At 65.4% G+C, this 54,794-nt stretch carries 58 protein-coding genes (2 of these 58 cut by a window edge); 21 read left to right on the forward strand and 37 right to left on the reverse strand.

Annotation, left to right across the window (positions count from 1 at the left end; translation table 11 throughout):
• Positions 1–212 carry the start of an AsmA family protein gene (locus N2602_RS06920; protein ID WP_212254884.1) on the reverse strand. Its footprint begins 1,687 nt before the window's first position, so 212 of the gene's 1,899 nt are visible here — the first part of the coding sequence; the start codon lies at positions 210–212; the stop codon falls past the left edge of the window.
• A 288-nt stretch (positions 213–500) separates the two neighbouring features.
• Between N2602_RS06920 and N2602_RS06925 the strand changes: the two genes are divergently transcribed.
• Together N2602_RS06925 and N2602_RS06930 are read left to right on the forward strand one after the other, a co-directional pair.
• A complete protein-coding gene (locus N2602_RS06925; protein ID WP_035998773.1) occupies positions 501–1,208 on the forward strand; it encodes a CoA transferase subunit A in 708 nt (235 codons plus the stop codon).
• A gap of 18 nt (positions 1,209–1,226) precedes the next feature.
• Positions 1,227–1,877 carry a 3-oxoacid CoA-transferase subunit B gene (locus tag N2602_RS06930; protein WP_260382157.1) on the forward strand — a complete coding sequence of 217 codons (651 nt, stop codon included), beginning with the start codon at positions 1,227–1,229 and terminating at the stop codon, positions 1,875–1,877.
• Between the two features lie 90 nt (positions 1,878–1,967).
• On the opposite strand, the gene N2602_RS06935 is transcribed toward N2602_RS06930, so the two are convergent.
• The 5 genes from N2602_RS06935 to N2602_RS06955 all read right to left on the reverse strand — a co-directional run bounded on the left by N2602_RS06935 (position 1,968) and on the right by N2602_RS06955 (position 7,393).
• A complete protein-coding gene (locus tag N2602_RS06935; protein ID WP_172784729.1) occupies positions 1,968–3,554 on the reverse strand; it encodes an iron ABC transporter permease in 1,587 nt (528 codons plus the stop codon).
• A 115-nt stretch (positions 3,555–3,669) separates the two neighbouring features.
• Entirely contained in the window at positions 3,670–4,695 is a 1,026-nt protein-coding gene (locus tag N2602_RS06940) for a Fe(3+) ABC transporter substrate-binding protein (protein ID WP_260382158.1), read from the reverse strand.
• 160 nt (positions 4,696–4,855) lie between these two features.
• Positions 4,856–5,734: an SUMF1/EgtB/PvdO family nonheme iron enzyme gene (locus N2602_RS06945; protein ID WP_172784727.1), complete on the reverse strand. Its 879-nt coding sequence runs from the start codon at positions 5,732–5,734 to the stop codon at positions 4,856–4,858.
• A gap of 57 nt (positions 5,735–5,791) precedes the next feature.
• Positions 5,792–6,886, reverse strand: coding sequence for a copper-containing nitrite reductase (gene nirK / locus N2602_RS06950; RefSeq protein WP_172784726.1), 1,095 nt, complete (start codon positions 6,884–6,886; stop codon positions 5,792–5,794).
• Between the two features lie 306 nt (positions 6,887–7,192).
• Positions 7,193–7,393, reverse strand: coding sequence for a hypothetical protein (locus tag N2602_RS06955; RefSeq protein ID WP_172784725.1), 201 nt, complete (start codon positions 7,391–7,393; stop codon positions 7,193–7,195).
• 164 nt (positions 7,394–7,557) lie between these two features.
• Between N2602_RS06955 and hemN the strand changes: the two genes are divergently transcribed.
• Positions 7,558–8,910: an oxygen-independent coproporphyrinogen III oxidase gene (gene hemN, locus N2602_RS06960; protein WP_260382159.1), complete on the forward strand. Its 1,353-nt coding sequence runs from the start codon at positions 7,558–7,560 to the stop codon at positions 8,908–8,910.
• Positions 8,911–9,109: 199 nt separating this feature from the next.
• Positions 9,110–9,307 (forward strand): DUF1858 domain-containing protein, encoded by a 198-nt coding sequence (locus N2602_RS06965; protein ID WP_172784723.1) that lies wholly within the window; start codon positions 9,110–9,112, stop codon positions 9,305–9,307.
• A 107-nt stretch (positions 9,308–9,414) separates the two neighbouring features.
• On the opposite strand, the gene N2602_RS06970 is transcribed toward N2602_RS06965, so the two are convergent.
• Positions 9,415–10,125: a Crp/Fnr family transcriptional regulator gene (locus N2602_RS06970; protein ID WP_260382160.1), complete on the reverse strand. Its 711-nt coding sequence runs from the start codon at positions 10,123–10,125 to the stop codon at positions 9,415–9,417.
• A gap of 129 nt (positions 10,126–10,254) precedes the next feature.
• Here N2602_RS06970 and N2602_RS06975 point away from each other — a divergent pair, with 129 nt between their 5' ends.
• Complete coding sequence (locus tag N2602_RS06975) at positions 10,255–11,466, forward strand: NnrS family protein (protein WP_260382161.1); 1,212 nt, start codon at positions 10,255–10,257, stop codon at positions 11,464–11,466.
• Between the two features lie 2 nt (positions 11,467–11,468).
• Here the strand turns inward: N2602_RS06975 and N2602_RS06980 are convergent, their stop codons facing one another.
• Positions 11,469–12,497, reverse strand: coding sequence for an AraC family transcriptional regulator (locus tag N2602_RS06980; protein ID WP_260382162.1), 1,029 nt, complete (start codon positions 12,495–12,497; stop codon positions 11,469–11,471).
• Positions 12,498–12,698: 201 nt separating this feature from the next.
• Between N2602_RS06980 and N2602_RS06985 the strand changes: the two genes are divergently transcribed.
• Positions 12,699–13,307 (forward strand): response regulator transcription factor, encoded by a 609-nt coding sequence (locus N2602_RS06985; protein WP_260382163.1) that lies wholly within the window; start codon positions 12,699–12,701, stop codon positions 13,305–13,307.
• 180 nt (positions 13,308–13,487) lie between these two features.
• A complete protein-coding gene (locus N2602_RS06990) occupies positions 13,488–15,167 on the forward strand; it encodes a mucoidy inhibitor MuiA family protein (RefSeq protein ID WP_260382164.1) in 1,680 nt (559 codons plus the stop codon).
• Positions 15,168–15,263: 96 nt separating this feature from the next.
• Here N2602_RS06990 and N2602_RS06995 read toward each other — a convergent pair whose 3' ends face one another.
• Genes N2602_RS06995 through N2602_RS07010 form a run of 4 tightly spaced genes read right to left on the reverse strand, consistent with a single transcriptional unit; the run spans position 15,264 to position 18,341 of the window.
• Positions 15,264–16,100 carry a heme ABC transporter ATP-binding protein gene (locus N2602_RS06995; protein WP_260382165.1) on the reverse strand — a complete coding sequence of 279 codons (837 nt, stop codon included), beginning with the start codon at positions 16,098–16,100 and terminating at the stop codon, positions 15,264–15,266.
• Positions 16,097–17,182 (reverse strand): iron ABC transporter permease, encoded by a 1,086-nt coding sequence (locus N2602_RS07000; protein WP_260382166.1) that lies wholly within the window; start codon positions 17,180–17,182, stop codon positions 16,097–16,099. Before N2602_RS07000 ends, N2602_RS06995 begins: the two co-directional genes overlap by 4 nt.
• Complete coding sequence (locus N2602_RS07005) at positions 17,179–18,129, reverse strand: hemin ABC transporter substrate-binding protein (protein ID WP_172784716.1); 951 nt, start codon at positions 18,127–18,129, stop codon at positions 17,179–17,181. The genes N2602_RS07000 and N2602_RS07005 overlap by 4 nt, the downstream gene beginning before the upstream one ends.
• Positions 18,130–18,134: 5 nt before the next feature.
• Positions 18,135–18,341: a hemin uptake protein HemP gene (locus N2602_RS07010; protein WP_246504594.1), complete on the reverse strand. Its 207-nt coding sequence runs from the start codon at positions 18,339–18,341 to the stop codon at positions 18,135–18,137.
• Positions 18,342–18,604: 263 nt separating this feature from the next.
• Here N2602_RS07010 and N2602_RS07015 point away from each other — a divergent pair, with 263 nt between their 5' ends.
• From N2602_RS07015 to N2602_RS07040, 6 genes are all read left to right on the forward strand, one after another.
• Positions 18,605–21,001, forward strand: a complete 2,397-nt coding sequence (locus N2602_RS07015) for a TonB-dependent hemoglobin/transferrin/lactoferrin family receptor (protein WP_260382167.1) — start codon at positions 18,605–18,607, stop codon at positions 20,999–21,001.
• A 136-nt stretch (positions 21,002–21,137) separates the two neighbouring features.
• Positions 21,138–21,473 carry an antibiotic biosynthesis monooxygenase gene (locus N2602_RS07020; protein WP_172784714.1) on the forward strand — a complete coding sequence of 112 codons (336 nt, stop codon included), beginning with the start codon at positions 21,138–21,140 and terminating at the stop codon, positions 21,471–21,473.
• A gap of 29 nt (positions 21,474–21,502) precedes the next feature.
• The gene (gene hutX, locus N2602_RS07025) at positions 21,503–22,012 is read left to right on the forward strand and encodes a heme utilization cystosolic carrier protein HutX (RefSeq protein ID WP_260382168.1); all 510 of its coding nucleotides are present in this window, start codon (positions 21,503–21,505) and stop codon (positions 22,010–22,012) included.
• 25 nt (positions 22,013–22,037) lie between these two features.
• Positions 22,038–22,814 carry a tonB-system energizer ExbB gene (gene exbB / locus N2602_RS07030; protein ID WP_260382169.1) on the forward strand — a complete coding sequence of 259 codons (777 nt, stop codon included), beginning with the start codon at positions 22,038–22,040 and terminating at the stop codon, positions 22,812–22,814.
• A gap of 3 nt (positions 22,815–22,817) precedes the next feature.
• A complete protein-coding gene (exbD, locus tag N2602_RS07035; RefSeq protein WP_212254311.1) occupies positions 22,818–23,258 on the forward strand; it encodes a TonB system transport protein ExbD in 441 nt (146 codons plus the stop codon).
• Entirely contained in the window at positions 23,258–24,088 is an 831-nt protein-coding gene (locus tag N2602_RS07040; protein WP_260382170.1) for an energy transducer TonB, read from the forward strand. The genes exbD and N2602_RS07040 overlap by 1 nt, the downstream gene beginning before the upstream one ends.
• 125 nt (positions 24,089–24,213) lie before the next feature.
• Here the strand turns inward: N2602_RS07040 and N2602_RS07045 are convergent, their stop codons facing one another.
• The 5 genes from N2602_RS07045 to N2602_RS07065 all read right to left on the reverse strand — a co-directional run bounded on the left by N2602_RS07045 (position 24,214) and on the right by N2602_RS07065 (position 30,108).
• Positions 24,214–25,569 carry an esterase-like activity of phytase family protein gene (locus N2602_RS07045; RefSeq protein WP_172784709.1) on the reverse strand — a complete coding sequence of 452 codons (1,356 nt, stop codon included), beginning with the start codon at positions 25,567–25,569 and terminating at the stop codon, positions 24,214–24,216.
• A gap of 84 nt (positions 25,570–25,653) precedes the next feature.
• Positions 25,654–26,496 (reverse strand): carbohydrate ABC transporter permease, encoded by an 843-nt coding sequence (locus N2602_RS07050; RefSeq protein WP_225112986.1) that lies wholly within the window; start codon positions 26,494–26,496, stop codon positions 25,654–25,656.
• A gap of 52 nt (positions 26,497–26,548) precedes the next feature.
• Entirely contained in the window at positions 26,549–27,505 is a 957-nt protein-coding gene (locus N2602_RS07055; RefSeq protein WP_172784707.1) for a carbohydrate ABC transporter permease, read from the reverse strand.
• Positions 27,506–27,638: 133 nt separating this feature from the next.
• Complete coding sequence (locus N2602_RS07060) at positions 27,639–28,979, reverse strand: ABC transporter substrate-binding protein (protein ID WP_212254316.1); 1,341 nt, start codon at positions 28,977–28,979, stop codon at positions 27,639–27,641.
• Between the two features lie 85 nt (positions 28,980–29,064).
• A complete protein-coding gene (locus tag N2602_RS07065) occupies positions 29,065–30,108 on the reverse strand; it encodes a C-terminal binding protein (protein ID WP_260382171.1) in 1,044 nt (347 codons plus the stop codon).
• Positions 30,109–30,357: 249 nt separating this feature from the next.
• Between N2602_RS07065 and N2602_RS07070 the strand changes: the two genes are divergently transcribed.
• Positions 30,358–32,043 carry a methyl-accepting chemotaxis protein gene (locus tag N2602_RS07070; RefSeq protein ID WP_260382172.1) on the forward strand — a complete coding sequence of 562 codons (1,686 nt, stop codon included), beginning with the start codon at positions 30,358–30,360 and terminating at the stop codon, positions 32,041–32,043.
• A 111-nt stretch (positions 32,044–32,154) separates the two neighbouring features.
• Here N2602_RS07070 and N2602_RS07075 read toward each other — a convergent pair whose 3' ends face one another.
• Together N2602_RS07075 and N2602_RS07080 are read right to left on the reverse strand one after the other, a co-directional pair.
• A complete protein-coding gene (locus N2602_RS07075) occupies positions 32,155–33,132 on the reverse strand; it encodes a tripartite tricarboxylate transporter substrate binding protein (protein WP_212254319.1) in 978 nt (325 codons plus the stop codon).
• A gap of 98 nt (positions 33,133–33,230) precedes the next feature.
• Positions 33,231–34,166, reverse strand: coding sequence for a DMT family transporter (locus N2602_RS07080; RefSeq protein WP_260382173.1), 936 nt, complete (start codon positions 34,164–34,166; stop codon positions 33,231–33,233).
• Between the two features lie 93 nt (positions 34,167–34,259).
• Between N2602_RS07080 and N2602_RS07085 the strand changes: the two genes are divergently transcribed.
• Positions 34,260–34,661: a DUF1330 domain-containing protein gene (locus N2602_RS07085; RefSeq protein WP_246708776.1), complete on the forward strand. Its 402-nt coding sequence runs from the start codon at positions 34,260–34,262 to the stop codon at positions 34,659–34,661.
• Between the two features lie 167 nt (positions 34,662–34,828).
• Here the strand turns inward: N2602_RS07085 and N2602_RS07090 are convergent, their stop codons facing one another.
• Positions 34,829–35,761 carry a DMT family transporter gene (locus N2602_RS07090; protein ID WP_172784701.1) on the reverse strand — a complete coding sequence of 311 codons (933 nt, stop codon included), beginning with the start codon at positions 35,759–35,761 and terminating at the stop codon, positions 34,829–34,831.
• Positions 35,762–36,185: 424 nt separating this feature from the next.
• Here N2602_RS07090 and N2602_RS07095 point away from each other — a divergent pair, with 424 nt between their 5' ends.
• Together N2602_RS07095 and N2602_RS07100 are read left to right on the forward strand one after the other, a co-directional pair.
• Entirely contained in the window at positions 36,186–37,478 is a 1,293-nt protein-coding gene (locus tag N2602_RS07095; protein ID WP_172784700.1) for an adenylosuccinate synthase, read from the forward strand.
• 37 nt (positions 37,479–37,515) lie between these two features.
• On the forward strand, positions 37,516–39,108 hold the full coding sequence (locus tag N2602_RS07100; protein WP_260382174.1) for a hypothetical protein: 1,593 nt from the start codon (positions 37,516–37,518) through the stop codon (positions 39,106–39,108).
• Between the two features lie 127 nt (positions 39,109–39,235).
• Here N2602_RS07100 and N2602_RS07105 read toward each other — a convergent pair whose 3' ends face one another.
• The 3 genes from N2602_RS07105 to N2602_RS07115 all read right to left on the reverse strand — a co-directional run bounded on the left by N2602_RS07105 (position 39,236) and on the right by N2602_RS07115 (position 40,262).
• Complete coding sequence (locus N2602_RS07105) at positions 39,236–39,508, reverse strand: hypothetical protein (protein ID WP_246570588.1); 273 nt, start codon at positions 39,506–39,508, stop codon at positions 39,236–39,238.
• Between the two features lie 260 nt (positions 39,509–39,768).
• Positions 39,769–39,984 (reverse strand): hypothetical protein, encoded by a 216-nt coding sequence (locus N2602_RS07110; protein WP_172784697.1) that lies wholly within the window; start codon positions 39,982–39,984, stop codon positions 39,769–39,771.
• 35 nt (positions 39,985–40,019) lie between these two features.
• On the reverse strand, positions 40,020–40,262 hold the full coding sequence (locus tag N2602_RS07115) for a cysteine rich repeat-containing protein (RefSeq protein WP_172784696.1): 243 nt from the start codon (positions 40,260–40,262) through the stop codon (positions 40,020–40,022).
• Positions 40,263–40,405: 143 nt separating this feature from the next.
• On the opposite strand from N2602_RS07115, the gene N2602_RS07120 reads away from it, so the two are divergent.
• A complete protein-coding gene (locus N2602_RS07120) occupies positions 40,406–40,831 on the forward strand; it encodes a DUF5413 family protein (RefSeq protein WP_172784695.1) in 426 nt (141 codons plus the stop codon).
• A gap of 45 nt (positions 40,832–40,876) precedes the next feature.
• Positions 40,877–41,419, forward strand: a complete 543-nt coding sequence (locus N2602_RS07125; RefSeq protein WP_172784694.1) for a DUF4112 domain-containing protein — start codon at positions 40,877–40,879, stop codon at positions 41,417–41,419.
• A gap of 227 nt (positions 41,420–41,646) precedes the next feature.
• Here N2602_RS07125 and N2602_RS07130 read toward each other — a convergent pair whose 3' ends face one another.
• The 4 genes from N2602_RS07130 to msrA all read right to left on the reverse strand — a co-directional run bounded on the left by N2602_RS07130 (position 41,647) and on the right by msrA (position 43,578).
• Complete coding sequence (locus N2602_RS07130; protein WP_024337713.1) at positions 41,647–41,940, reverse strand: hypothetical protein; 294 nt, start codon at positions 41,938–41,940, stop codon at positions 41,647–41,649.
• A gap of 212 nt (positions 41,941–42,152) precedes the next feature.
• Positions 42,153–42,317, reverse strand: a complete 165-nt coding sequence (locus N2602_RS07135; RefSeq protein ID WP_172784692.1) for a DUF3309 family protein — start codon at positions 42,315–42,317, stop codon at positions 42,153–42,155.
• A 106-nt stretch (positions 42,318–42,423) separates the two neighbouring features.
• Complete coding sequence (msrB, locus tag N2602_RS07140) at positions 42,424–42,843, reverse strand: peptide-methionine (R)-S-oxide reductase MsrB (RefSeq protein ID WP_212254324.1); 420 nt, start codon at positions 42,841–42,843, stop codon at positions 42,424–42,426.
• A 30-nt stretch (positions 42,844–42,873) separates the two neighbouring features.
• The gene (gene msrA / locus N2602_RS07145) at positions 42,874–43,578 is read right to left on the reverse strand and encodes a peptide-methionine (S)-S-oxide reductase MsrA (RefSeq protein ID WP_172784690.1); all 705 of its coding nucleotides are present in this window, start codon (positions 43,576–43,578) and stop codon (positions 42,874–42,876) included.
• A 266-nt stretch (positions 43,579–43,844) separates the two neighbouring features.
• Here msrA and N2602_RS07150 point away from each other — a divergent pair, with 266 nt between their 5' ends.
• Positions 43,845–45,533, forward strand: coding sequence for a caspase family protein (locus N2602_RS07150; RefSeq protein ID WP_260382175.1), 1,689 nt, complete (start codon positions 43,845–43,847; stop codon positions 45,531–45,533).
• 130 nt (positions 45,534–45,663) lie between these two features.
• On the opposite strand, the gene N2602_RS07155 is transcribed toward N2602_RS07150, so the two are convergent.
• The 6 genes from N2602_RS07155 to napE form a co-directional block, all read right to left on the reverse strand.
• Positions 45,664–46,779, reverse strand: a complete 1,116-nt coding sequence (locus N2602_RS07155; RefSeq protein WP_260382176.1) for an ATP-dependent RecD-like DNA helicase — start codon at positions 46,777–46,779, stop codon at positions 45,664–45,666.
• Positions 46,780–47,059: 280 nt separating this feature from the next.
• On the reverse strand, positions 47,060–47,713 hold the full coding sequence (locus tag N2602_RS07160; protein WP_172784687.1) for a NapC/NirT family cytochrome c: 654 nt from the start codon (positions 47,711–47,713) through the stop codon (positions 47,060–47,062).
• Complete coding sequence (locus tag N2602_RS07165) at positions 47,710–48,180, reverse strand: nitrate reductase cytochrome c-type subunit (protein ID WP_260382177.1); 471 nt, start codon at positions 48,178–48,180, stop codon at positions 47,710–47,712. The genes N2602_RS07160 and N2602_RS07165 overlap by 4 nt, the downstream gene beginning before the upstream one ends.
• Positions 48,177–50,690 (reverse strand): nitrate reductase catalytic subunit NapA, encoded by a 2,514-nt coding sequence (gene napA, locus N2602_RS07170; protein WP_172784685.1) that lies wholly within the window; start codon positions 50,688–50,690, stop codon positions 48,177–48,179. Before napA ends, N2602_RS07165 begins: the two co-directional genes overlap by 4 nt.
• Positions 50,691–50,706: 16 nt before the next feature.
• A complete protein-coding gene (locus N2602_RS07175) occupies positions 50,707–51,036 on the reverse strand; it encodes a chaperone NapD (protein WP_260382178.1) in 330 nt (109 codons plus the stop codon).
• Positions 51,037–51,062: 26 nt separating this feature from the next.
• Positions 51,063–51,248 (reverse strand): periplasmic nitrate reductase, NapE protein, encoded by a 186-nt coding sequence (gene napE / locus N2602_RS07180; protein ID WP_018318384.1) that lies wholly within the window; start codon positions 51,246–51,248, stop codon positions 51,063–51,065.
• A gap of 268 nt (positions 51,249–51,516) precedes the next feature.
• Here napE and N2602_RS07185 point away from each other — a divergent pair, with 268 nt between their 5' ends.
• Positions 51,517–52,722 carry an LLM class flavin-dependent oxidoreductase gene (locus N2602_RS07185; RefSeq protein WP_172784683.1) on the forward strand — a complete coding sequence of 402 codons (1,206 nt, stop codon included), beginning with the start codon at positions 51,517–51,519 and terminating at the stop codon, positions 52,720–52,722.
• Positions 52,723–52,909: 187 nt separating this feature from the next.
• On the opposite strand, the gene N2602_RS07190 is transcribed toward N2602_RS07185, so the two are convergent.
• The 4 genes from N2602_RS07190 to N2602_RS07205 form a co-directional block, all read right to left on the reverse strand.
• Positions 52,910–53,173, reverse strand: coding sequence for a GlsB/YeaQ/YmgE family stress response membrane protein (locus tag N2602_RS07190; protein ID WP_172784682.1), 264 nt, complete (start codon positions 53,171–53,173; stop codon positions 52,910–52,912).
• Between the two features lie 40 nt (positions 53,174–53,213).
• Positions 53,214–53,666, reverse strand: a complete 453-nt coding sequence (locus N2602_RS07195) for a YidB family protein (RefSeq protein WP_172784681.1) — start codon at positions 53,664–53,666, stop codon at positions 53,214–53,216.
• 137 nt (positions 53,667–53,803) lie between these two features.
• Positions 53,804–54,283: a DUF2269 domain-containing protein gene (locus N2602_RS07200; RefSeq protein ID WP_172784680.1), complete on the reverse strand. Its 480-nt coding sequence runs from the start codon at positions 54,281–54,283 to the stop codon at positions 53,804–53,806.
• On the reverse strand, positions 54,283–54,794 hold the end of the coding sequence (locus tag N2602_RS07205; RefSeq protein ID WP_260382179.1) for an SDR family oxidoreductase. The gene runs 763 nt beyond the window's last position; the window shows 512 of its 1,275 coding nt (coding positions 764–1,275); its start codon lies beyond the right edge, outside the window — the gene reads right to left on this strand; the stop codon is at positions 54,283–54,285. The genes N2602_RS07200 and N2602_RS07205 overlap by 1 nt, the downstream gene beginning before the upstream one ends.

Raw genomic sequence — 54,794 nt, forward strand, 5'->3', positions numbered from 1 at the left:
TCGCGGAAGGAGATGTAGCTCGCCGGAAGCACCGAGATGTCGATGCTGCCGGCGACATTGAGCTCGAGACCGGTGACGTCGCGGATCTGCGCCTCGACCGCCTTGCGCAGCGCGTCGCGGTTGATGAGCCAGGAGGTCGCGATCAGGGCGATCAGCGCGATGCCGAGCAGCGCCGCGATCGGCGTCCCGAGGCGCTTCATTCCTTGGGCCATGGTCAATGGCATGTCCTGATCGGGTTGGTCGTTGGAGCCAGAAGGGCGGGCCGCGAAAGCTTGCGTGCCGACGCCCAGATCCTATGGTGTTAAGTGCCGCAACTTGATGGGTTTTCTTGACGCTTTCAAGGCCGCTGCACGGTTATGCCCACGGCATGGGCAGCTTCTATCACCCGGGGGCGGAGCGGAGAACCCCGTATCATTGACGGCTTCGGACGATTTCGCCTAATAATCGCCGCCAATGAGGCGCGACGCCCGCCAGCCGAAGGTTCAGTCGAGGTTTTTTGCATGAACAAGGTCTATCCCGACGCCAAGTCGGCGCTGTCAGGCATTCTCAAGGACAACATGATGATCATGTCGGGCGGCTTCGGCCTCTGCGGCATCGCCGAGGAGCTGTCGGACGCGATCCGGGACTCCGGCGTCAAGGGCCTGACCGTGGTCTCCAACAATGCCGGCGTCGACGGGATCGGCCTCAGCCGCCTGCTCGAAACCCGCCAGATCAAGAAGATGATCTCGTCCTATGTCGGCGAGAACAAGCTGTTCGCCCAGCAATACCTCGCCGGCGAGCTGGAACTCGAATTCAATCCGCAGGGCACGCTGGCCGAGCGCATCCGCGCTGGTGGCGCCGGCATCCCGGCCTTCTACACCAAGACCGGCGTCGGCACCCTGATCGCCGAAGGCAAGGAAGTGAAGGAATTCGACGGCGAGAAGTATCTGATGGAGCGCGGCCTGTTCGCCGACCTCGCCATCGTGCATGCCTGGAAGGGCGACACCGCCGGAAACCTGATTTACCGCAAGACCGCGCGCAACTTTAACCCGATGATGGCGACCGCCGCGAAGATCACGGTGGCCGAGGTCGAGCACCTGGTTCCCGCCGGTGAACTCAATCCCGACCACATCCACACGCCCGGTATCTTCGTGAAGCGCATCGTCGAGGTCGGCACGGCCAAGAAGCGCATCGAATTCCGCAACACCCGCCCGCGTACCGCCGCCTAAGCGCAACAGGAGACTCACATGGCCTGGACCCGTGAACAGATGGCCGCGCGCGCCGCGAAGGAGTTGCGCGACGGCTATTACGTCAATCTCGGCATCGGCATCCCGACGCTGGTCTCGAACTACATCCCCGACGGCATGGACGTCTCCTTGCAGAGCGAGAACGGCATGCTCGGCATGGGGCCGTTCCCCTATGAGGGCGAGGAAGACGCCGATCTCATCAACGCCGGCAAGCAGACCGTGAGCGAGCTGCCCTCGACCTCGTATTTCTCGAGCGCGGATTCCTTCGGCATGATCCGCGGCGGCCACATGGATCTGTCGATCCTCGGCGCCATGCAGGTGGCCCAGAACGGCGATCTCGCCAACTGGATGATCCCCGGCAAGATGGTCAAGGGCATGGGCGGCGCGATGGATCTCGTCGCCGGCGTCAAGCGCGTCGTCGTGGTGATGGAGCATTCGGCCAAGGACGGCCCGAAGCTCCTGAAGGCGTGCAACCTGCCGCTGACCGGCGAGCGCGTGGTCGACATGGTCGTCACCGATCTTGCCGTCTTCACCATCGACAAGCATGGCACCGGCGGCATGGCGCTGATCGAGCTCGCCGACGGCGTTTCGCTCGACGAGGTCAAGGCCAAGACCGAAGCCGAATTCCGCGTCGCGCTGAAGAACACGTAAACGAGAAGCGGGCGCATCACTGCGGTCCGTGCGTCCCAACTCCCGTGAATGCGGGCGATGGCGTGAATGCGCGGACGATGGGGCATCCCGTCAAGCGGGGCCGCTCGGCACTTCGGAGAACCGGGTCAGCCAGGCAACCGGGCCGATGCTGGCGACGATGATCAGGAGGGCCGCCAGCGCGCCGTCCTCGAAATTGCCGCGGCTGGCGTATTGGTAGATCGACGTGGACAGTGTTTCGACGTTGAGGGGCCGCAAGAGCAGCGTTGCCGGGAGCTCCTTCAGACAGTCGACGAACATGATGATGACGGCGCCCAGCATCGCGGGCCGGAGCAACGGCAGATAGATCTGCCTCAAGATGACTGCCTGGCCTGCGCCGACCGCGCGTGCGCTCTCGTCATAGTCGCTCGGAATGCTGTCGAACCCGGCCTTGATCATGCCGACCGGCACAGCCAGAAAACGAATCGTGTAGGCGATCACGACGGCCATCCCGGAGCCGACCAGGACCAGCCCGGGAAGGGAACGTCCGGTCCAGGTCGCGACCGCGCTCAGCGCATTGTCGACCGCCAGGACCGGGGTGAGCAGGCCGAGAGCGATGACGAGACCCGGCAGCGCGTATCCGGCCTGCGCGATGCTCAGCGCGACATATCGCAGAGGATCCGGCCGCAAGCGGTGCGCGATCGTCGTAGCGAGCGCAAGCATCAGCGCCATGAGCGTCGCGAGCCCTGCAAAGGCAAACGAATGGAAGGTGTGGCGCCACAGCAGCGGGTCGAAATTTGCAAGCAGTCCGCGACCGAGAGCCTGATGCGCCAGATAGAGCAGCGGTACCACGAAGCCGATCAGCACCGGCAGCGCGCAGACCGCGAACGCGATCGACGCTCTTGCACCCGACAGCGGGGTTCGCTGCCTCACATGCGGGCTTTCGGCCGAGAACTCGGTGCTGGCGTTGCGACGGCCGTAACGCTCCATCGCGATCAGGCCGGCGACGATTGCAAGCATCAGGCATGCCAGTTGTGCCGCACCGGCAAGGCTGCCGCGGTTGAGCCAGGTGGTGAAGATCGAGACCGTCAGCGTGCGGATGCCGAGATATTCGCTGGCTCCGATGTCGTTGAGCGTTTCGAGCGCGACCAGCGCCACTCCGACCGCGAGCGCCGGTCGCGCCATTGGCAGTGAAACGCGCCAGAAAACGGTCCATCGGCCGGCGCCAAGCGTCTTAGCCGCTTCGGCGAATTCGGCAGACTGAACCTGGAACGTCGCGCGGGCCGACAGATAGACGTAAGGATAGAGCACGAGCCCGATCACGAAGATGGCGCCCGGCAGCGAGCGCAGGTTGGGCAGATGGCCGAGTGCATCGCGCAGCGGCAGCCAGATCGCCAGGGTGCGATGCACGAGGCCAAGCGGCTCGAACAGGTCGGCATAGACGTAAGCCGCAAGATAGGTCGGAATCGCCAGCGGCAGCGGCATCAGCCACAGGAGCATGCCCCGGCCGGCAAAATCGTGGCGCGATATCACCCATGCAGTGCCCGCGCCGATCAGTAATGTGACCGCGCCGACCCCGACGAGCAGAAGCGCGGTATCCAGCAGGGCGGCCGGCAGCACGTAGCTGATCAGGTCGTGCCACACATCGGGCGCCGGCTGCAGAGCCAGCGAAACGATCGAGATCACGGGCGCCGCGACCATGATCGCGGTTGCGATCGCGATTGCGGTCGCGGCGCGCCCGGCGTGGGCACGGCGTCTCGAGCGAGGCCGTGCGTCCGAAGTTTCTCCCAGTGTAAAAGACGTGGGCCGCCAGAGATCAGTTGTCAAAGCCGACCTTGTCCACCAGCGAGGCCGCAGCCTTGCGGTTGGCGGCGATCTTTGCGATCGGCAACGGATCTGGGCCGAGCTTGCCGTAGCCCGCGATGGTCGCGTTGACGGCGACACCGCTCCGAACCGGATATTCGTAGTTCTGGTCGGCATACATCTGCTGCGCCTGCTCGCTGACGAGCCACTCGATCAGCTTGATGCCGTTTGCCTTGTTGGGCGCGTTCTTGGCGAGCAGCACGCCGGAGAGGTTGACGTGAGTGCCGCCGCCCTCGAAGGTCGGCAGGATGACGCGGGTCGCCTCCGCCCACGGCTTCTTCTCGGGATCGTTGTTCATCATCAGCGCCCAGTAATAGGTGTTGCCGATGCCGATATCGCATTTGCCAGCGGCGACGTCACGCGCGGCTTCGCGATCGCCGCCCGACGGCTTCTGCGCGAGGTTGGCCTTCACGCCGCGCAGCCATTCCTCGGCCTTGGCCTCGCCGTACTTGGCCGTGTAGGCCGCGAACAGCGCATTGTTATAGATGTGCTGGCCCGAGCGAATGCAGATCTTGCCCTTCCACTTGGGATCGGCGAGCTCCTCATAGGTGATCTTGTCCTGCTTGACACGATCCTTCGAGGCATAGATCACGCGCGCGCGCATGGAGATGCCGGCCCAGTGTCCGTCCGGATCGCGATACTGCGCCGGCACGACCTTGTCGACCGCCTCCGACTTGATCGGCTGGGTGACGCCGGCCTGCACGGCCTCGTCGATGCGGCCGATGTCCACCGTCAGCAGCACGTCGGCCGGACTGTTGGCCCCTTCCGCCTTCATGCGCTGCTCCAGACCGGAGCTTGCGGAGACGACGTTGACCTTGATGCCCGTGTCCTTGGTGAACGCATCGAACAGCGGCTGGATCAGCTTGGTCTCGCGGTAGGTATAGACGTTGACCTCGCCATTGGCGGCTGCCTCCGACACGAAAGACGTGGTCAGGCTCAACACCGCCGCAGACGCGGCGAGGACGCGAAGATAGATCATAAGGGCTGCTCCCAGGCGCGCGATTGAACGCCGATTGAGTAGCGCAGGCGTTGGAACAAAGTCAGCGACGCGATGTCGCGACGGCATGAGCTTAGAGCAATTCCAAAGTATCTTTTAGACTCATTCTAATACCAGAAGGTCATCGGAAACGATTGGCGCCCTACGATCTTGGCGGCCTCGTCTTGCTCGCGCGCTGCGAGACACTGGCCAGCCACGACGTTTCCTCGCGCACCAGGCGGAAGCCGAGATTGGCGGGCGGTACGCCCTGGGCGCAGCCGCCGGCGCGGGCGTCGCGGATGAAGTCGGTGACATAGGCGCGGTGCGCGCCCTCGGCGACACGCACGCCGCAATTCACGGTCGCGCGGCCGGGATTGCCTGAAACGTCGACGCGGGAGCGCACGAAGCAGGTCGAAGTCCACTCCCAGACATTGCCGGCGAGGTCTTCGACGCCGTGCTCGTTCGGGCCGAACTTGCCGAAGCGATAGGCCGTGGTGTCGGAGAGGTCGCGCTCGGATTCGCGCTCGTAGCGGCTGATCCAACGCTTCGAAGGGTCGCTTGCATCGACCGGTACACCGTCATCGCGGAATCTGGAGCCGGCGGCAAAGGCCCATTCGTCGTCGCTCGGCAGGCGGTAATGGTGGCCGGTCTTGCGCGACAGCCAGCCTGCATAGGCTTCGGCATCGTGAAAGCTCACCTGCACTGCGGGACGATCGGGCGCGACCACGACGTCGCGGTCGAGCGAACGGCAGGCGCCGTCCAGCACGCAGAGCTGATAGTCGGATGAGGCGACCTGATTTCGCATGATGCGCAGCGGCCGGTTCATCCGCATGAGGCGCAGCGGCGCTTCCGCCTGCCGTCCGTCGCGGGTGAAATCGCCGGCTTCGCGATAGGAGAAGCTGCCGGCGGCAACCTCGACCAAGGCCGGCTCACCTCCCGCATGGCGCGTCGTCATTCCAGAGACCAGAGGCGTAACGGCCAGCGGCCCCGCAAGCCCGGCCGCGCAGGCGAGTGCCAGTTTGAGCTTGAACGCGATCAGCACGGTCGATCCTCCGCAGAAGGAAAAAAGGGGCCGGTGATGACCGGCCCCTTGTCGCGTCTAGTTGGTGGCGGCCGGTATTTCCGCAGGTGCCTTCACTTGCATCATCAGGTCGTCGTTCCACTTGCCTTCGACCTTGAAGTGCGCGGTGGCGCCGAGATCGGCCGCCTCGATCAGGTTATGCGTGACATAGGCGTAGATGCCGGGCTGCTGGAATTTGTACAGCGCAGCTCCCGCCGATCCGCCGCGGATGAACCAGGTCTCGAGCCCGACCTCGGGCGCGTTGCCGAACTTGCCGGTTTCCCAGACATAGTCGCCGTGGCCGCCGATCAGATGCGGGCGGCTGTCGCGATTGGCCTGCGAATGCACGATCAGCACGTTCTCGCCGACCTTGGCGGTCAGCGCGTTCTTGCCGGTGAGTGCGCCGACCTTGCCGTTGAACACGACGTGGGTCGGGATCAGCTTCTTCATCACCTCTTCGGTGTCGGTGAAGGCTTCGCCCGGCGATTCGTAGGACTTGAAATTGCCCTTCTCGTCGCGCGGCACGTACATGTCCTGCTCGCCGATATAGTAGACCTTGTCGTACTTCAGCGCGTGGCCCTTGCCGTCGTTCAGTCCCTCGCGCGGCAGCACCATCACGGCACCGTTCATGCCGGAGACGACGTGCCAGGGGATCATCGGGCCGCCCGGTGCGCAGTGATAGACGAACACGCCGGTCTTGGTCGCCTTCCAGCGCAGCACGACCTGCTCGCCGGGATTGATGAGCGTCAGCTCGCCGCCGCCGAGCGCGCCGGTCGCGGAATGGAAGTCGATGTTGTGCGGCATGGTGTTGGTCGCGGGATTGACCAGCGTCAGCTCGACATAGTCACCCTCGTGCACGACCATGAGCGGGCCCGGCATCGAACCGTTGAACGTCATGGCCTGGAAGGTGGTGCCCTTGTCGTCGATGACGACCTTCTTCTCCTCGACCGTCATCCTGAACTCGACGATCTTGGGGCCCTGTGTCGTGGCCTGCTCGTGCGCGTGCACGAAGGGCGGAGCGACCAGCTCCACCTTCTGACGCGGCAGCTTGAGATCGCTGGCAGCGAAAGCCGGCGTCGCCAACATCAAGGCGGTCGCGGCGGCGCTGATCAATGCGGCTCTGCGGGTGAACATCGGAAGCATCCTTCATCTGAAATGGTTTTGATGACGGAGTGCAGTGTGCGCCTGTTACAGCAAGCGTGTTTGCGCTGCGACAAGCTTCCGCCGGATTCACCGCCGCAACAGGACTTGGGTTCTCGAATAGCGAATCGGCGATACCGGCTGACCGCGTCCGCAGGGGCGATGCCGATCCAGGCCGAGCGTCAGCGCAACCGCATCGACGTCAGCGGCAATTCGTTTGCATGTTCAAGTTGGATGCGATCTCGCCCCGGCTCATGCGCGCGTGGGTGAGATCGCGAAGGAGGCTTGGCGGACGGCCGGTCAGAGCAGATTCACGGCGAGCCAGACCAATCCCCAGATCGCCAGCGCCAGCGCGACGAAGACGGCGATTGCGGCAGCCAGGGCGCGCACCACGCCGACCGGGGCAGGCGCGGCCGGCGCGGGCCGGAAGTCGTCGAAACGCGGGATATGGCCGCGGACGTCGAGCAGGGAGAGAATGAGTTCGAGTGCGAAAAGCCCCATGGCAAACGCTCCGGATGGCCGCGAATATCGCTCACCATGGCCGAGACGGGGCCCTCGCGCTTTGCGCGAGCGCAAAGTCGCTGCCGCGGATCCGGGTTATCTGAATTCATTCCGTGATTTGCCGCGATTGTCTTGCGCGGCGGACGTTTACGAATGGGTAACTCATGAGAGCTGATCTTGCGGCCATCTACGGCGAGGAACGCCTGCCACGCTACACCAGCTATCCGACCGCACCGCATTTCACGCCCGCGATCGGTCCGGACACCTATGCCCGCTGGCTGGCGGAACTGCCGGTGGCCGCCAGCGCCTCGCTTTATCTGCACGTGCCGTTCTGCCGCGAGATGTGCTGGTATTGCGGCTGCCATACCCAGATCGTCCGCCGCGACGATCTCGTCGCCGGCTACCAGCGGACGCTGCGCAGCGAGATCGCGCTGACCGCCGAAGCCATCGGCCACCGCATCAAGGTCGAGCACATCCATTTCGGCGGCGGTACGCCGACGATCATGGCGCCGGACGCCTTTGCCGAACTGATGGCGACGATGCGCCAGGAATTCTTCGTGCTGCCCTCGGCCGAAATCGCGGTTGAGATCGATCCCCGCACGTTGACCGCAGACATGGTCGAGGCGATGCGGCTCTCGGGCGTCAACCGCGCAAGCCTCGGCGTGCAGAGCTTTGATCCCGTGGTGCAGCGGGCGATCAACCGCGTGCAGAGCTTCGAGCAGACGGCGTCCGTGGTCGAGATGCTCCGCGGCGCCGGAATCGAGGGCATCAATTTCGACCTGATCTACGGGCTGCCGCACCAGACAGTGGCCTCGTGCCTGGAGACGGTACGGCGCAGCCTCGCGCTCGCGCCCAGCCGCTTCTCGGTATTCGGCTATGCTCACGTGCCACAGTTCAAGAAGCACCAGCGCATGATCAACGAGGCCGTCTTGCCCGACGGCCTTGCGCGCCACGACCAGGCCTGCGCCATCGCCAATGCGCTGAAGGAAGCCGGTTACGTGCAGATCGGGCTCGACCATTTCGCCCGGCCCGACGATGCCATGGCCGTGGCGTTCGAGCAGGGCACGCTGCGGCGCAACTTTCAGGGCTACACCACCGACCGGAGTGAAGTCCTGCTCGGCTTCGGCGCCAGCGCGATCGGGCACCTGCCGCAGGGCTATGTCCAGAACGAGGTGCAGATCGGCGTCTATGCGCAGAGCATCGCGGCCGGCCGCCTCGCCACCGCGAAGGGTTATGGCCTCACCGATGACGACCGGCTGCGCGCCGACATCATCGAACGCATCATGTGCGAGTTCGGTGCCGATCTCGGCGACATCTGCGCGCGCCATGGCGCGGAGGCCGGCGCCATGCTGAAAGCGGCGTCTCGTCTGAAGCCGCTGATCTCCGACGGCGTCGTGAGGCTGGACGGCGAGCGCCTCGCCGTCGCCGGGGATTCGCGCTTCCTGGTCCGCAGCGTCGCCGCCGCGTTCGATGCGCATCTGGATCCGGGCAAGCAGCTGCACAGTCGGGCGGTGTGAGGTCTCTCCTCCCGTCATTCCGGGGCGCGCGAAGCGCGAGCCCGGAATCCATCCTTCCACGTAATCCGCTGCACCATGGATTCCGGGCTCGCGCCAAGCGGCGCGCCCCGGAATGACGGCGGAGGAACTGGCACCAGCTTGCGCTTCAACAAAGAGACTTCCGCCCACGCCGCTATCGTCAATCGGAATGGAGTTGTCCATGCCTTTCCGATCCAACGATCTGGTCGACGACATCATGCAATCGGCGCCGCACACTATCCGCGTGTTTCTCGCCTTCAGGATGGCTTGCGTCGGCTGTCCGATCGCGACCTTCCACACGGTCGATGACGCCTGCCGCGAGCATGGCATCGACCGTGAGAAGTTCCTCGCCGCGCTGAGCGAGTGCGTGCCGGCGTGAAACGGTCAGGAATCGCGCAGGTGTGCGCTGATTCCCGGATGAGGGCGCGCTTTCGCCGTAAGCGGAAGCGCGCCTCATCCCTATCTTCAGGGAAGAGGTGTCAGTTCTCACGCCGCGCCGCTGTCGGCGCTCCGCTCCGCCAGCACCACGATCTTGTGCGGCTCGCGCAGGATGATGCGCTGGCGGCCGCTCTCGACGAGGCCCCGGCTCTCCCAGCCGCTCAGGATGCGGCTGACGGTGTGCAGCGTGGTGCCGGTCATCTGCGCGATGTCCTGGCGGCTGATCGGGAAGTCGATCTCGATGCCGTGGTCGAGCTTCTTGCCGGACTGCTTGGCGAGGCGCAGCAGCGCGTGCGCGATGCGTTGCTCGACCTGCTGCGTCGACATTTCCAGGATGCGGGTGTGACTTTCCTGCAGCCGCGTGCCGACGGTCTGCAGCGTGTTGGCGGCGAGCGCCGGAAACCGCTCGACCAGGCGCGGCCAGGCCGAATTCGGCCAGATCAGCACCACGCTGTCGTCGACCGCCATCGCCGTCGCCGGATACCGCGCGGCTCCGATCGCCATCGCGAGCCCGAACGTCTCACCGGGCGCGACATAGCGCACCACGATCTGCTCGCCCGCCGGCGTGGTCTTGGCCGCGCGGACATGGCCGTGCAGCAGCAGGAAGAAGGACTGCGCGTCCGCCCCCTGCTCGAAGATCGCGCTGTTCTTGGGATAGCGCGCCGAGCGGGCCTCACGCAGGATCTCGTCGAGAGCTTCCGGCGTCATCCCCGCAAACAGGGGTAAATGCGCAACCAGCGATGTGTCGACCTTGGCCATTCTGCCTCCTTGGCATCAGGGAGTGTGATGGCACCTGCAATCGTCAACGAGTTTGCGTTAGCGCAAAACGAGGCGGCCCGGCGGCAGTATTTTTCAAGGTAACGGTCTGAATCGATTGGAGTTGACCCCATGGCTGGCGCCCGATCCCGCAACTTTGCGGGCTGGCCGCTGTTTGCGAACAGCTTTCGCCCGTTTTTCCTGCTCGCCGCAATCCAGGCATCGCTCTCGATCCTGGCCTGGCTGCCGATGTTCTACGGCGAATTGTCGGTGAGCTCCGCGTTCGCGCCGCGCGACTGGCACGTCCACGAGATGCTCTACGGCTTCCTGCCGGCTGTCATCACCGGGTTCCTGTTCACCGCCATCCCGAACTGGACCGGGCGCCTGCCGATCCAGGGCGGGCCGCTGGCGGCCTTGCTGACGGTCTGGCTTGCCGGGCGCGTCGTGGTGACGCTGTCGGCGAATACCGGCTGGGCGTTTGCGCTGGTCGTTGATGCGGCGTTCCTGGCATTGGTCGTAGCGGCCGCGACGCGTGAGATCATCGCGGGCGGCAACTGGCGCAACCTGCCCGTGGTGGGGCTGGTGCTGGTTCTGCTCGCCGGCAACGTCGCCTTCCACGTCGAAACGCATTACGAAGGCGCGGCCGACGTCAGCATCCGCGTCGGCATCGGCGTGGTCATTCTGCTGATCGGCCTGATCGGCGGCCGCATCATTCCGAGCTTCACCCGAAACTGGCTGGTCAAGTTCAATCCCGGCCGCCTGCCGGTGCCGTTCGGACGATTTGACGGCGGGGTGATCGGCTTGAGCGCGCTGGCGCTGATCGCGTGGATCGTGGCGCCGCTGAACATGATCACCGGCGTCGCGATGGCGGTGGTTGGCGTGCTGCATCTGGTTCGGCTTGCACGCTGGGCCGGCGATCGCACCACGCGCGAGCGGCTGCTGCTGATCCTGCATGTCGGTTACGTCTTCGTGCCGCTCGGCTTCATCCTGAATGCTGTGGCCGCCTTGGGCGAGCTGCCGCCAAGCGCCGGGATCCACGCCTGGATGGCAGGTGCGGCGGGAACGATGACGCTCGCGGTGATGACCCGCGCGAGCCTCGGCCATACCGGACAGGCGCTGACGGCTTCGCCCGCGATCCAGGGAATCTACGCTGCGATCGTCATCGCGGCCCTGGCCCGCGTCGGTGCCGTCGTGTCGCCCGCGTATAACGATGTGCTGCTGCACATTGCCGCCTGCGGCTGGATCATCGCCTTCCTCGGATTTGCCGTCGCGTTCGGACCGCTGCTCGCCGGCAGCGGGCGACGGGCGCTCGCCACGATGGGCGTGCCCGCTCCCGCGCGCTGAATTCAGGCGGCAGTCGCCGAGGGCTGTGCTGACGGAGGCCGCACGCCCTTGCGCCAATCGGTGATGGTGCAGCCGAAGCGGCCGCGAAACCAGCGCGCCATGGCGCTCTGCGCGGAGAAGCCGAGCTGCACCGCGATGTCGGCCAGCGGCCGGGCGGGATCCTCGATCAGCTGGACCACGAGATCGGCGCGTTGCGCGTCCAGGATGGCCGAGAAGCTTGTGCCCGATGCGGCGAGGCGCCGGTGGATGGTGCGGCGGGTGCAGGCCAGATGCTCGGCGACGCGCTCGACCGTGCAATCGCCGCTGGCGAGCAGGGTGCGTACCACCTCGTCGACCTTCGCCTCCCAGCTGGCCGGCTTGGTCTCGATCGCCTCGATCCGCTTGCGCAAGTAATTTGCGATCAAGGGATGCGCGCTCGGAATCCGGCGCTCCAGGTCGTGCGCCGACAGCAGAATCGCATCGTCATCCGCATTGAAGGTCACCCGGCAGCCGAAGAAGTCGCGGTAGCGCTTGCGGTCGTGCGGCGGCGGGTAATGCAGATGCACTTCCAGCGGCCGCCAATCGCCGCCGAACAGCGACTGGATGATGCGGTGGACGCTGCCGAGCGCCATGTCGATCGACTGCCTCGGCGCGCGCGGCTGCCGGCCGCGCAAATGCAGCGTGATGGTCACGGTCCGTTTGTCGCGCATGACGTCGAGCCGCATGCCGTCATGATGGATGTGGATGAAACGCGAGAACGCCTCGATCGCTTCGCCGACGGTCGCCTGTTCGCGCACGATCAGGCCGACCGCGCCGAAATTGGTGAGGCCGCCGCGCTCGGCGAGACGCAGGCCGAAATCCTCGGCACCGGACGCCGCCGCCGATAATTCGAGCAGGCGGCGCAGGCCAGTGACGGCGATGGGGATGTCCGGCTTGTCGAGGCAGGCCAGCGGCAGCCTGACCTTGCGCATCATCTGGTTGGGGTCGAGCCCGACCGACCGGGCGACCTCGGGGTAAAAGCTCAAGCCTGCGCTGCGAATGAGGTCGGTCATGCGACCCGTTCCTGCCAGCCATTCCCGCAGATGTCCCGAAATGTAAAGTTTCTGTCTCAATCCGTCAAATCCGGGAACCGGGTGGCGCATACATAAGAGAAACCGAAGCACTGGCGTGAATGCCGTGCGCACGACGGCGGGGCGCGACGGAGCCTCCGGCCGTCTCGGGCCATTTGACCAAGACATTGCTGGATCGGGACTATGCCGGGGAACATGCTTTCCAAGGGCGAGGTTTTCGTCATCGACACTGACGCCGCCTTCCGCGAACAACTTTCCGCCGTGCTTGAGCAGAGCGCCTATGACGTGATCTGCTTTGCCGATGGCGCGTCTCTGCTCTCGGAAGCCAAGGCCCGAATGCCGGCCTGTGTGCTGCTGGAGATGCCGCCGGATCGCTCCGCTCTCGACGTGCTCAGGCGGTTGCGCGAGGAGAATTGCATGGCGCCGGTGCTGGTGACGTCGGCGAACGGCAGCATTGCCATGGCAGTCGACGCCATCAAGAGCGGCGCGACCGACTTCATCGCAAAGCCGTTCCGGACCCACGACATCGTCGGCCGGATCGATGCCGCCATCGATGAATTCGCGCAACCCGGCGCGATCCGGCAACGCTGGCTGCCGGGCTGCGAACCTCTGACCGCGCGCGAAGCCGATGTGCTCGAGCATCTTGCCGCCGGCCTCACCAACAAGGGGATCGCCCGGCGGATGCATCTGAGCGCGCGGACGGTCGAAGGTTACCGCGCCAGCATCCTGAAGAAAGCCGGCGCCAAGAACGTCACCGATCTGCTCCGGCGCATCTTCGGCCAAGGCTCGTAGACCCAGGCCTGAAGCTGCCGGGATCACCCGAGCGTTCCGCGGCCATGGTGCCGCCGCGGCGGTGCCCCATGGATACCTCAATCGAACCAGTTCCTTCCCTGCCGCGTCCAACCACGATGGCGAGGCATTTCATCGCGCGCGTCCGGCTGGCGGCGCGGCGATACCGGCAGGAGGGACTTCATGCGCATCACCGCCAGATATTTGGCAACCACGGGCCTGGTCCTGGTGACTACGGCCCTCGCGTCGCCGTCATGGGCGGCCAACGTGGACGCCACGTCGGCGATCGACACGGTGACCGTCTATCCCGACGGCGCCACCATCACCCGCGTCATTTCCTTGGATCTGGCCTCCGGCGATTCGACGCTGGTCGCCAAGGATTTTCCACTCTCGCTCGATCCGTCGTCCCTCCGCGTCGAAGGCGAGGCGGGCGCCAAGCTCACGATCGGCACGATCGATGCGCGCCCGCCGAAGGCCGCGCCGCCGGTCAACCAGCCCGAGCTCGACAAGCGCCTCGAAGCGCTGAGGGATCGACGGGCCGACCTGCAGGGTGCGATCGACTCGGCCAATGCCCGGCGCAAGTTCGCGCAGCATTTTGCAGAAGCTTCGCCGGCCGGCCTCGGCGAGAAGGGCGAGGCGCGCCCGATCGCCGAATGGCGCGCGGCCTTTGCCGCGGTCGCCGAGGAGGTCGCGACCGCCGACAGCGCAATTCGCGATGCGACGCGAAAACAGCGCGAGCTCGACCGCCAGATCGCGGAATTGGAAGCCGAGCGCTCGGCCAAGCCGCCGAGCAAGCTGGAAGTGCGGATCGACGTCGCCTCGGCCGCTGCGACCAAGGCGACGCTGCGGGTGACCTATGCCGTGCGCAACGCACGCTGGGTGCCGCTCTACGACGCCCGGCTCGACACCGGCGCCAGGGATCGCAAGCCGCAGCTCGAACTGGTTCGTCGCGCCGAGGTGACGCAATCCACCGGCGAGGACTGGTCGAACGTGACGCTCGGCGTCTCCACGACCCGCATCAGCCGCGGCGGCAGTGCCCCGGAGCTGCATTCGCTGATCGCGCAATATCCGCAGGTACCGAAGCCGCTGGCAGCAGGTTCGGTCTCCGATCTGGCGCGGCCCGCGCCAATGACGCGCCAGGCGCAATCGCCCGCCATGGCCAAGATTGCAGAGGCGGCCGAGTCGCGCGAGCGGGCGGACGAACAGCAGGCCATCGCCGAGATCGGCGACTTCCAGGCGACCTTCAGGATTCCCGGCCGCGTCAGCCTCGGCGCCGCCGAGGGCGCCAAGAGCCTCCGCATCGCTTCGGTGAACGTGCCCGCCGATCTCGCGGTGCGCGCCGCGCCGGTGCTGGATCCGACCGCGTTCCTCGAAGCCAGCTTCAAGCAGACCGACGACACAACGCTGCTGCCGGGCAAGGTCGCGATCTACCGCGACGGTACCTTCGTCGGCCGCGGCAAGATCACGGCGTCCGCTAAGGACGACATTGTGCGGCTCGGTTTCGGCGCCGACGACAAGGTCAAGATCGAGCGCGCCGTGCTCAAGCGCAACGAAGGTTCGGCCGGCCTCTTGGTCACGACGTCGAAGACCGAGGAGCGTTCGTTCAAGACCACGATCCGCAACGGCCATGATTTCCCGATTCGCGTCGCGATCGAGGATCAGCTGCCGGTCAGCGAGAACGAGGACATCGTCGTCGAGTTGCTGCCCTCGAGCACCCAGCCGACCGCAACCAACATCCGCGACAAGCGCGGCGTGCTGGAATGGTCGTTCGACGCCAAGCCCGGCGAGGCCCGCGACATCAACTTCGCTTGGCGTGTCCGCTGGCCGAAGGACAAGAGCATGGTGATCGTGCCGGCGGGGTAGAGGTGGTGCCTTCACCTCTCCCATAGGGAGAGGTCGAAACGCATCGAAGATGCGTTTCGGGTGAGGGGTTACATCCTCACGTGTCGCTGCGGCCCCTCACCCGGATTGCTGCGCAATCCGACCTCTCCCCGCTGGGGAGAGGTGAGGGGCAGCCCGCATCGACTGCGGCAGCACATACGGCACGCCGTCGGCCTGATGCACGAGCGCGTCGATCTCGAAAATCTCCCGGATCCTCTCGCGTGTGACGACATCGGCGCGCGGGCCGTCCGCGGCGAGCCTGCCGCCGGCCAGCACGACCAGTCGGTCGGCAAAGCGGATCGCGAGATTGAGATCGTGCAGGATCGCGATCACGGCGGTGCCGGCAACCGCTCGGCGGCGCGCTGCTTCGACGAGGTCGATCTGGTGGCGCAGATCGAGGCTCGAGGTCGGCTCGTCCAGCAGCAGAAGCCCGGGGCCGTGCTCGGCCTCGCCGCAGGCGAGCTGCACCAGCACGCGGGCGAAATGAGCGCGCTGCTGCTCGCCGCCTGACAACGTCGGCAATTGCCGCTCGCGGAAATGCGACAGGCCGACCTCGTCCAGCGCGGCATCGACGAGCGGGCCAGCCTCGCGCAAGCTGCGCTCGCCCGCGCCCATCAGCACGATCTCCTCGACGGTGAAGGGAAAGGTGACGTTGATGTGCTGGGACAGCATGGCACGGCGCGCGGCGAGCTCGCGCGGCGTGAAGCGGCCAATGTCGCGCTGCTTGAGCCGCACCTCGCCGGCGCTCGGACGGAGATCGCCGGAGAGCAGCCGCAGCAGCGTCGACTTGCCGGCGCCGTTCGGGCCGATGATGGCGACCATCTCGCCGGCCGCGACCGTCAGGTCGACGCCGTCGAGCAATGTCGCGCGGCCGGCGCGCTTGCCCAAGTGTCGTGCCTCGAGCACCGCGGTCACAGCGCGGCGAGCCCGCGCTGCCGCAGCAGGATGAAGAGAAAGACGGGTGCGCCGACGGCCGCCGTCAGGATGCCGATCGGCATCTCCGCCGGCCCCACGATGGTGCGTGCCAGCGTGTCGGCGCCGACCATCAGGATCGCGCCTGATAGCACCGAGGCTGGCAGCAGCAGGCGATGCGCCGGGCCGATGACGAGACGGAGCAGATGCGGCACCACGATGCCGACGAAGCCGATGACGCCGCTGATCGACACCGCGACGCCGGTCATGGCCGAGACCATCACGATCGAGATCCGCTTCAGGCGCTCGACATCGACGCCGCCGTGAAAGGCATCGGCCTCGCCGAGCACCAGCAGGTCGAGACCGCGGGCGATGAAGGCGCAGGCCGCGAGTCCGGCACTGAGGACCGGCGCGAGCATTGCGGCCTTGGTCCAGGTTGCGCCGCTCATTGAGCCCAGCATCCAGAACGTGATGTCGCGCAGCTGGCGATCGTCGGCGATGAAAACCAGCAGCCCGATGCCCGCATTGGCGATCGCGGTGATGGCGACGCCGGCGAGCAGGAAGATCGCGATCGAGGTGCGCCCCGAGCGACTGGAGATGCCGTAGAGGATTGCGGTGGTCGCCAGCGAGCCCGCGAAGGCCGCCAGCGGCAACAGCTCGGTCTGGAGAAAGCGCAGCGCCTCGCCGAAGCGGGAATCGGTGAAGACGATCGCGCTTGCGGCCGCGAGCGCGCCGCCGCTGGAGACACCGACCAGGGCGGGATCGGCGAGTGGGTTGCGAAACAGCCCCTGCATGATCGCGCCGGCCGCGGCAAGCAGGCCGCCGATCATCGCAGCGGCCGCGATCCGGGGGATGCGGATCGACCACAGCACGAGCTGGTCGCGTGCCGTCATGGCCGTGCTTTCGCCGGCCAAGCCCAGCGCGGCAGGCAGCCGGGAGAGCGGGATGCCGGAGGCGCCGACCGTCAGGGCGGCGATCGCGGTGATCACCAGCACCATGAGCAGAAGGGGAATCGCGAACGATGCGGCCCGCCGTCCCGCACTGTGTCGCGGGCCCCGTGCTTCGATCCCGACGGCCGCGCTCATTGCCGGCAGTTCGCCGTCGACAGCGCCGACGTGAATGCGCCGCCCGCAGCCAGGGCCGGGTAAAGCTTGACCGAGAGATCGCGCGCCGCCGCCGCGGTGCGCGGCCCGAAGCCGAGTAGATAAAGCCCATCCATGGTGATGAAGCTCTTGTTGGCCGCGACCGGCGTCAGCGCAAAGCCGGGGTGCGTGTAGACTGCATCGGCCTGCAGCGATTCCTTGCCGCGCTCGATCGACAGCACGACATCGGGCTTTGCGGCCACGATCGCCTCGTCGCCGATGGTCTTGTAGCCGTCGTAATCGTCGACCGCGTTGGCCGCGCCCGCCAGCTGGATGATCTCGTCGGCCGCGGTCTTGTGGCCCGCCACCATCGCCCGCCCGTTCTGGAGCGACATCACGAACATCACGCGCACTGGCTTCGTCACCTTGGCGCGCAGCGCGCGGAGCTGCGCAAGATCGGCGCCGACCGCGGCGCTGAGACATTCGGCACGCGCATCGACGCCCATGGCGTGGCCGACCAGCTTGATCTTCGCAATCAGGCCTTCCTCGGAGAAGGTCTCGGGCACCAGCACCAGCGGCACCTGCGCCGTCTCCAGGATGTCCATGGTCTCGCGCGGGCCCGAGCCCTGGATCGCCAGGATCAGCGTCGGGTTGAGACCGAGCACGCCCTCGGCCGAGATCTGGCGCATATAGCCGACATTGGGTTTGTCGTGCAGCGCCGCCGCCGGATAAAGGCTCGTGGTGTCGACGCCGACCAGCCGGCTTTCCAATCCCAGCGCATAGAGGATCTCGGTGATGGCGCCGCCGATCGACACCGTGCGGGCAAAATCGGCAACAGTGACGTCGCGATTGCGCGCGTCGTGCACGGTGATGCCCGCGGCGTGCGCAGCAGACGCAAACGCGATTCCACCGGAGAGCAGGAGACTGGCGAGGGTGCGGCAAGATGTCATTGCAATTACTTCGTCAGGATCAGCTTGTTCTGCGAGGTCAGGCGGAGACGATAACTGTCCTCGCCATGCGCAATGATGATCTCGCGCTCGGCGGCAAACAGCTCGCGGCTGTCGATGCGGCTCCCGCGCATGGTGAGCGTTCGCGTTGTTGCAGAAGGGCTTTGTGCCGGCCCTGCCGCGCTGCCGCTGCTGTCTCCTGATGTTGCTGACATAGTCGGTGTGACGCGCTTTCGAAAACTTGGAGTACCGCCCGTTTGTATAGGCGGCGCCAAGCGCATTCCAACGTTCGCAGTTTACAATCGATATAAACTGCAACCTGATGTCATTGACCGTCAGAGTGTTGCCACGTAACCATTTCTGGCAGCGGGGAACTCGCCCGCCTCTCGAGACACTCAGCCAGCCAGTCGCTCGCGTTGCGAGCGCACGCCAGCCAGACGACATCAAAAACTAAAGTGAAGTGCAGGCTGGGGCTGATATGGCTGACGGGGCTAGGTATGCGCGCGCCGTGATTTTGGGCGCGTCGGTGGTTTCAATTGCGGCAATGACGGCGGAAGGCAGTCTCGCGCAGACCGCATCGCCGCAGAGTGAAAACGCGTCCTCCGAACGACCGAAACAGGCCAAGCGCAAGCCTGCGAAGCCGCAAGTCGCACAGCAGCCGACGCCTGACGCCCTGAATGCGCGCGCCCAGGCTGGCAGCACGGCACCCGTTCAGGTGCTCGACACGATCACGGCTGCGGCGACCAAGACGGAAGAGCGCGCCGTCGACGCGCTGGCGCCGGTCAGTGTGGTGTCGTCCGAGCAGATCGAAGCCCGCCAAGCCAGCACCATCGGCGATCTCATATACAACTTGCCCGGCGTCTGGGTTCAGAATCGCGGCGATGATCCGGCCACCTCGATCAACATTCGCGGCCTCCAGGATTTCGGCCGCGTTGCCGTCGTGGTCGACGGCGCGCGGCAGAACTACCAGCGCACCGGTCACTTCGCCAATGGTTCGTTCTTCCTCAATCCGGAATTGATCAGCGGCATCGACATCGTGCGCGGGCCGACCGCGAACATCTACGGCTCCGGTGCGATCGGCGGCGTGGCCTCGTTCCGCACCAAGGACATCGAGGACGTTGTCCGCGTGGGAGAGCGCTGGGGCGTCGACGTAAAAACCATCCTCGGCAGCAACTACGGACGCGCACTCGGATCCGCCTTTGGCGGTGTTCACGTCAATCCCAATGTCGACGTGTTCGCAGGGGGTACCTATTCGACGCAGGAGAGCTACAAGGACGGCACCGGCTTTGAGGTCGCCAACACCGGCAATCGGCTCAGCAGCGGCATCGCCAAGCTGACGGTGCGGCCGGCGGACGGCCACGAGGTCAAGCTCGGCGCCATTTTCCAGGAGGATATCTTCAGTGTAGGCCAGCCGCCCCGGCGCGCGGGCGATCCCAATTCGACCAATGCGAACGGCACAAACAATCTGAGCGGTACGTCCATCTACGCGTCCAACGTGAAGAATTACACCACGACGCTCGGTTGGAAATACGCGCAGCCGGACGATCAGTGGTTCGACTGGGATGCCAAGATCTACTGGAATCGCACCGAGAACGACCAGATCAAGACCAGGCACACCACTGCGACGCCCTCCGTTTATTGCGGCGGCGTGCCCGGCAACGCCGTCTCGGGATGCATCGGGAGCAATCGCGGATACCTGCTCGATACAATCGGCATCGATGTGCACAACACGACGCGCTTCGAAACGGGAAGCTGGCGCCACGCGGTGACTTACGGTCTGGATGCGTTCCAGGACAAGGTGTCATCTCAAGACAGGACCGGTACATCCGAGGTCACGACCCCCGGCGGTCAGCGCACAGTATCGGGCGGCTTCGTGCAGTGGAGGGCGAACTACACCTCGATGCTCGAGGTGATCGGTGCGCTCCGTTACGACAATTATCAGCTTTCCTCGGCGTCCTCGTCGTCGGGCGGCGATCGCCTGTCGCCGAAGATCACCGTTGCTCTCGTTCCGACCGCTGTGGTAACCCCCTATGCCAGCTACGCGGAAGGCTATCGGGCGCCCTCGATCACGGAGACGCTGGTGAGTGGGCCACATGCCGGCGCGACGGTCAACGACTCGTTCTTCCGTTGTCCGTCGGGCACGCCGGGACCGGGCGCGGATTCGACCTTCTGCTTCGTGCCCAATCCAAACCTGCGCCCCGAGATCGGCAAGAACAAGGAGATCGGCTTCAACATCAAGAAGAACGATCTCTTCACGGCGGGCGACACGCTGCGCGGCAAGATCAACGTGTTCCGCAACGACATCAGCGACTTCATCGATCAGGTCGCTTACGGAAACCCGCTCGTGGTCCCGACCGGGCCGCCACCGGCACCGTCGATCACGGTGCTCCCGTTCCTGCAGTATCAGAACGTGGCGTCCGCGCTTATTCAAGGCGTCGAGGCCGAGGCGATGTATGACGCGAACCTGTGGTTCTTCGGCCTCTCCGGGACCTATCAGAGCGGAAAGAATCTCCAGACCGGCTTCGGCCTCTACAGCATTCCGCCGCAGAAGATCACGACGACGGCCGGCGTGCGTCTGCTCGACCGCACCCTCATCCTTTCGATGATGTGGACGTCGGCAATCGCCAACTACGACATCCCCAGGACCTACACGCCGGCGACGTCGTACGATCTCGTCAATCTTTACGCGCAGTATCACCCGACGCGCGATCTCACGCTCAACTTCTCGGTCGAGAACCTCTTCAACCGCTACTATCGGCCGTACGCCATTCCGGTCGGTAGCACGGGTGACACGCAAAATGACGTGAAGTGGGCGAGCGCCGGTGCCGGGCTCGTGATCAAGGGAGGTCTCAAGTACCACTTTGGCGGCACCTGAGGGAGACACCGGAGGTTCTCTCCAGGGATGCCGAGCTGATCTCGAAAGCCACGCTGATGCGTCAGCGTGGCTTTCGATCCGTCATGAAAGATCCGATCGGCAATTGCCGATCTACAAGTCACAGGAGAAAAGTCGAATGTTCATCGCCATGAATCGTTTCCAGGTGAAGCCCGGCTCGGAAACCGCGTTCGAAACCGTCTGGCGGACCCGCGAGTCCTATCTCGGCAGCATGGCGGGCTTCGTCGAATTCCATCTGCTCAAGGGGCCGGTCGCCGAGGACCACACGCTGTATTCCTCGCATACCGTGTGGGTCGACAAGGCGGCCTTCGAGGCCTGGACGCGCTCGGAGGAATTCCGCCGCGCTCATGCGCGCGCCGACAACAAGACCGGCGAGAGCCTCTATCTCGGTCATCCGAAGTTTGAAGGCTTCGAGGTCATCATGACCGAGCGCAAGGCGAGCGCGGCGGCCTGATCGCGGCCGATCACGAAAGGAAGCCGGACATGCTGAGCACCGAACTCGCCGATCTCAAGGCGTACATGGCCGACAATCCCGGCGCGGTGGTCGAGGACGTTGCGCGCGAGCGCAAGGTCACCCCGCGCGCGGTGATCGAGGCGCTGCCGCCGTCCATGGTGCGCATGGGAGGCGGCGAGCATTTCGCCGCCGCCATGCAGGACATTTCGGAATGGGGCGAGGTGACGCTGATCGTGCACACCGATGACGCGATCTTCGAGTTCACGGGATCGATCCCTGCGGGCGAGGTCGGCCGCGGCTATTTCAACCTGATGCAGCCGAAGGGCCTGCACGGTCATCTCCGCCACGAGCGCTGCGCAGGAATTGCCTTCGTCGAGCGGCCCTTCATGGGCAAGGTGTCGGCCTTCGTCGCCTTCGTGAACGCCGACGGCGGCATCATGTTCAAGGTCTTCGTCGGCCGCGACGAGACGAGGGCGCTGCGGGCTGATCAGCTGGCACGGTTCCGGCAGCTTGCGGACCGGATCGCGCCCGCACTCTAGTTTGCTTCAACCGGGGGAGATCAGGATGCAGAGCAAGTCCAGGCTTCGGCATGTGATCCCAGCAATCACGCTGGCGCTCGCGCCGGCTCCGGCCTTCGCGATCGACGCGGCGCTGTTGCCGCGCAATCTGTCGCCTTGGGGCATGTTTCTCGGTGCCGACATCGTCGTGAAGGTCGTGATGGTCGGCCTCGCCATCGCCTCGCTGGTGACATGGACGGTGTGGCTCGCCAAGACCGTCGAGCTGCGCCGCAAGGCCTCGCTCGCCGTGCAGCGGACACGTGCCCTCGAGGGCAACATGACGCTGGCCGAAGCATGCGCACGGACCGGCGACGCGCGCGATGCGGTCGCGCAGCTGATCCAGTCCTGCGCCAGGGAGGCCGAGCTCTCCGGCGGCATCGTCGATGACGGCCTGCAGGAGCGCATCGCATTGCGGCTGGAGCGGGTCGAGGCGGCGATGGCCCGGCAGATCGCGCGCGGCACCGGAGTGCTCGCGACCATCGGCGCCACCGCGCCCTTCGTCGGCCTGTTCGGCACCGTCTGGGGCATCATGAACTCGTTCATCGGCATCTCCGAGAGCCACACCACCAGTCTTGCGGTGGTCGCGCCCGGCATCGCCGAAGCGTTGCTCGCGACCGCGCTCGGTCTCGTCGCCGCGATTCCGGCGGTGGTGATCTATAATCACCTCGTCCGCGGCATCGCCAATTACCGCGCTTTGCTCGGCGACGCCTCGGCGCAGCTCATGCTGCTGGTGAGCCGCCAGCGCGACCACGGCCATTTCCGTCTGGCGCGAGCGGCGGAGTAGGCCATGGCCGCCAGGCTCGGGACATCGAAGCTCGGCTCGCGCGGCGATGCCGGCGAGCTCGAGGTCACGCACGAGATCAACGTCACGCCGTTCATCGACGTGATGCTCGTGCTCCTGATCATCTTCATGGTGGCAGCGCCACTTGCCACCGTCGACATCGGCGTCGATCTGCCGGCAACGGCGGCCGAGCCGGCACCACGGCCCGACAAGCCGGTCTTCGTCACGGTCAAGCCGGACCTTTCGATCGCGGTCGGTGAGGATGTCGTCGCTCGCGACGTGCTCAGCACCTCGCTCGATGCCGCCACCAAGGGCCGCAAGGACGAGCGCATCTATCTGCGCGCCGACAAGGCCGTCTCCTATGGCGAGCTGATGGAGGTGATGAACACCTTGCGCAACGCCGGCTATCTCAAGGTCGCCCTCGTCGGCCTCGACGGACGCAGCTGATGGCCGCGAACGCCTTCGCCCTGCACGAGCCGCTCGGCGAGCGCGACGGCGCGCGCTGGGGTCTATCGGCGGGCGTGATCGTGGCGCTGCATGTCGCCGCCGCGCTGCTTGCAATGAGCTGGCTCAGGACGCAGCCCGAGCAGGGCGTCAGCCTGCCTGCGATCATGGTCGACATGTCGCCGGTGACATCGGCGCCGCAGCCGACGCTGGACGACGTCGCGCCGGGGCCGCTGATGCAGGAGACGGATGCCTCGCTGCCGGAGCCGGTGCAGCAGCAGGCCGTCGAGGAGACCATCGCGCCGACGCCGCCGCAGGAAAGGCCGGAGGTGGTCGCGCCGCCGGAGCAGAAGCTCGAGCCGACGCCCGCCAGGCCCGAGCCGGCGAAAATCGTGCCGGTCGAAAAGCCCGCGCAGGAGAAGCCGAAGGTGGTTCGACGTGAGGCAAAGAGGCCGTCGGACGCAATTCCGGCGCCGCGCACCAGCGCACCGCCGCGCGCCGAGCGTGAGGCGCCCATGGCATCCGCCATGAGTGCGGGTGCGACGGCCGCCGCGGTCGCATCCTTCAACCAACGCGTTCGCGCGCATCTGATGCGCTTCCATTCCTATCCGGCCGGCGGCGGCGGCCAGCGCGGCGTTGCAAGGCTCAGCTTCACCATCAGCCGCAGCGGGCAGGTGACGTCGAGCCGCCTCAGTGGTGCGTCTGGCATCGCCGCCTTCGACGCCCAGGCGATGTCCATGCTCCGCCAGGCCTCGCCGTTCCCGCCGATCCCGGATGAGATCAAGAACGGCGCGATGAGCTTCACGATTCCGGTGGCATTTACGGTGAGGTAGCCCTCGGTGTCATGCCCCGCGAAGGCGGGGCATCCAGTATTCCAGAGGCAGCGAGATTCATCAGGACTGCTGCGGCGTACTGGATCGCCCGGTCAAGCCGGGCGATGACAATGAGGGTGGGGCGCTCACTTCGCCTTCAGGAAATCCGCGACCTCGAGCAGCACGAATTCGTTGTCGTCGGCCTTGTTGGGATCGCGGCTGGAGGAGAACGGCAGGTTGTTGTCGTTGCCGACGATGATGTGGGTGTCGTCGACGCGATCGACGTTCTCGATGGTGAAGAACGGGAAGGTGTAGACGCCCTCGTTGAGCGACTTGCGCGCCTTCTTGTCGGGATCCCTGATCTTCATCAGGTCGACATAGCCGATCTTGCGCACGGGCTTGCCGACATTGGCGTCGGAGAGCTCGATCTTGTAGACGCGCTTGAACTTGGCGAGGTCGGGGAAGCAGTTCTCGCCGCGCTGGCCTTGCGGGCAGGCCTTGTCGGCCGTGCCTTCGCCGTTGTCGCGCTCGATGACGAGGCCGGAGGCCTGGTCGATCATGTTGAAGTCGCCGATCGCGTTGCCGTTCTGCTCGAACACATATTGCCAATAGCGGCCGGTGAATTTCTCCGCGGCGACGTCGAATTCGAGGATGCGGGAGGCTTCCTTGCCGTCGACCTTCTCCCAATCCTTCTTCTCGGCATCCCACAGCGGTCCCTCGAGCAGGCCGTAGAGGAACTTGCCGTCCTTCGACGCGGCGAAGCCCTCGTAGCCCTTGGAACGGCGGAGATTGACGTTGGTGTAGGTCGCGCCCGGCGCGGCTGGCGTTCCCACCGCCCAATTGTCGGGCGAGCGCACCGGCTTGCCGTCGGCCACCGTGTCGAACACGCCGAGGATTTTGCCGGATTTGTCCGCCTTCAGGATATAGGGGCCGAATTCGTCGCCGATCCAGAAGGTGTCGCCGACGATCTGGAAGCCTTCGGTGTCGAAATCGGAGCCGGTGAGATAGCGCTTCTGGGTGTCCTCATGCACGATGCGGAACGGCACGCGTCTGTCGGGGTCGTGCAGGAAGATGGTCTCCAGCCGCTCGATCTTGCCGCTGGCCCAATCCATCTTGTAGCGGTTGAGGTACAGCATCGAATCCGGCGAGTTCGCGCGCGCGCCCATGCCGTTGTCGGTGAGGACCCAGAACGTGCCGTCGGGCATGGTCTTGATGCCGGAATGGCCCTGCAGAGGCTGGCCCTTGAACGGCAGCGACACGCCGGTCGGACGTTCAAAGGACTTGCCCATGACGGTGCCGGGCGCGTCGACCCGCTTGCCGGTGGTATATTTGCCTCCCGCCTTGAGATCGGCGGGGGCATCGGCCGGCGCCTCGATGAACGTTTCAGCCGGCATCACCACGTGGCCGGCGAGCTTGGCGGGGAATTCGCCCTCGCTCTGCGCGAGCGCGGTGCTCGCGGTGAGAATCATCGTGGCGACGGTGCAAAGAAAAGTCGCGCGCATGTGCGTCTCCTGTTGGCGGACGCAACGCTTATGCGGATCGCATGTTGCAGGATTGTGAAGCCGGGCCAAAGGCCGCAGCTTCGTCTACTCCTTTACCGCCCCCGTCAGCGATGACACGTAATAATCCACGAACAGCGAGTAGAAGATCGCGACCGGCAGCGAGCCGAGCAGCGATCCCGCCATCAGCGCGCCCCATTGATAGACGTCGCCGGTCACGAGCTCGGTCAGGATCGCGACCGGCACCGTCTTGTTGGCGCCGCTTTGGATGAAGGCGAGCGCGTAGATGAACTCGTTCCAGGACAGCGTGAAGGAGAAGATGCCGGCCGAGATCAGCCCGGGCACCGCGAGCGGCAGCGTGATCCGGCGCAGGATCTGCAGGCGCGTCGCGCCGTCGACCAGCGCGCATTCCTCGAGCTCGTAAGGAATCGACTTGAAATAGCCGATCAGGAGCCAGGTGCAGAACGGCACCAGGAAGGTCGGATAGACCAGAATCAGGGCCAGCGGCGAGTCGAACAGGCCGAATTGCACCACGACGGTCGCGAGCGGAATGAACAGGATCGATGGCGGCACCAGATAGGCGAGATAAATGCCGAGGCCGACATAGGGACTGCCGCGGAAGCGCAGGCGCTCGATCGCGTAGGCCGCCAGTGTGCTCGCGATCAGCGACAGCGTGGTCGAGCCGATCGCGACCAGCATCGTCGTCTTCAGCCATTGCGGATAGGCGGTGTTAAACAACAGATGCTTGATGTGCGCCAGCGTCGGCGAGGAGATCCAGAACGGGTTGTTGTCCCGGTAGTTCATCAGCTCCGCGTTCGGCTTGAACGAGGTGATCGCCATCCAGTAGAACGGAAACAGCAGGATCAGCACGAAGCAGCCGAGCGGCAGGTAGATCATCATCAGCCGCCGCAGCCCGGAATCCCAGGCCATGGTATCGGGCGGCGCTTTTGCGTCGGCGACGGTGGAGCCTTGCGCGACGGAGTCAGTCATTGGCCTCTCCTTGCTGCCATTTGCGGCGCGCCAGGCCGAAATAGGAGAACAGCGTCGCGAACACCAGGAACGGGATCATCGACACTGCGATCGCCGCGCCTTCCCCAAGCTCGCCGCCGGCGATGCCTCGCTGGAACGCCAGCGTCGCCAAGAGGTGGGTCGAGTTCACCGGGCCGCCGCGGGTGATGGCGTAGACCAGCTGGAAGTCGGTGAAGGTGAAGATGATCGAGAAGGTCATGACGATGGCGAGGATCGGCATCATCATCGGGAAGGTGATGTAGCGGAAGCGCTGCCAGGCGCTGGCCCCGTCGAGCATCGCGGCCTCGTAGAGCGAGGGCGAGATGGTCTGCAGGCCCGCCAGCAGCGAGATCGCGACGAAGGGAATGCCGCGCCAGATGTTGGCGGCGATCAGCGAGAAGCGCGCCGGCCAGGGCGAGCCGAGGAAGTCGATATTGCTCGACTTCCAGTGCAGAACGTCGACCAGGAGATACGAGATGATCGAGAACTGCGGATCGTAGATCCACCAGAACGCCAGCGCCGAGAGCACTGTCGGGACGATCCAGGGCAGCAGCACGATGGCGCGCAGTAGGCTCTTGAACGGGAAATGGTTGTTGAGCAGCAGGGCGAGCCAGAAGCCGAGCGCGAATTTCCCGACGGTCGCCACCCCCGTGTAGAACACGCTGTAGAATACCGCGTTCCACCACAAGGGATCGGTCAGCAGGTACTGGAAATTCTCGAGCCCGACGAAGATGCCGCGCCGGCCGATCGTGGTGTCGGTGAAGGCGAGCCAGACGCCGAGCCCGAGCGGATAGGTCAGGAACACGGTGAGCAGCCCGAGCGCGGGCGCAAGGCACATCGCGATCAGGAACGGCTTGTAGTCGAACAGCCGCACGATCCAGTTCGGCTGCCGTTGTGCCAGTGGGGCGGAGGAGAGGGTGGTCACGGACATTAGTGTGTTGTCCTGTTCTTGAAATTCAACACGCCGTCATTGCGAGCGAAGCGAAGCAATCCAGTCTGCTTCCGCGGTGAAAGTCTGGATTGCTTCGTCGCAAGGGCTCCTCGCAATGACGGCCTATCGGCCGTCACTTCTGCCGTCGGAAGTAGCGCTTGCAGCGCTGCTCGGCTTCGGCGGCCGCGGCTTCCGGCGTGGCAGCGCCGGTGGCGACGGACGCGCACATCTGAATCAGCACGTAATCGGCGCTGACCGCGCCGGTCGCCGTCGAGATCGGCCCCTTGTAGCCGTCATAATAGGTGCTGTTCATCGTGTTCTTGAACAGGCTCACCTTCGGATCCTGCGACCACACGGCAGCCTCGGCATAGGCGGCCAGCGGCTGGGACCAGTAGCCGGAATTGGCATTGAGCCACGGCTCGTATTGGTCCTTCTCCAGCATGTATTGCAGGAAGGCCTTGGCGGCGTTGGGGTACGGGCTGTGCTTGAACACCATGGCGTTCAATGTCAGGCCCGCCATCGGCGAGACCTTGGCCAGGCCCTTGGGCAGCAGCTGATGCTCGCTGTCCTCGGCGATGGCCTTGGTGGCCGGATCGTTCTTCAGCGAGAAGTACAGCGAGACGCCGTTGGCCGTCAGCGCGATCTCCTGCGAGGAATACGCCCGGTTGTTGCTGACGTCGTTCCAGGACGGCGTGCCGGCGATGAAGGTCGGATACAGCTCCTTGACCCAGTTGAGCGCGGCGATCGTCTCCTTGCTGTTGATGGTGACGTTGCCCTCCTCGTCGAGCAGGGAGGCGTTGTGCGACCACAGCGCCCAGTTGGCGAAGCCGTTGCCGTCGCCCTTGGCGTTGCCGAGCGCGAAGCCGGCCGGCTTGCCGGCCTTGTGCAGCTTGCGGCAGAGGTCGACCACGCCGGCATGGTCTTCCGGAACCTTGTCGAAGCCGACCGATTGCAGGACGGACTTGCGGTAGATCAGGGGACCCGCGGTGGCGCCGAACGGCAGTCCGATCCAGGATTCGCTCTTGTTCTTCTTGCCGTAGCGTTGCGCCAGCGGCAGCCAGCCGCCATACTTCTTGCCGAGATAGTCGGCGACGTCGGTGAGCTCGATCAGCTTGTCGATGTAGATATGGGGCGCGTCGGAGAAGCCGATGATGATGTCGGGGCCGGCGCCGGAATTCGAGGTCACCGCGGTCTGCTGGTTGATGTCTTCCCAGCCGACGAAGTCGACCTTGACCTCGACCCCGGTGTCCTTGGTGAACTTTGCGGCATTGGCGCGGAACACGTCCTCGTCCGCCTGGACGAAACGCACCGGGCGCAGCATGCGCAAGGACGCGCCCTTTTCGATGTCGAGCTTGGGTGCCGGGACGTCGGCAGCCTTGATATTCGATGTTTGCGCTGCAGCACCGGTGGCCGCGAGCGTTGCAGCGGACAGGCCCAGCACCAAGGCATCACGACGTGTGATGTCGTTCCTCATCAGTTCCTCCCTATGATGTCTCCCTTCCCGGCGTTGATCGCCGGTGAAGGGCCGTTTCGGTCGTGGGCGCTGATGCGCCGGCCGCCTAGCTGTTCGGTCCGCGATCCATGCTGACGGGCTGCCAGCGGCGGAGCGCGGTGTTCTGCAGCACCGACGGATTGACACAGCTTACCGGCCACATGCCCTGAAGCACCAGTGACAATTCGTAGCCCACCCGCCGCTTGCGCGCCTCGTCGAACCGTGCCGAGGCCGAGGCGACATGGGCGGTCAGGGTCACGTTCTCCATGCCGAGCAGGGGATTGTTGTGCGAGGGCGGCTCCTTTTCCAGCACGTCGAGGGCGGCGTGCGCGATCCAGCCCTCCTGCAGCGCCTTGATCAGGCTCTCCTCGTCCACGGTGGCGCCGCGGCCGGTGTTGATGAAGATCGAGCCTTTCTTCATCTGCCGGAAGTGCTTCTCGGTCAGCATGTGGTGCACCTCGGGCCGTGCAGGGGCATGCATCGAGACGAAGTCGGATTGCGACAGCACCTCGTTCAGCGTCGCCGGGATGACGCCGTGGTCGTACATCAGCGTTTCCTGGATGAAGGGATCGTAGGCCATCATGCGCAGGCCGAAGGGCGCTGCGCGTTTCGCAACCGCGCGCGCGACGCGGCCGAACGAGACGAAGCCGAGCGTCTGGCCCATCAGCCTCGGGATCTTCAGCAGCGCCGGCCGGCCCTCGGCCCAGCGGCCGTCGCGCACCATGCGGTCCTGCTCGACCAGGCGGCGGAAGCCCGCGAGCAGCAGCATCATGGCGTGGTCGGCGACCTCCTCGATGAACGTGTCGGGGATGTTGGTGACCGGAATGCCGCGGGCAGTGGCGGCCTTGACGTCGACACTGTCGACGCCGACCGAGCCGAGCGTGATGACCTTGCAGCTCTCGAGTGCGTCGATGATCGACTTGGTGATCGGGATGCCTTTGGCGTAGATCGCGTCGGCATTTTTCGCGGCGGCGATGAACCCGGCCTCGTCGGCCGGCGCCTCGATGATCTCGGCATCGATCGGATCGAGCGCCTCGCGCTCATAGGAATAATCGCTGCCCGCGACCGTGAAGCTCGCACCCTTCGGCGTCACCACCCTGTATTTCGGCATTCTCTGCTCCCGATTGGTTTCTTGTCGTGGCCCGCCTTCGTGACGGGCCTTTGCGTCTTTTACGCGAAATCGGGGCGGGCGCGTACAATTCATGGTTGTCGCGAGCGAGGTATCTTTCCGCTTTTCCGAGCAGGGTCGGGGCTTTTACGGAGGTACGTAAGTAACTTGCTAAGGGCTCCGCCACTAAACCTTGATTCGAATTTGATCGATCTCGTCGTGCGCCCGTACCATTATTGCCGGAGCTAACCCGTGAAGTTGAGCAATCTGAAGATCGCGCCGAAGCTTGGCATTCTCGTCGGCGTCACGCTGTTCGGCCTCTGCATCTCCGGAGTTCTCGCCGGCTACCTGATGAAGCGCGAGATGGTGAATGCGCGCATCGACCAGGCCAAGGCGATCGTCGAGCTGGCGCGCAACTATGCCGCCGCGTTGAAGAAGCGCGTCGATGCCGGCGAGATGACGAAGGACGCCGCGATGGCCGAGCTTCGCCGCTACGGCAACGCGATGACCTACGACAAGGGTGCCGGCTACCTGTTCGGCACGTCCTATGACGGTCTCACCCAGCTCGCGCCCGATCCGAAGGTGATCGGCACCAACCGAATGGAGGTCGTGACCAACGGCCGCAAGCTGTCGCTGGAATTGATGAACGGCGTCAAGGCCAACGGCGAGATTCTGCTTCACTATGAATATATGAAGCCCGGCCAGGAAACGCCGATCCGCAAGATCGGGTACGCCGTCGCGGTGCCCGGCTTCGACATGTATCTCGGCACCGGCGCCTATCTCGACGACATCGACGCCAAGATGGGCCCGGTCTACTGGCTGCTCGGACTGGCGGTGCTCGGCATAGTCATCGTTGCCGGCAGCGTCGCCTGGCTGATCGGCCGCAGCATCAGTGCTCCGCTCGCCCGGCTCGGCACCCGCATGAAGGATCTCGCCGACGGCAAGCTCGAGGGTGATATCCCCGGCGTCGGCCGCGGCGACGAGGTCGGCGCGATGGCGGCGACCGTCCAGATCTTCAAGGACAACGCGGTCCGCATCCGCGACCTCGAGAGGACCGAGGCGGACGCCACGGAACGCGCCGCGGCGGAACGCCGCAGCGCCATGGAGGAGATCGCCGACGACTTCGAGCGCAGCGTCAACGGCATCGTCCGCTCGGTCTCTTCGGCCGCAGCCGGCATGCAGACCACGGCGCAATCGATGACCGCGACCGCCAGCGACGCCTCTTCGCGCGCGGCGACCGTCGGTGCCGCCTCGCAAAAGGCGTCCGGCAATGTCGGCACCGTTGCGGCCGCCGCCGAAGAGCTGTCGAGCTCGGTTGCGGAAATCTCCCGCCAGGTCACGCGCTCGACTGAAGTTGCGGGCCGTGCCGTCACCGATGCCGAGCGCACCAACGCCACGGTGCAGGAGCTCTCCACCGGAGCCGAGAAGATCGGCGAGGTGGTCAAGCTCATTCACTCGATCGCGGCGCAGACCAACCTGCTCGCGCTCAACGCCACCATCGAGGCGGCGCGGGCCGGCGAGTCCGGCCGCGGCTTCGCCGTGGTCGCCTCCGAGGTCAAGGCGCTCGCCAACCAGACGGCGAAGGCGACCGAAGAGATCTCCGCCCAGGTCGCGGCGATGCAGACTTCGACCAGCGACGCGGTGGCGGCCATCTCCGGCATCACCCAGACGATCGCCGAGATGAGCGAGATCACCGCCGGCATTTCCGCATCGATCGAGCAGCAGGGCGAAGCGACGCGCGAGATCGCGCGCAACATCCAGTCGGTCGCAGCCGGATCGAGCGAGATCAACGCCCATATCGGCAGCGTCACCTCGGCCGCGGAAGCGACCGGTAGCGCGGCCACCGACGTGCTCAGCAATGCCCGCGAGCTGGACAATCAGTCCGGCGCGCTGCGCAATGCCGTGGATGGCTTCCTCGCCAAGGTCCGCGCGGCGTAAGTGCGCTGTATTCGTAGGGTGGGCAAAGACGCGAAGCGTCGTGCCCACCTTTTCTTTTGATTCGCGACGGTTGGTGGGCACGCTACGCTTTGCCCACCCTACGACACCGCGCTACTGCTTCTCGATCTTCGCGTTGGTGATCAGCTTCTCCCACAGCACCAGCTGCTCGTTCACGAAGGTGCCGAGCTGCTCCGGCGTGCCGGAGAAGGCGTCCATGCCGAGCGTGGCGAGCTTGGCCTTGACCTCCGGATTCTCGATGATCTTGCGGATCTCGGTGTTGAGCCGCGTCACGATCTCCTTCGGCATGCCGGCGGGGCCGAAATAGCCCTGCCATGACGAGATGTCGAAGTCCGGCACGCCGGCCTCCTGCATCGAGGGCAAATGCGGCACCAGCGGCGAGCGGTCCTTGGTGGTGACGGCGAGCGCGCGCAGGGCGTTGCCATTGACGTGGGGCAGGCCGGTCAGGATGTCGACGAACATCATCGAGACGCGGCCGCCCATGACGTCGTTGAGCGCCGGCGGCGAGCTCTTGTAGGGCACGTGCAGCAGGTCGAGCCCGGCGTTGTGCGCGAAGGTCGCGCCCGACACGATCGCCGAGGACGAGCCGGAGGCGTAGCTCAGCTTGCCCGGATTGGCCTTGCCGTAGGCCACCAGCTCTCCGACGGTCTTGGCCGGCACATCGGGATTGATGACCAGCATGAAGGGCAGGTCGCCGGTGCGGGCGATCGGGGTGAAATCCTTGACCGGATCGTAAGTGAGGCTCTTGAGCAGATAGGGATTGGCCGAATGCGTGGTGTTGGTCGTCACCAGCAGCGTGTAGCCGTCGGGAGCGGCCTTCGCGACATAGGTCGCGGCCAGCATGCCGTTGGCCCCCGCCTTGTTCTCGATCACGATGGGAACGCCGAGCGCCTGCGACAGATGCTGCGAGATCAGCCGCGTCGTGGTGTCGGTGCCGCTGCCGGCCGCGAACGGCAGCACCAGCGTGATGTTGCGGCTGGGATAGGTGTCGGCGTGAGCGGTGGATGCTGCCGTGAGGCACAGCGCGGCCGCGGCGACGGTCCGCAGGTTTCGGATCAGCCCTGAAATCATGTCTGGTCGTTCCCTCTTTTTGGTTGGCGGGGAACCTAGCTTGTCCAAAGGGGAATCGGAAGATGGCTATAGGTCGTGACCGGGTCCGTCGCGCGGAATTACTTCATCGCCGAGCCCCGGCGCGATGCAAGCACGACGCCGGCGAGCACCAGGGCGTAACCGATCAGGTGGAACGGCTGGAGCTTCTCACCCAGCAGCAGGATCGCCAGCGCCGAGCCGAACACCGGCACCAGATGGAAGAACGGCGCCGCACGGTTCGGCCCGATCAGCGCCACGCCGCGGTTGAAGAAGAGATAGGCGAGGGTGGAGGGAAAGATCAGGATGTAGCCCAGCGTCGCCAGCGTGATCGCGTCGAATTGCAGCACGCTGCCGCTTGCCGCCTCCCAGATCGCGGTCGGCAGCAGCATCGTCGCGCCGCAGCAGGTGGTGAAGGACAGGAACGAGAGCTGGTGGATCTTCGGCCGGCGCGGGATGAAAGCCGAGTAGAGCCCGAACGCCACCAGCGAGGAAGCGAACATGATGTCGCCCCTGTTGAAGCTGATGCTTGCCAGCGCCGCGAGATCGCCGCGCAGGATGATGATCAGCACGCCGAGCAGCGAGATCGCGATGCCGCCGAGCTGCGCGCCGGTCAGCCGCACGCCGAACAGTACCAGCGACCACAGCGCCACGAACAGCGGACCCGCCGACTGGATCAGCAGCGCGTTCAGCGCCTCGGTGTATTGCAGCGCCCAGTACGAGATCGCGTTGTTGAAGGCGAAGCCGACCAGCGACAGGAACAGCATCAGCGGCAGGCTCTTGCGCAAGGCAGGCCAATCGCGCTTCAGATGCGGCCAGGCGAACGGCAACAGGATCAGGAACACGCCGAACCAGCGGATGGTGGTGATCGTCAGCGGCGGAACATGCGCCCCGACATGGCGCGCGAGCACGATGTTGCCGGCCCAGAACAGCGAGCTCAGGCTGAGCAGCAGATAAGGCTGGTTGTTGAGCCAGCTGGCCGGATTGGCGGCCGGTGGCGCGGGCGAAGCAATTGTCATGGGCGTTTTGTGCAAGCTTGCGCCGGATCGGCGTCGTGGCACAAGTCACAGCGCCGCAATGCTACAATGCAGCCGAGCCTTAAGGAGGTGCCGTTGGCGGTCAATATGTTGAACATCGAGGGCCTGGAGCGGCTCGATCCGAATGCGCCGGTGGTGATGCTGAACCTGATGCGCTTCCACGCGCGCTCGCGCGACGGCAACGGGTCGGGCTGGGACGCATATTTGCGCTACAGCGCGATCGCGGTGCCGATGATCAAGGCGCGCGGCGGCACGCTGCTCTGGACCGGTGAAGCCAAGGCGGTCGCGCTTGGTCCTCACGCGGGCAACGATTGGGACTTCGTCGCGCTGGTCCATTACCCGTCCGTCTCGACCTTTCTCGACATGATGACCTCGGAAGCCTACGAGCGCGAAGCCGATCCGCATCGCGTCAACGGCTGCGCCGAGCACGTGATCATCGCGACGAGCGAGGCCTACAGCAAGTTCAGGACGAAGTAGCGGGGCGATCTTGCTTACCCTCCCTTGGAGGCTACGGCATTCGCACATCGAAGTTGAAGGCGGGCAGACTCGTAGGGTGGGCAAAGGCGCACTTGCGCCGTGCCCACCATGACCCCGCACAGCAGAAGCCGTGGGCACGCTTCGCTTTGCCCACCCTACGAGGCGAGTTACGTCGTCTGCTTCCTTGACGCCGCGAACACGCCCGACAGCACCAATGCAAAGCCGATGAAGTGGAACGCCTGCGGGTGCTCGCCCAGAAACACCATCGCCATGATCGAGCCGAACACCGGCACGACGTGGAAGAAGGGCGCGGTGCGGTTGGCGCCGATCAGGCGCACGCCGCGATTGAAGCAGAGATAGGCGAGCGCCGAGGGGAAGACGGCGACGTAGAACAGGGTCAAGAGGTTCGGCCCGTCGAGCTTCATCACCGGGCGTGCCGACAGTTCCCAGATCTCCAGCGGAATGAGACAGGCGGCGCCGCAGCCGAAGGTGAAGGCGAGGAACGAGAGGCCGTGCATCGGCGGCCGCTTCAATGACAGCACCGAATAGAGCGCGAAGATCAGGAGCGCGAGCAGGAAGATCAGGTCGCCCTTGTTGAAGTCGATGCTCGACAGCGTGGTGAAATCGCCGTGCAGCAGGATGGTCAGCACGCCGCACATCGACAGCAGAACGCCGAAGGCTTGAGCCGCGGTCAGACGGATGCCGAGGATGACCAGCGACCACAGCGCCACCAGCAGCGGCGCGGCCGATTGCAGCAGCAGCGTGTTGAGCGCCTGGGTATGCTCCAGCGCCCAATATTGCAGCGTGTTGAAGGCGCCGATGCCGGTGATCGAGAGCGTGATCATCAGGCCGAGCTTGCCGCGGATCGCCGGCCAGTCCTGCACGAGGTGCTTCCAGGCGAACGGCAGCACCAGCAGGAAGGCGAAGAACCAGCGCAGGAACGACAGCGTGACCGGCGGAATGTGGCCGGCGGCGAGCCGCCCGACGATGGCGTTGCCGGCCCAGCACAGCGCGGTGATGCTGAGCAGCAGGTAAGGCTGGTTGGCGATCCAGCTGTGGCCGGATGTTTCCGCATGCGTGGTGTGGCCGGTGGCGGACATTGTGATGGTTGGGCCCCGCGTCGAGTACGCCGAGCCCTCCGGCCCGGCGAGGTCCGGGCCGGCTGATCCACCCGGCAGGTCCAAAGACACGGAAAACGAGGTTGCAGCAACGGGGGGCGGACGCATCGCGACCATGCCAGCGGCGAAGGCGGCCTCTCACGCTTTGGTCGAAGCCGCCTACGCCGGCCAGCAAGGGTCGGGATTTTCCGCGGATATCAAGGGCTTGGACCGGGCTTTGGACCCCGAAAAAGCCCCGTTCTTGCTTGCCTAGAGGGGCTGCTTCCTTTATCCGGTTGGCTGCCTTGCGTGCGGGCGGCTCCGGCCGCCGATTGGGCTGGGCGCAGGCATGATCCCGGAAGAGTGGGCACCGGTTTTCCGCGAGGATCATGCCTTCTAGAGACAGATTGAACAGGATTACCCGCGAATGGCCAATGTTGTCGTCGTCGGCGCCCAATGGGGCGACGAAGGGAAGGGCAAGATCGTCGACTGGTTGTCGGAGCAGGCGGATATCGTCGTCCGCTTCCAGGGCGGCCATAATGCCGGCCACACGCTGGTGATCAACGGCAAGACCTACAAGCTCGCGCTCCTGCCCTCCGGCGTGCTGCGCGAAGGCAAGCTGTCGGTGATCGGCAACGGCGTGGTGTTCGACCCCGCCGCCTTCCTCGACGAGGTCGCCAGGCTCAGGTCGCAGGGGGTCGATGTCAGCCCCGACAATCTGCGTGTCGCGGAAAACGTCACGTTGATCCTGCCGCTGCACCGCGAGCTCGACGCGCATCGCGAATCCGCCAGCGCCGCGACCGCGATTGGCACCACGCGCCGCGGCATCGGCCCGGCCTATGAAGACAAGGTCGGCCGCCGCGCCATCCGCCTGATGGATCTCGCCGATCATCAGACGCTGCCGCACAAGATCGACCGCCTGCTGGCGCACCACAACGCGCTGCGCCGCGGCCTCAACCTGCCGGAATTCGACAGCGCCGTGATCCTGAAGGAGCTGATGGCGATGGCGCCTCAGCTGCTGCCCTATGCCGAGACGGTCTGGCGGCTGCTCGATATCGAGCGGCGCGCCGGCAAGCGCATGCTGTTCGAGGGCGCGCAAGGCGCGCTGCTCGACGTCGACCACGGCACCTATCCCTACGTCACCTCGTCCAACACGGTGGCGGCCCAGGCCGCGACCGGCGCTGGCCTCGGACCGGGCGCGGTCGGCTACGTGCTCGGCCTGTGCAAGGCCTACACGACCCGCGTCGGCCAGGGCCCGTTCCCGACCGAACAGGACAACGAGATCGGCCGCAAGATCGGCGAGCGCGGCCGCGAGTTCGGCACCAATACCGGCCGCCCGCGCCGCTGCGGCTGGTTCGACGCCGTGCTGGTCCGCCAGGCGGTGCGGACCTGCGGCATCAACGGCCTCGCGCTGACCAAGCTCGACATCCTCGACGGCTTCGATTCGATCGAGGTCTGCACCGGCTACAAGCTCGACGGCAAGGAGATCGACCATTTCCCGGCCGGCGAGGGCGCGCAGGCCCGCGTCGAGCCGATCTACGAGACCATCGAGGGCTGGAAGGAGCCGACCGCCAATGCGCGGTCCTGGGCCGACCTGCCGGCGCAGGCCATCAAATATGTCCGTCGGATCGAGGAATTGGTGGGATGTCCGGTTGCGCTGCTTTCCACCAGCCCGGAACGCGAAGATACTATCCTGGTGCAAAATCCGTTTGAGGCTTAACGATATCTTACCGGGACGCGCGTATAGTTGAGTAGAAATGGCTGATTACTACCCGCTGATCGCCCGCGCTATTGCCGCCCTGGACCCCAACGCTCCCGGCGAAAGCCGTCGCGCGCTCTATGAGCGGGCGCGCACGGCCCTGATCGCGCAGCTGCGCAGCGTGCAGCCGCCGCTCTCCGAATCCGAGATCACCCGCGAACGGCTGTCGCTGGAGGAGGCCGTCCGCAAGGTCGAATCGGAGGCTGCCCAGCGTGCCCGCGAGGCCTCGCGTCCCGGTGGCGGCGCCCGTAGCGGCGGCAGTGGCGATGCCTTCCGCCGCGCCAGCACCCGTGCCACCGAGGGCAACCCGGCTGCGGCGCCGCCGCGCACGCGTCCGGCCCCGACGCCGCCGCGCGCCGACCGCCCGTCCTTCAACGTCGACGACCAGGGCGAGGCCCCGCGTCCGCCGCGCGCGCCCCGTTTCGACGCCCCGCGCCCGTCGGGTCCTCCCCCCGCGCCGCCGCCGGAGCCGCCGGCCGGGCGCGATCGCCAGGGTGCGCGCCGCCCGCCCGATGTGGGACCGCCGCCGCCGCTGCCGTCCTCGCCCGGCGTGCGCGGCTTCCGCGACATCACGGCCGATGCCAATGATCTCGGCGGTGCCGCCGCGCAGGCCAGCCGCGCCGCGCGCCGCACCTATGCCAACGTGCCCTCGCCCTCGCCGGAATTCGACCGGTTGGAGCCGAGCCTGGAAAACCGCACCGGCGAATCCGAGGCGCCCTATTCCTACGACGAGTCGATCGAGGAGGCCGAGCGCTACACGCCGCAGCCGCCGTCGCCGCGTGCGCGCATTGCCCCCGACCGCGACGTCAAGAAGCGCGCCCGTACCCGCTCCGCCTTTCCGTTCAAGAGCGCGATTGCCATCGGCATCGTGCTCATCCTGGTCGGCGCCGGCATCCTCTGGGGCAAGCAACTGGTCCAGATCGTCAACGGCTTTCTCAAGCCGTCCGCGACGCAAGTGGCTGATACGCCGACCCCGGCGCAGCCGCAGAGCAAGCCCAAGATTCCCGATCGCGTCGGTCAGCCCTCGGCCAGCGACCAGCCGGTCGCGCCGGTGGCGCAGAAGGTCGTGCTCTACGACGAGGATCCGTCCGACCCGAAGGGCAAGCAATATGTCGGCTCGGTGGTGTGGCGGCTCGAGCCGATCAAGGCCTCGGGCAACCAGAAGGCCGACCTCGCCGTGCGCGCCGACATCGAGATCCCCGACCGCAAGTTCAAGATGACGATGTCGTTCCGCCGCAACACCGACTCCTCGCTGCCGGCGAGCCACACCGCGGAATTGACCTTCATCCTGCCGCAGGATTTCCCCGGCGGCAGCGTCTCCAACGTGCCGGGCATCTTGATGAAGTCGAACGAGCAGGCCCGCGGCACGCCGCTCGCAGGCCTCGCGGTCAAGGTCACCGACGGCTTCTTCCTGGTCGGCCTCTCCAATGTCGACGCCGACCGCGCCCGTAACGTCCAGCTCCTGAAGGAGCGCTCCTGGTTCGACGTGCCGCTGGTCTACGCCAACCAGCGCCGTGCCATCATCGCCATCGAGAAGGGCGCCCCCGGCGAGCGCGCCTTCAACGACGCCTTCGCGCAGTGGGGCGATTGAGCCCTTCTGTCATTCCGGGGCGCGCGTAGCGCGAGCCCGGAAGCCATTTCACCGTGTCACATGCCGCCCGATGGATTCCGGGCTCGGTGCTGCGCACCCCCCGGAATGACAATCTTGGATGGAACGACTACTGCGCCGCGGCTTCCCGCTTGCGCGATGCCGCCGCGGCGGCGTGCTCGCGGTCCATCACGGCGCGGCAGCCGGGGCTGACATGGGCCTTGTTCCGCACCATGCAGGCGGTGATGCGCGGGATGTCGGGAATCTCGCTGGAGCACAGCCGCATCGCGTCACCCGAGCACATCTGCTGGGCTTGTTGCGAGAAGGCGAGACTGGGTGATGTCTGGAGTACGAAGGTAGTGGCGAAGGCGAAGAGAGAGGTGATGGTCTGATAGCGCGTCATGAAGGTTGCGTCCCCGAGTTCCGTGGGTTGAGCCACTTGGTTTTGGGGCGCCGCACGCGGCTTGATCTGCCGCATGTCACAGCCTTCACGCCGGGAGCTTCAATCCCGCATGTGGTCGCTCGATTTCGTGATGCTCGAATCGAAAGTGCTGCGCCGCCCGAGCGAAGTATGCGCCAATGTCACGCGCCCGCAATGGCCGGCACAAAGGAATTCGCAATTGTTGCACGCCAGTCACGTCGTGCGCGATCAGATCAGCCAGCCTACGACGCCCGCGCCTGTTCCGCATCGCTCGCGCCGAGCGACGCGGCGTGTTCCTCGACGGCGGTGACGCCCTTGGGCGTCAGCTCGAACAGATCGCCGTCCTTCATCACGTAGCCGTCGGCGATCAATTGCCCCATCTTGCCCTGCCGGTCGTCGGCGAAGGCGACGGACTGGCTGATGTCCCGCAGGATCGAGAGCTCTTCGTCGTGCAACATGGCTTCACGCTCCATTCGCGGGGATGGGTTCGTCCTCACATGCCGTGGCTCTGAAACACCTTGCTGCAGGGCTTCGACAGCTTGGCCCGATTGGCTTGCAGGCAGCTCTGCACCGCGCCGTCATTGCCGAGGTCCTTGCGGCAGAAGCGCTGGGCATCGCGCGAGCAGGCCTGCTGCTCCTGCGGCGTGCCCATATGGCCTTGGGCGAACGTGGGTGACGTCGACAGCCCGCTGAGGGCCGCCAGCGCGATCGTCGCCAGGAGAATCTTGCGGGCCATCGGCGGCTCCAGTCTGTCAGGGGTTGAATTCAGGTCCAGCATGAACTCATCGCCTTGCCACTTGTTCCCCTTAAGGCGCCCGGCGCCCGCTGTTCAAGGTTCCCGCTGCGCTGCTATAACGCCGGTAAAGTGTGAGGTGCTTGATGAAACGCTATCTGGTGTTTGCGCTGGTCGGCCCGTTCGTCGGCGGGTTCCTGCTGCTGCTGACGACGACCTACCAGTCCGGCTATTGGGCGCAGACCAATCTCGCCGAGGTCGGCAAGCTTTTCGCGGTGTTCTTCAAGACCCTGCAATACAGCTACCTGTTCGGCTTCCTGCCCTCGCTGATGATCGGCGCGGTCGACGACATCCTGCTCCACATCCGCCGGATCGGTCCCGGCTTGCGGATGCTCCTGGTCGGCCTGTTCGCCTTCGTCCTGGCCTCGCTCACCTACAGCTCGCGCGGGCCGGATTCGGGCGCGGTGCAGTTCATCCTGTACGGGCTCGTGGGTTTCGTGCCGGCGGTGATTTCGTCCTGGCTCGTGCATCGCTATGTCGAGGAGCCGCAAGCCGCGCCGGCGCCGACCTGACGCGCGGCAGCAACCTCCGCCGCGCTGGCGCGTTCACTCGAGGCCATGGGCATGCCCGACGACGACATCCTCGCTCCGCGCAAATCCCGTTCCGGGAGCAGCTCGCGTGCGCGCTTCTCGCGCGACGAGGCCCGCGGGCCGATCATCGACCAGGAAGGCCACGAGATCAGGCCCGAAAGGCTGGAGCAGGGATTTCGCGAGTTCCGCTTCGAGTTCGGTCAAGGCGGCCCGTTCGGCAATCTGACCCGCGAGCAGCGGATCGCACGGCTCGAGGCGATCGCCAAGCTGCTCGACGTCGCCTTCATCCTGCCCGGCACCAACATCCGCTACGGCATCGACGGGCTGATCGGCCTGATCCCCGTCGTCGGCGACATCATCACCACCGCGATCTCGCTGTGGCTGGTGCGCGAGGCCCGCGCGCTGGGCGCGCCCTGGCACATCACGGCGCGCATGCTCGGCAATGTCGCGGTCGACGGCGTGGTTGGCCTCGTCCCGTTCGCGGGCGACGCCTTCGACGTCATGTTCCGCGCCAACATGCGCAACGTCCGCCTCTTGCGCCGCTGGCTGGAAAAGCAGCCGCGGATGTAGCCTGGCTGAGAGCGCTCGCCGCGAGTCCGACTGGTCGACAATGCGCTGGATCTCCCAGAGTCGTCATTGCGAGCGCAGCGAAGCAATCCAGAAATCTCTCCGCGGAGGGACTCTGGATTGCTTCGCTACGCTCGCAATGACGGCCGGACAAAGCCCCAAAACACAAAAGGCGCGACGACCTTTCGGCCATCGCGCCTTCTGCGCACATCGAACTTTGTTGCGAAAGCTTACGCCGCGTCGGCGTCGGTCTCCGCGGCCGGGGCCGGCTTGGGCCGGCGGGGCAGCGGGAAGGCATCGCTCTCGTACAGCGAGCGGATGCCGTTCTGGTCGAAGCGCGCTTCCTCGACCTGGAGATAGGCGCCGTTCAGCGAGTCCGTCGGCAACTGCTCCATCGCGAACTGCACGGCCTCGGCCGCCGTGCCGAACCGGCGATAGGTGAAGCCCGCGCGCTTCTTCTTGCGGATGGCGGCGGGGAAGAGCTCGGCGGAGGTGTTGAAGTTGAACGGACGCAGTGGACGCATGGTCAAAGACCTCGTGATCTTCTCTGGGGCTTTAAGCGCGTGGGGTTGGGGAGGGCAGGGGCCGCAATCGAGCGGGCCCGCCACATGTCATTGTCGCCCTCTAATATAGGCCGATTTGACAAAAATGCGACCCCCGCGATGCGAGATGATGAATCCGCGCATGGCAGCTCCGCTGACCAATAAAATCTTTATATTTCAATAACTTATATGGTTTAAACTTTGCCAAGAAGCAGCAGCACGACCAGGATGACCAGCACGACCCCGCCGATCCCCATGCCGGAATGTCCAAGGCCATAGCCGTAGCCGCCGAACCGTCCGGACAGGCCGCCGACGAGATAGATGATCACCAGGATGATCAGGATGGTCCCAAGCGTCATGGCATCCTCCCTGGCGGCCGCCGAATGCGATCATCGGCCGCACCGCCAGAGCAGAAAAGCACATCGCGCCGCCGGGTTCCACGGGGGAACCCGGCGGCGCGCCGCGTTATTTGGGCTCGAGCTTCAGCGCCGCGGAGTTGATGCAATAGCGCAGGCCGGTCGGCCCGGGGCCGTCGGGGAAGACGTGGCCGAGATGGCCGCTGCATTTGGAGCAGAGCACCTCGGTGCGGATCATGCCGTGGCTGGTGTCCCGCTCCTCGTCGATGTGGCTCTCGGCCGCCGGCTGGGTGAAGCTCGGCCAGCCGCAGCCGGAATCGAACTTGGCATCCGACTCGAACAGCACGTTGCCGCAGCCGGCGCAGACATAGGTGCCGGCACGGTGCTCGTGCTCATATTCGCCCGAGAAGGGACGCTCGGTCGCCTTCTCGCGCAGCACGGCGTATTGCATCGGCGATAGCTCGCGCCGCCACTGCTCTTCGCTCTTGATGACCTTGTCCTCGGTCGCTTTCGTCTTGGTGTCGGGCATGGGTCTCCCGTTGCTTTGGTGATCTTTCGATCAGTTGGTGGCCTTGCCGGCATTCACCAGCGTCGGCTTCTCAATGTAGTTATCCGCGAACAGCTTTTTCAGGTTCTCGACCTTCGGGATGTCGTTATAGGCGATGTAAGGCTGGTTCGGGTGCAGCGTCAGATAGTCCTGATGATAGGCCTCCGCCGGATAGAACGCCTCCAGCGCGCCGATCTTGGTCACGATCGGCTTGTTGAACACCTTCGCGCCGTTGAGCTGGGCGACATAGGCCTCCGCCACCTTCTTCTGCTCGTCCGACGTGGTGAAGATGGCCGAGCGATATTGCGGGCCAACGTCGGGGCCCTGGCGGTTGAGCTGGGTCGGGTCGTGCACCACCGAGAAGTAGATCTGGAGGATCTTGCCGTAGGAGATCTTCTTCGGGTCGTACTTGATCTCGACCGATTCCGCATGGCCGGTGCGGCCGCTCGACACCGCCTGGTAGTCGGCGGTCGCCTTGGTGCCGCCGGCATAGCCGGACACCGCGTTGACCACGCCGGCCGTGTGCTGGAAGACGCCTTGCACGCCCCAGAAGCAGCCGCCGGCGAGCACGGCGGTCTGGATGCCGCTTGCGGGCGAAGCGTCCAATGCGGGAGCTGGGATCACGACCGCCTCCTCCGCGGCCCGGGACGGCATCAAGAAAGCCAGCGTCACGGCGGTGGTTGCGGCGAGCAGGGTGGCGAGGGCGGTTCGGCGCATGGCAATCCTCTTTCGGCAATCCTCTTTTGGGAGGTCTGACAGTCTAGGGTGGACGGGACCGGGCGAACAGCCTGCCCGGCCACGTTTTCGCATCATCCGAGATACGGGCCGAGCCGCCGATCGTTACGCCGGGGCGGACACGAGACCGTGAGGACGCGCAGGGGTGACGCGGCAACCGGCCCGCTTGGCGGGGTGCGGAACTCCGCGCTAGATGAACCGGCGCGATCGACGATCGACCAAATGGTGGCTGGAGCTGGCCTGACAACATGCTGCGCGTCGTATTCCTGATCCTCGCCGTCCTCGCCGCCGGCACTTGCAGTGCCGCGGCCGATCCCCAACCCGGCGACGATCTCGCTTTGTGCCGCGACCGTCAGGCCGAGCTGCAGGCCCGCGCTACGGTTTGCGAGAACCTGCTGAACGCCGATCGTCTCACCGGCAAGGACAAGGCGATCGCCCTGTCCGTGCGCGGCAATATCCTGCTCAACAAGCGCGACCATGTCCACGCGATCGAGACGCTGTCCATGGCCATCGACCTCGATCCGGATAACGTCGTCGCGCTCAACCTGCGCGGCCTCGCCTATGAGCGCAGCGGACAGGAGGATCTCGCGATGGCCGACTACAACCTCGCGCTCCAGAAGCGCCCGGCCTATGGCGTTCCCTACAACAACCGCGGCGTCATCCACGCGCGCCGCGGCGCGCTGCAGAGCGCGATCGACGATTTCAGCCTGTCGATCAAGTACACGCCCAAATTCCTGCTCGCCTGGACCAATCGCGCCCGCGCGCGCACGCTGATGAAGGATTTCGACGGCGCCATCGCCGATTTCGCCGAGGCCGAGAAGATTGATGCGGCCGCGCCGCAGATCGCCGGCAATCGCTGCGTCACCTACGGCATGATGGGCAAGTTCGACCGCGCCCTGGCCGATTGCAACGGCCTGATCGAGAAGCAGCCCAGGAACGTGTTCGCGATCAACAACCGCGCCGACGTCAGCATGATGAAGGGCGACCTCGAGGCCGCGCTGAAGGATTACAACACGGCCATCCAGATCAACCCGAACAACGTCCGCGCCCATGCCGGCCGCGGCCAGATCTACGAGCGGCGGAAGGATCTCGCGCAGGCCCGCGCCGATTATCGCGCCGCGGCCTATTCGCTGACGAGGTTCGACGACACCGAGGTTGCGCGCGCCCGCGCCATCGCGCAGGAGCGGCTCGCCGCCCTGTCGCCGAAAGAAGCGGCGAGCGCGACGACCGGCCGTCGCGTCGCGCTTGTGATCGGCAACGGCGCCTACAAGAACGCCCACCCGCTGCCCAATCCGCCGCGCGATTCGAAGCTGATCGCGGGCGTGCTGCGCGACCTCGGCTTCCAGACCGTGCTCGACACCAAGGACCTCACCCGCGATACGTTCTTTCAGACCCTGAAGGCCTTCTCCGAGGAAGCGGAAAAAGCCGATTGGGCCGTGGTCTATTATGCCGGCCATGGTTTTGAGATCGGCGGGGTGAACTATCTCGTTCCGGTCGACGCCAGGCTCACCGCCGACAAGGACGCCGAGACCGAGGCCGTCGCGCTCGAGCAGGTGATCGCTGCGGTCGGCGCCGCGCGGAAAGTCCGCCTCGTTGTCCTCGATGCCTGCCGCGACAATCCGTTCGCGCCGGCCATGCAACGCACCCTGTCGCTGAAGCTGGTGGAGAAGGGCTTTTCCAACATCGAGCCCGGTGCCGGCTTCATGGTGGTCTACGCCGCCAAGCACGGCGAGACCGCGATGGACGGCGACGGTGCCGCCAACAGCCCGTTCGCTACCGCGCTCGCCCGCGAGATCAAGCAGCCGCGCGTCGAGATCCGAAAATTGTTCGACATCGTCCGCGACGACGTCTGGGCCGCGACCAAGCACGAGCAGCAGCCGTTCACATATGGATCGCCGCCGGGGCGGGAGGATTTTTACTTCGTCGCGGGGAAGTGAGGGGAATACTCGCGCCACATCTGCGGTGCCGTAGGGTGGGCAAAGGCGCAACGCGCCGTGCCCACGATCTCTCTCCTCAAGCAATAGTGCGTGGGCACGCTGCGCTTTGCCCACCCTACGGCAGCGGACTCTAGACGACGATGCTCAACCGCTTCGCCGCCCGCGTGATCCCCGTGTACAGCCACCGTGCCCGCGAATCCTGGAACGCAAAGCTCTCGTCGAACAGCACGACATCGTCCCATTGCGAGCCCTGCGACTTGTGCACGGTCAGCACGTAGCCGTAGTCGAACTCGTCATAGGGCTTGCGCTGCTCCCAGGCGATCTGCTCGACGCCGCCCTCGAAGCAATCGGCGCGCACCGAGACCTTGGTCACCTTGTGGCCGAAATCCTCGTCCGGCGACAGCCGCATCGAGAGGATGCGCGATTTCGAGCGCGAGGTGTTGCGCGACTTCACGCGCCACAGGCCGCCGTTGAACAGGCCCTTCTTGCGGTTGTTGCGCAGGCACACCAGCTTGTCGCCGGCGACCGGAAATTGATCCTCGATGTTCTGGCGCTGGCGCACCCGCATGTTGTAGGCGCGGCGCGTGTTGTTGCGGCCGACCAGGATCTGGTCGGCGCCCATGACGCGATCGGGGTCGAGCTCCTTCCGCGACACCACCTCGCTCTCGCCGTAGCGGCCGATGTCGAGCTCGCGGCCCTCGCGCACGTCCATCGACATCCGCACGATCGGGTCGTCTTCGGCCTGGCGATGCACCTCGGTCAGCATCGCGTCGGGTGTGGTGTTGGTGAAGAAGCCGCCGCCCTGGATCGGCGGCAGCTGCGCGGGATCGCCCAGCACGAGGAGAGGACAGTCGAACGACATCAGGTCGCGACCCAGTTCGGCATCGACCATCGAGCATTCGTCGATCACGATCAGCTTCGCCTTCGAGGCCGGCGCATCGTCCCACAATTCGAAGCTCGGCTGCTCCTCGCCGGATTCGCGGGCGCGGTAGATCAGCGAATGGATGGTGGAGGCGCCGTCGCAGCCCTTGTTGCGCATGACGAGGGCCGCCTTGCCGGTGAAGGCGGCGAACTTCACCTCGCCGTCGACGCCCTCGGCGATGTGCCGCGCCAGCGTGGTCTTGCCGGTGCCGGCAAAGCCGAACAGGCGGAACACCGGCGGCGTGCCGCCGCGTCCCGGCCTGGCCTTGAGCCAATCGCCGACGGCTTTGAGCGCAGCATCCTGATGCGGGGTGAAAGTGGCCATGTCTGTCTTGAGGGAGCGGCGAATGAGGCGATTCGCCTTCCCCCAAAACTAACCATTCGCCCCGCCCGTTCAAGCGCAGGGAGGCCGTTCCCCGCGGCCCATCCTTCGAGACGCCCGCCTTTGGCGGGCCCTCAGGATGAGGGCGGAGTGTGTGGCGCTAGTTTCAAAAGGCTAGATGCTGCTTAGCCTCATCCTGAGGAGGCTGCGAAGCAGCCGTCTCGAAGGACGAGGCGCTTGCTCGGGCCCCGCTATAAGCGAGCCTGAGCTCAACAGGCCGCCCCTACTGCCAGCCCGGAACGCCGCGCATGTCGGGCAGCTGGTGGGCGATGCCCTTGTGGCAGTCGATGCAGGTCTTTTCCTTGGTGAACAGGAAGCGCTGGTGCGCCACCGAGGCCCGCGGCGACTGCTTGGTGATGTCCATGGAATCGGCGCTGTGACAGTTGCGGCATTCCAGGGAATCATTGGCCTTGAAGCGCGCCCATTCGTGCGCGGCGAGCTCGAGCCGGTGATCCCTAAATTTCTCTCTCGTGTCGATCGTGCCGAAGATCTTGCCCCAGACCTCCTTGGAGGCCTGCATCTTGCGCGCGATCTTGTCGGTCCAGTTGTGCGGCACGTGGCAGTCCGGGCAGGTCGCGCGCACGCCGGAGCGGTTGGAGAAGTGGATGGTCGACTTCAGCTCGGCGTAGACGTTGTCCTTCATCTCGTGGCAACCGGTGCAGAATTTTTCGGTGTTGGTGATTTCCAGCGCGGTGTTGAAGCCGCCCCAGAAGATCACGCCGGCGACGAAACCGGCCAGCACCAGGGTGCCGAGGGCGAACACCGAGCTCGGCCGGGTCAGCACCTGCCAGAGCTCGAGCAGAAATGCCCAGCTGCGCGCGATGAAGCCGCGCTTGGCCTTCAGCTCCGCATTGGGCTCGTCAGCAGTCGTCGTCATCGCCGGCCACCCGGACTTGCACGCGACAGCAGCGTGTCGATGTCGGTAAAGTCGTTGCTGACCGGCGGATTGGCGGTGTTCTGCGGCACGTGGCATTCGGTGCAGAAGAAGCGGCGCGGCGAGACCGAAGCCAGGAACTGGCCGTCGCGATCCATGAAGTGCGTGATCGAGACCATCGGCGCCTGCGACTCGGCGGTGCGCGCCCGCGCGTGGCAGGACAGGCATTTGTTGCCGTTGAGATCGACCTGATAGCCGTCGATGTTGTGCGGGATGACGGGCGGCTGCTCCGGATAGTTGCGCACCTCCTTCTCGGAGGTGTTGCGGTTCGGCAGCATCGGCGGCGCCGGGCCCTCGTCGTTGAGCGGGGTCGGGCCGCGCAGGCCGGAGGTCACGGTCTGCGCCGTCAGCGAGCCCGTCCCCGCTGCGACCGCGAAGGCGAGCAGGACGATTGCGGATCGTTTCATCATGACATGTTCACCCGCTCGATGCGCACGGCGCATTTCTTGAAATCGGTCTGCAGCGAGATCGGATCGGTGGCGTCGAGCGTCACCTTGTTGATCAGCTTGGATTCGTCGAACCACGGCACGAACACGAGGCCGCGCGGCGGCCGGTCGCGGCCACGCGTCTCGAGGCGGGCGCGGATGAAGCCGCGGCGGGAGACCACCTTCACCTCGTCGCCGCGTCGCAGCTTCATGTCCTGCGCATCGTCCGGATGCATGAAGCAGACGGCTTCGGGAAAGGCCTTGAACAGCTCGGGCACGCGGCGCGTCATGGTGCCGGAATGCCAGTGCTCCAGCACACGGCCGGTCGAGAGCCAGTAGGGATATTCGTTGTCGGGCGATTCCGCCGCCGGCTCGTAGGGCAGCGCGAAGATGCGCGCCTTGCCGTCGGGATAGCCGTAGAACTGCACGTTGGTGCCCTGCTTGACGTAGGGGTCGCTGCCTTCGCGGAAGCGCCACTTCGTCTCCTGGCCGTTGACGACGGGCCAGCGCAGGCCGCGCTCCCTGTGATAGGTGTCGAATGGCGCGAGGTCGTGGCCGTGGCCGCGGCCGAACTGGGCATATTCCTCGAACAGTCCCTTCTGCACGTAGAAGCCGAACGCCTTGGCTTCCTCGTTGGCGTAGCCTTGTTCGACCTCCGTCACGGGGAATTTGTCGACCAGGCCGTTCTTGTAGAGGACGTCGAACAGCGTCTTGCCGCGATATTCCGGCTTCTTGGCGATCAGCTCCGCGGGCCAGACCTCCTCGATCTTGAAGCGTTTTGAAAATTCCATGAGCTGCCAGAGATCGGATTTGGCTTCGCCCGGCGCGGTGACGAGCTGGTGCCAGAACTGCGTGCGCCGCTCGGCATTGCCGTAGGCGCCTTCCTTCTCCACCCACATCGCGGTCGGCAGGATCAGATCGGCGGCGAGCGCCGTCACGGTCGGATAGGCATCCGAGACCACGATGAAATTGTCGGGGTTGCGGAAGCCCGGATAGGTCTCTTCGTTGACGTTGGGGCCGGCCTGAAGGTTGTTGTTGACCTGGACCCAATAGGCGTTGATCAGGCCGTCCTTCAGCATCCGGCTTTGCAGCACGGCGTGGGCGCCGGGCTTGTCCGGAATGGTGCCTTCCGGCAGCTGCCAGATGTGTTCGGCGTGGTCGCGATGCGCCTTGTTGGTCACCACCATGTCGGCGGGCAGGCGGTGCGAGAAGGTGCCGACCTCGCGCGCGGTGCCGCAGGCTGAGGGCTGGCCCGTCAGCGAGAACGGGCTGTTGCCGGGCGCGGAGATCTTTCCGGTCAGAAGATGGATGTTGTAGACGAGGTTGTTGCACCAGACGCCGCGGGTGTGCTGGTTGAAGCCCATGGTCCAGAACGAGACCACCTTCGTCTTCGGATCGGCATAGAGCTCGGCCAGTGCTTCGAGCCGGTTCAGCGGCACGCCCGACATCTGCGCCGCCTTCTCCAGCGTATACTCCGAGACGAACTTGACGAACTCGTCATAGCTCATGTCGGTGGAGTCGTTGGCCTTGGCGGCGCCCGTCGCCTTCTTCTGCAGCGGGTGTTCCGGCCGCAATCCGTAGCCGATGTCGGTCTGGCCGCGCTTGAACACGGTATGCGCGGCGACGAAATCCTTGTTGACGCGACCGGTCTTGATGATGTGGTTGGCGATGGCGTTGAGGATGTAGAGGTCGGTCTGCGGCACGAACACCATGCCGATGTCGGCAAGGTCGAACGAGCGGTGCTCGAAGGTGGAGAGCACGGCGACGCGGACATGCGGCGCGGACAGCCGGCGGTCGGCGACGCGCGTCCACAGGATCGGGTGCATCTCCGCCATGTTGGAGCCCCACAGCACGAAGGCGTCGGTGGCCTCGATGTCGTCATAGCAGCCGGCCGGCTCGTCGATGCCGAAGGTGCGCATCATGCCGGCGACCGCCGAGGCCATGCAGTGCCGCGCATTGGGGTCGATGTTGTTGGTTCGGAAGCCGGCCTTGAACAGCTTTGACGCCGCATAGCCCTCCCAGATCGTCCACTGGCCGGAGCCGAACATGGCGACGCCGTTCGGCCCGCGCTTCTTGATCGCCTCCTTCCACTTCAGCTCCATGATGTCGAAGGCTTCGGTCCAGGACACCGGCGTGAAGTCGCCGTTCTTGTCGTACTTGCCATTGGTCTTACGCAGCATCGGCTGCGTCAGGCGGTCGTGGCCGTACATGATCTTGGAGAGGAAGTAGCCCTTGACGCAGTTGAGGCCGCGATTGACCTCGGCCTTGATGTCGCCGTGGGTGGCGACGACGCGGTTGTCCTTGGTCGCGACCATCACCGAACAGCCGGTACCGCAGAAGCGGCAGGCGGCCTTGTCCCATTTCAATTCGCTCACCTCCCGCTCGGCGGCGAGGTTGGCGGCGAGCGCCGGTGCGGGAAGGCCGGCGGCAGCCGCGGCGATCGCGGCGGCTTCGAGCTTGAGCATCTGGCGGCGGTCGAGCTTCGGCGATGTCATGATGGCTCTCCGGCCCTTAAGTCGTTTCGATGGCATGGAACACCAGCGCCGCGGAATAGACGTGCTGCAGCGACTGGATGGTGTTGAGCATGGTGCCGAGGCTGCCGGCATCCGGCGCTTCGGCGACGACGACGAGCTTTCCGCGCGCGTCGCGGGCATGGATCTCGCAGCCGGGAAGCGCTGCGATCTCCGCTTCCAGTTCGGCAAGGCGCTCGGGCCGCGCCTGCACGATGATGCTGGCGATCTCGGCGCCCGGCGGCGTCACGATGCGGTCGGCGGCGAGCACGCGGCCGGTGATCAGGGCGCGGCGGTTGAGCTTGGCGCTTTTGAATGTGGCTTGGGCCATGATGCCTGTCTTTCGCTTTGAGCGGATCAATGCGGGGAAGGTGGCGGGCCCGGAGGGCCGGCGAACATCTGGTAGATCCAGACGCCGAGCCCATAGGAGCCGACCGTCCCGACCGCGAGGACGGGCATCACGATCGCGGTCAGGAACAGGAACGCAAAAATCTCCATGCGCTTACGGCGCACGCGCGACGTCGTGTCGTCAGGGGCCGACATATTCGGTCTCTTCGGGATGGGATGGGAATCGGGACGGCATCCGGGCCGTTGCCTTGCTGCACTTCTGATGCATCCGGGCCGCCACGGCGTTGATCTGGATCAACCTGCCGCTTGCGCGGATGTCGCAGCGCCCGGGGCAAGACGAGCCCCGCCCCGCAGGCCGGGCGACGAAATCATTCTCTCGCGCAGCGGAATTGCCACTGCGTAGACAGCTTCGCCTCACCCATTAAGATGAGCTCAACAAGAACAAGCGGGAGAGAGCAACGCCATGAAGTTCGGCATCTTCTACGAGCTGCAGCTGCCGCGGCCCTGGGTGGCCGGCGACGAGCTCGCCCTCTATCAGAATGCGCTCTCGCAGATGGAGCTCGCCGACAGGCTCGGCTACGACCATGCCTGGGTGGTCGAGCATCACTTCCTCGAGGAATATTCGCACTCGCCCTCGCCGGAATCGTTCCTGGCTGCGGCAAGCCAGCGCACCAAGAACATCCGGCTCGGCCACGGCATCCTCCAGCTCACCACCAATCATCCGGCGCGCGTCGCCGAGCGTGTCGCGGTGCTGGATCTGCTCTCGAACGGCCGCTGTGAGTTCGGCATGGGCGAGAGTGCCTCGATCACCGAGCTGGAGCCGTTCGGCCGTGACATGGAGACCAAGAAGGAGGTGTTCGAGGAGGCGGTCGCGGCGATCTTCCCGATGTTCAAGGACGCCGGCAGCGAGCATCACGGTAGATATTTCGACATCCCCTTGCGCAATGTGGTGCCGAAGCCGGTGCAGAAGCCACACCCGCCGCTATGGATGGCCTGCTCGCAGCTGCCGACCATCGAGCGCGCCGGCCGCCACGGTTTCGGCGCGCTCGGCTTCCAGTTCGTCAGCGCCGATGCCGCGCACGCCTGGGTGCACGCCTATTACAACGCCATCACCAAGCGTTTGCACAGGCTCGCCGACTACGAGATCAATCCCAACATGGCGCTGGTCTCGTTCTTCATGTGCGCCAAGACCGATGAAGAGGCGCGCGCCCGGGCCGACGGCGCCACCTTCTTCCAGTTCGCGCTGCGTTTCTACGGCGCCGCGCAGAACCGCCAGCGTCCCGCGCCCTACACCGTCAACATGTGGGACGAGTACAACAAGTGGAAGCGCGACAATCCGCAAGCCCAGGAGGCGGCGCTGCGCGGCGGCCTGATCGGCTCGCCCGAGACGATCCGGAAGAAGCTGAAGCGCTTCCAATCCTCGCATATCGACCAGGTCATCCTGCTCAACCAGGCCGGCAAGAACAGCCACGAGCACATCTGCGAATCGCTCGAGCTGTTCGGCCGCGAGGTGATGCCGGAGTTCCAGGACGATCCGGCGCAGGCGGCTTGGAAGCAGGGCGTGATGAGGGGCGAGATCGAGCTGGAAGAGATCGACACCGAGGCCTTTACGGACCGCTATGGCAAGCTGGCGATCAACGTGGCACCCGCGAAGGCGGCGGCGGGGTAGCGTGTAAGCAACGACAGGCCCTGCTTCCTGGCGCTGCTGCGGCAGCTGCCCGAGCCGGGGTGCAGTCTCCTTGAGACGAAGAAAGCGAAGGGGCTGCGGTCAATGGCGCCCCTTCGCCCGCTGGGATTTGGGCAGGTCTCATCGGCTCGCACGCAGGTCGCCACCGACCGGGCCGGCCTGCTGCTCTTCAGATCGCGCGCCGTTGTCGTCCGGCGAAGAGACCATACACAAAGAGGACGATGATGGCGCCGACGACCGCGCCGATCAGCCCGGCACCCTCTCCAGGACGGTACCAGCCTAGGGCCTGGCCAAGGTAAGTGGCAACGAAGGCACCAACGATGCCCAGGATGGTCGTGAGAATGAACCCGGAGGGTTCATTGTCACCCGGCATGATGAATTTCGCGATAATGCCCGCGATAAAGCCGATGATGATCGTCCAAATAATTCCCATTCTCCACTCCTCCTGATCAATGGCGACAATGACGAGGCCGTCAGCTCGGCAGACGCCCCTCGGGCGTGTACTTGTCGACCGCCTGCGGCAGCTCGCGCGAGAGCCTCGCGAGAATTTCCTCTTGCGAAAGCCCGGTCTCCTTCTCGAGTTTGTCCAGCACGTCGGGCCCGATTGCTTCCCGCAATTGCGGGGGCGAGATGTCCTTGTTCGGCCCCGTGCCGACCCACGACTGGGCTGCATCACCGTGGCCGTTTTGGTTGAATCTCTCCAGCAGCTCGCCAATTCCTCCCTGCAATAGTCCTCCAACCCCGGCCCCGCTCAGCATGCCAGTCAGGTTTCCGAGCAGGCCGCCAAGCGGTTGTTGGCCGCTGGACGGTTCGAGGGATCCGGCCCCCGGACCTCTGAGCAACTCCGCCAGCTTGTCCCGATTCTGATATCCCGCGATTGCGAGCAGTCCGAGAAGTGCGGTCATCGACGGCATTCCGCGGCTCATCGTGTAACTCCATTGTATGTAGCGCCAAACAGGTCGAACTCGGCCGGTCCGGTTCTGTTCCTGAAGCTTGCCGAATCCGGCGCCGGTCATTTGGAAGCAGGCGCAATGAGAAGCCAATCAAGCTGGAAGGCGCCGATCTAATCCCAGAATGGAATGGCCGGACGGGCGATCATCAGCCAGAAGATGATCAGCACGGCCGCGAAAGCCGGAAAGCCGAAGGCGAACCACCATCGGAAGAGATGGTTATAGCGGGCGGGCAGCTCGCTGTTGCTAGCGACCGCTGCGACGGCGAGATCGCGCATCTGCATCTGCATCCACACTACCGGCAGCCAGAAGGCGCCGGTCACGAGATACAGTGCAATCGACGCCGCCACCCAGCCGTCGCCGAGGGAATACCCGCTCGACCAGGCGAGCCACGTGCCGGTGATTGGCTGCAGGATCACGGCACTCGCCGTGAACAGGAAGTCGGCCAGCACCACCGTCCGCGCAACCCCGGCGATCTCGCGCGGGTCGCCGCGCAGATGCGCCACCAGCATGAAGAAGGCGATCCCGGCCCCGGTGCCGAGCAGCACGGCAGCGCCGATGATGTGCGCCATCTTCACGAGGAAGTAGAGCATCAGCGATCCTCCCGGATCGCCATGGCGACCAGGTTGAGCATGATCACCGGCCAGATCTTCAGCATCGGTCCCAGCGGATCGGCCCACAGTCGCGGCACCAGGACGGTGCCGATCACGGCATAGGTGAGCGAGATGATCAGTGCCGCCCAGAGTCCGTAGCGGCTCAGAGGCCGCCAGAGAATGGCAAGGCCGATGACGATGTCGGCGAGCGCGCCCGCGGTGACGACGAGCGCCGCGACGTTCCCTTGCAGCCCGCCTTCAAGCAGCAACGACATGCCGATATTCCAGCCCGCGCTCAGCGAGATGATGCCTGTGGCGATCCAAAACGCGCCGAAGACGCCGAAGATCAGCGGCTTGAGCGTATACAGCCGTGCAAACCATCGTTCTTGCACCGACGCAGGCTCGCGTGCGAGCGCGACTTCGAGATCGCGCGGTGGAGTGCCGGTCAATCGACGCCAGGGCTCGGGATCGCCGGTCGCACCGCGGCGCATTTCCGCCTGTGCCGTCGTGT

The sequence above is a fragment of the Bradyrhizobium sp. NC92 genome (genome assembly GCF_025200865.1).
In the GTDB taxonomy this organism is placed as follows: Bacteria; Pseudomonadota; Alphaproteobacteria; order Rhizobiales; family Xanthobacteraceae; genus Bradyrhizobium.

Bases quoted from the DNA above. Each gene is read 5' to 3' on its own strand.
- N2602_RS07130 (WP_024337713.1), bottom strand. From the start codon at position 41,940: ATGCGTCCACTGCGTCCGTTCAACTTCAACACCTCCGCCGAGCTCTTC.
- N2602_RS07055 (WP_172784707.1), bottom strand. From the start codon at position 27,505: ATGTCCGTGACCACCCTCTCCTCCGCCCCACTGGCACAACGGCAGCCG.
- msrB (WP_212254324.1), bottom strand. From the start codon at position 42,843: ATGCCCGACACCAAGACGAAAGCGACCGAGGACAAGGTCATCAAGAGC.
- N2602_RS07015 (WP_260382167.1), top strand. From the start codon at position 18,605: ATGGCTGACGGGGCTAGGTATGCGCGCGCCGTGATTTTGGGCGCGTCG.
- N2602_RS07150 (WP_260382175.1), top strand. From the start codon at position 43,845: ATGCTGCGCGTCGTATTCCTGATCCTCGCCGTCCTCGCCGCCGGCACT.
- N2602_RS07000 (WP_260382166.1), bottom strand. From the start codon at position 17,182: ATGAGCGCGGCCGTCGGGATCGAAGCACGGGGCCCGCGACACAGTGCG.
- N2602_RS07090 (WP_172784701.1), bottom strand. From the start codon at position 35,761: ATGTCCGCCACCGGCCACACCACGCATGCGGAAACATCCGGCCACAGC.
- N2602_RS06965 (WP_172784723.1), top strand. From the start codon at position 9,110: ATGCCTTTCCGATCCAACGATCTGGTCGACGACATCATGCAATCGGCG.
- N2602_RS07060 (WP_212254316.1), bottom strand. From the start codon at position 28,979: ATGAGGAACGACATCACACGTCGTGATGCCTTGGTGCTGGGCCTGTCC.
- N2602_RS07125 (WP_172784694.1), top strand. From the start codon at position 40,877: ATGGGCATGCCCGACGACGACATCCTCGCTCCGCGCAAATCCCGTTCC.
- N2602_RS06985 (WP_260382163.1), top strand. From the start codon at position 12,699: ATGCCGGGGAACATGCTTTCCAAGGGCGAGGTTTTCGTCATCGACACT.
- N2602_RS06970 (WP_260382160.1), bottom strand. From the start codon at position 10,125: ATGGCCAAGGTCGACACATCGCTGGTTGCGCATTTACCCCTGTTTGCG.
- N2602_RS07190 (WP_172784682.1), bottom strand. From the start codon at position 53,173: ATGGGAATTATTTGGACGATCATCATCGGCTTTATCGCGGGCATTATC.
- N2602_RS07155 (WP_260382176.1), bottom strand. From the start codon at position 46,779: ATGGCCACTTTCACCCCGCATCAGGATGCTGCGCTCAAAGCCGTCGGC.
- N2602_RS07080 (WP_260382173.1), bottom strand. From the start codon at position 34,166: ATGACAATTGCTTCGCCCGCGCCACCGGCCGCCAATCCGGCCAGCTGG.
- N2602_RS06935 (WP_172784729.1), bottom strand. From the start codon at position 3,554: ATGGTCGCGGCGCCCGTGATCTCGATCGTTTCGCTGGCTCTGCAGCCG.
- N2602_RS07115 (WP_172784696.1), bottom strand. From the start codon at position 40,262: ATGGCCCGCAAGATTCTCCTGGCGACGATCGCGCTGGCGGCCCTCAGC.
- N2602_RS06940 (WP_260382158.1), bottom strand. From the start codon at position 4,695: ATGATCTATCTTCGCGTCCTCGCCGCGTCTGCGGCGGTGTTGAGCCTG.
- N2602_RS07100 (WP_260382174.1), top strand. From the start codon at position 37,516: ATGGCTGATTACTACCCGCTGATCGCCCGCGCTATTGCCGCCCTGGAC.
- N2602_RS07065 (WP_260382171.1), bottom strand. From the start codon at position 30,108: ATGCCGAAATACAGGGTGGTGACGCCGAAGGGTGCGAGCTTCACGGTC.
- N2602_RS07040 (WP_260382170.1), top strand. From the start codon at position 23,258: ATGGCCGCGAACGCCTTCGCCCTGCACGAGCCGCTCGGCGAGCGCGAC.
- N2602_RS07075 (WP_212254319.1), bottom strand. From the start codon at position 33,132: ATGATTTCAGGGCTGATCCGAAACCTGCGGACCGTCGCCGCGGCCGCG.
- N2602_RS07010 (WP_246504594.1), bottom strand. From the start codon at position 18,341: ATGTCAGCAACATCAGGAGACAGCAGCGGCAGCGCGGCAGGGCCGGCA.
- N2602_RS07050 (WP_225112986.1), bottom strand. From the start codon at position 26,496: ATGGCCTGGGATTCCGGGCTGCGGCGGCTGATGATGATCTACCTGCCG.
- N2602_RS07020 (WP_172784714.1), top strand. From the start codon at position 21,138: ATGTTCATCGCCATGAATCGTTTCCAGGTGAAGCCCGGCTCGGAAACC.
- exbD (WP_212254311.1), top strand. From the start codon at position 22,818: ATGGCCGCCAGGCTCGGGACATCGAAGCTCGGCTCGCGCGGCGATGCC.
- napE (WP_018318384.1), bottom strand. From the start codon at position 51,248: ATGTCGGCCCCTGACGACACGACGTCGCGCGTGCGCCGTAAGCGCATG.
- napA (WP_172784685.1), bottom strand. From the start codon at position 50,690: ATGACATCGCCGAAGCTCGACCGCCGCCAGATGCTCAAGCTCGAAGCC.
- N2602_RS06930 (WP_260382157.1), top strand. From the start codon at position 1,227: ATGGCCTGGACCCGTGAACAGATGGCCGCGCGCGCCGCGAAGGAGTTG.
- N2602_RS07120 (WP_172784695.1), top strand. From the start codon at position 40,406: ATGAAACGCTATCTGGTGTTTGCGCTGGTCGGCCCGTTCGTCGGCGGG.
- N2602_RS07200 (WP_172784680.1), bottom strand. From the start codon at position 54,283: ATGCTCTACTTCCTCGTGAAGATGGCGCACATCATCGGCGCTGCCGTG.
- N2602_RS07045 (WP_172784709.1), bottom strand. From the start codon at position 25,569: ATGCGCGCGACTTTTCTTTGCACCGTCGCCACGATGATTCTCACCGCG.
- N2602_RS07135 (WP_172784692.1), bottom strand. From the start codon at position 42,317: ATGACGCTTGGGACCATCCTGATCATCCTGGTGATCATCTATCTCGTC.
- N2602_RS07175 (WP_260382178.1), bottom strand. From the start codon at position 51,036: ATGGCCCAAGCCACATTCAAAAGCGCCAAGCTCAACCGCCGCGCCCTG.
- msrA (WP_172784690.1), bottom strand. From the start codon at position 43,578: ATGCGCCGAACCGCCCTCGCCACCCTGCTCGCCGCAACCACCGCCGTG.
- N2602_RS06955 (WP_172784725.1), bottom strand. From the start codon at position 7,393: ATGGGGCTTTTCGCACTCGAACTCATTCTCTCCCTGCTCGACGTCCGC.
- N2602_RS06990 (WP_260382164.1), top strand. From the start codon at position 13,488: ATGCGCATCACCGCCAGATATTTGGCAACCACGGGCCTGGTCCTGGTG.
- N2602_RS07185 (WP_172784683.1), top strand. From the start codon at position 51,517: ATGAAGTTCGGCATCTTCTACGAGCTGCAGCTGCCGCGGCCCTGGGTG.
- hutX (WP_260382168.1), top strand. From the start codon at position 21,503: ATGCTGAGCACCGAACTCGCCGATCTCAAGGCGTACATGGCCGACAAT.
- N2602_RS07165 (WP_260382177.1), bottom strand. From the start codon at position 48,180: ATGATGAAACGATCCGCAATCGTCCTGCTCGCCTTCGCGGTCGCAGCG.
- nirK (WP_172784726.1), bottom strand. From the start codon at position 6,886: ATGTTCACCCGCAGAGCCGCATTGATCAGCGCCGCCGCGACCGCCTTG.
- N2602_RS07160 (WP_172784687.1), bottom strand. From the start codon at position 47,713: ATGACGACGACTGCTGACGAGCCCAATGCGGAGCTGAAGGCCAAGCGC.
- N2602_RS07105 (WP_246570588.1), bottom strand. From the start codon at position 39,508: ATGACGCGCTATCAGACCATCACCTCTCTCTTCGCCTTCGCCACTACC.
- N2602_RS07195 (WP_172784681.1), bottom strand. From the start codon at position 53,666: ATGAGCCGCGGAATGCCGTCGATGACCGCACTTCTCGGACTGCTCGCA.
- N2602_RS06975 (WP_260382161.1), top strand. From the start codon at position 10,255: ATGGCTGGCGCCCGATCCCGCAACTTTGCGGGCTGGCCGCTGTTTGCG.
- exbB (WP_260382169.1), top strand. From the start codon at position 22,038: ATGCAGAGCAAGTCCAGGCTTCGGCATGTGATCCCAGCAATCACGCTG.
- hemN (WP_260382159.1), top strand. From the start codon at position 7,558: ATGAGAGCTGATCTTGCGGCCATCTACGGCGAGGAACGCCTGCCACGC.
- N2602_RS06980 (WP_260382162.1), bottom strand. From the start codon at position 12,497: ATGACCGACCTCATTCGCAGCGCAGGCTTGAGCTTTTACCCCGAGGTC.
- N2602_RS07110 (WP_172784697.1), bottom strand. From the start codon at position 39,984: ATGTTGCACGACGAAGAGCTCTCGATCCTGCGGGACATCAGCCAGTCC.
- N2602_RS07005 (WP_172784716.1), bottom strand. From the start codon at position 18,129: ATGACATCTTGCCGCACCCTCGCCAGTCTCCTGCTCTCCGGTGGAATC.
- N2602_RS07095 (WP_172784700.1), top strand. From the start codon at position 36,186: ATGGCCAATGTTGTCGTCGTCGGCGCCCAATGGGGCGACGAAGGGAAG.
- N2602_RS06925 (WP_035998773.1), top strand. From the start codon at position 501: ATGAACAAGGTCTATCCCGACGCCAAGTCGGCGCTGTCAGGCATTCTC.